Genomic DNA, 52370 nt, shown 5'->3' with positions numbered 1-52370 from the left:
GTGTGCTTCGTCGTTTCCGACGAAGCGAGCCGCCCATTATAGCGGACTTTTTCTTGCCGTCAACACCTCAGTTTCAGGTGATTGACGCTGCTTCGTCGCGGCCCAAAGGCTTTCTTCGAAGCGAGCCCGCCATCTTAGCAGGCCTTTCATCTTCGTCAACCCCTCGTGAGGAGGATGTTGCCGCCGCATCACTCAGCCGCCGTAGCGGCTTCCGTGGTGCGAGCCGACCATCATAGCCGGCTTTTCCTATCCGTCAACACCTTGTCAGGTCGGCGGTGGCCCCTTTCTGCGGAGCGCCGTGCTGGCCGCTGCTGCGTAGGGGGAGGCGAATTATGGGCGCTTCCCGATCGCTTGGGAAGGGGTTTGTGAAAAAATTTTCACCACCGCCCAAATAGCGCCAATCCCGTGCCGGCAGCGCGTGTCGGACATACCTACGCGTGACCTACATCCCGTGCCCCCGCTGGCACCAACACTGCCATCACCTCATCTGCCGGACAGGCGCGCTGCAGCGCAGCGCGCTCGACCGTCGGCTCGCACTTCAGCCGGCGACCAGGGCGACGCGCGCGAAATTACGCTTGCCCACCTGGATGACGCCTTCAAAACCGGGCACCAGCTGCAGCCCCAGATCGTCGACCACTTCTCCGTCCACCCGCACCGCACGCTCCTTGAGCTTGCGGGTGGCTTCTGAATTGCTGGGGGTCAGGCCAGCGGCGGTCAGCAAACCCGCAATCCGCAGCCCTTCGGCCGGCACGGTCACGTGCTGCAGCGGCAAGGCGCTGGTGTCGCCCTGCCCGGTCACGACGGCGTGCCAACCGACGATGGCCTGCTCGGCAGCGGCCGCATCGTGGAAACGGCTGGCCAATTCGCGCGCCAACCGGAGTTTGACCTCGCGCGGGTTCAGGCTGCCCGCAGCCACGGCGGCCTTGAGCGTCTCGGCTTCGGCCATGCCGATCTCGAAGGACAGCAGGTCGATCCAGCGCCACGTCAGGTCATCGCCGATCTTCATGGTCTTGGTGACGATGTCGATGGCCGGCTCATTGATGCCGATGTAGTTGCCCAGCGACTTGCTCATCTTGTTGACGCCATCCAGGCCTTCCAACAACGGCATCGTCAAGACGATCTGCGGTTGTTGACCATAGTGCTCCTGCAGCCCGCGCCCCATCAGCAGGTTGAAGGTCTGGTCGGTACCGCCAATCTCGACGTCCGCGCGCAGCGCCACCGAGTCGTATCCCTGGACCAGCGGATAGAGGAACTCGTGAATGGCGATGGGTTGCTGGCCATTGAAACGCTTGGAGAAGTCTTCGCGTTCGAGCATGCGCGCCACGGTGTGCTGGGCGGCGAGCTTGATCATGTCGGCGGCGCTCATCTGGCCGAACCATTCAGAGTTGAACCGCACCTCGGTGCGCTCGCGATCCAGCACCTTGAACACCTGCTCTTCGTACGTCCGGGCGTTGGCCAGCACGTCCTCACGGCTCAGCGGCTTGCGGGTGACGTTCTTGCCGGTCGGGTCGCCGATCATCCCGGTGAAGTCGCCAATCAGGAAGATGACCTGATGGCCGAGCTGCTGGAACTGCCGCAGCTTGTTGAGCAGGACGGTATGGCCCAGGTGCAAATCCGGCGCGGTGGGGTCGAAGCCCGCCTTCACGCGCAACGGGGCGCCCGCCTTTAGCCGTTCCTGCAACTGTTCGCGCTTGAGGATCTCCGCGGCGCCGCGGCCGATCAGAGCAAGGGATTCATCAATAGTGGCCAACACGGACTCCAGCGGCGTTCGCCGTCAAAAACGTGAATGATGTTAAACGCAGGTTAATGCCGCGCCAAGTGAAAATAATGAACGGGCTCAATGGTTTGACGCATTGTTGCCAGGTGACTATGGTACCGGCGTTTGCGCTCGCACTTCGAGCCACCGAGGAACCTCACTGATGCAGAACTCCGAGCAGGGCCGTGCACGCAAGCGGCGCTTCCACGAACGCCTCCACGTCCTCCACGACTCTGCTCTGCATCGTCAGCTCAAGGCGCATCTGCCTGCGGCGTTCAATGCGCGCTGGACGCGCCGGCATTGGTTGCATGCGAGCCTGTTCGCCACCATTGGGGCCCTGGTGGCGACGATCGTCCCGGGGTTTTCCAACAACATCGACGCCTCGCTTTCCAGTCGTTCCACCCTGGCACTGCCGCTGCCTCCGCTGGTCCCCAGCCGCAAGCAACTGGCGCCCAGCACCGACTGGCAGACCCTGCAGGTCAAGCCGGGCCAGACCCTGAGCACACTGTTCGGCGAGCTGGGCATCCCCACCACGGTGATGTACCAGGTGCTGGCCCACCCGGGGACCAAGGATGCGCTGACCAAGCTGCAACCCGGTGCGGAACTCGCCTTCGACCTGCCGAGTCCGGGCCAGTTGCGCGCTCTGCGCTTCGACCGCGACGCCAGCCATCGGGTGGAGCTGCGCCTGCTCGGCGACAGCGTGCGCGAGAAGGTTACCGAGCGCGCCACCACCACGCGCACGGTCGTGGCCAGCGGCGAAATCACCAGCTCGCTGTATGCCTCCGCCGGCAAATCCGGTCTATCGCCGGCGGCCGTGGCGGTCATGACCGACGAGATCTTCAAGTACGACATCGACTTCGACAAGGATTTGCAGCCGGGCGACCGCTTCAGCGTGGTGATGGATGAAACCTGGCGCGAGGGAGAGCGAATCGGCACCGGCAATATCCTCGCTGCGACGTTCACCACCGGCGGCAAGACCTACACCGGTTTCCGCTTCGAACGCGCCGGCAAGCCAGCCGAGTACTTCGACATCAACGGCCGTCCGTTGAAGAAGAGCTTCATCCGCATGCCGGTGGCCTACAGCCGCATCAGCTCCACCTTCGGCGCGCGCAAGCATCCGGTGCTGGGCACGATGCGCATGCACAAGGGCGTGGACTATGCGGCGGCCTCTGGCACACCGATCATGGCCGCCGGCGATGCCCGCGTGGTGTTCGTCGGCACCCAGCGCGGCTATGGCAATGTGGTGATCCTGGATCACGGCAAGAACTACAGCACGCTGTATGGCCACATGTCGCGCTTCGGCAAGATCAAGACCGGCCAGCGCATCAATCAGGGCACGGTGATCGGCTACGTCGGCATGACTGGCCTGGCGACTGGCCCGCACCTGCATTACGAATTCCGCGTCGGCGGGCAGCAGCGCAATCCGATGTCGGTAACGATGCCGCCGCCGGAGCCGCTGCAGGGCGCCGAGCTGGCCGCCTTCCGTGCGCAGACCGCACCGGCGATGGCGCGCATCGAAGGCATGGAGAAACTGATCTATGCCGACGCCGGCAAGCCGGCCAAAGGCAAGTCGCGCGGCTGAGTGAGTCCCTGCTGCGCTTGTGCAGCAGCAAGGCCGCAGGAACCGAACATCGCAGCCAGCCACGCCGGCGCTCCGCTACCTGGTGCCGTGCGCGGCACGCGTGAACGCTGCTTCCCACTCTGATCGTTTGCGCCAGCCTGTCCGCCGCACCGAGTGGAGACGTTCGTTGGCGATGCCCGGTGTGCACCGGCAATCTCGATACCCTCCGCCCAGCGGCAACGCGAGTCACTGGCGTGCCGACGCGGCGGTGCTCCTCTCCGCTGCGCACGCGGCGCGCGCGACCGGTTGACGGGCCGGGCCTGGCTGCACAAGCTGGCCGACCGTGCACTCTGACTTCGGCATGTCTGTCTTGGACCACGATGACTCCCCGCTCTATCTGGGCTTGATGTCGGGCACCAGCGCCGACGGCATCGATGCCGCGCTGGTGCGCTTTGCCGACGCCAGCCATCGCCGCTGCGACCTGGTCGCCGGGACCACGGTGGCGTGGGATCCGCCGTTGCGAGACAGCTTGCTGGCGCTCGGCCAGGGGGCCGAGACGGTCACCATCGATGCACTGGGGCAGTTGGACGCGCAGGTGGGGCTGGCGTTTGCCGCAGCAGCCAATCAGTTGATCGGCGACAGTGGCGTAGAGCGCGCCCGTATCCGCGCAATCGGCTCGCATGGGCAAACCATCCGCCATCGCCCGTTGGCAGATCCGGCCTTTACCTGGCAGATCGGCGACGCCAGCCGGATCGCCGAGCACACCCGGCTGACCACCGTGGCCGATTTCCGCCGTCGCGACGTCGCCGCCGGTGGACAAGGCGCGCCGCTAATGCCGGCTTTCCACCTGGCGATGCTGGGCGCCGCCGACGAGGACCGCGCGGTCCTCAACCTCGGCGGCATCGGCAATCTAACCTTGCTGCCGCGCGCCGGCGCTGGCGCGGTGCGCGGCTTCGACACCGGCCCGGCGAACGCGCTGCTTGATAGCTGGTGCCAGCGCCATCTTGGCCAGCATTACGATGCAGACGGCCGCTTCGCCGCCAGCGGTCGGGTGGACGAGGAACTGCTGGGCCGGCTGCAGGCCGATCCCTGGTTCGCCTTGCCGCCGCCCAAGAGCACCGGACGCGAGCAATTTCATTTGGACTGGGTGGTACGGGCAATGGGGCCGGCCGCACTGGCTCCGGCCGATGTCCAAGCCACCTTGCTCGAACTCACGGCAGCGACCGTCGCCAGCGCGCTGCGAAACCTGCAGCCGGACACACGCCGCGTGCTGGTCTGCGGCGGTGGCGTGCGCAATCCCGTGCTGATGGCGCGGCTGGCGGCGCGCCTGCCGCGCATGCAGGTGGAATCCAGTGCCGGCTACGGCCTGGACCCGGACTACCTGGAAGCGATGGGATTTGCCTGGCTGGCGGCCGAGGTGCTGGCCGGGCGCCCAGCCAACCTCCCGGCAGTCACCGGCGCTACTGGCGCGCGCCTGCTCGGCGCGATCTACCCCGCCTGACCCTCCGGCTCAGGGGCTGTCGCCTGGCGGCAGCGCCTTCAGCGCGGCGATCGCCTCGGCCAAGGCATCGACTTCCGGATGTTGCAGTCCGCCGGTCACCTCGTATTCGCTGGCGAACAAGCCTTGCTCGAGCAGATGCATCACGGTCTGATGCTGAGTCCAGCCACGCGCCACGGAAATGCGGCGGATGCGGTCGACCAACAGCGGATCGATGTCGCGCAACACCAGATCGGTCATGCCCGGTCTCCGGCTCTGTCCTTGACAGCGGGCATCATCGGCAAGCAGCGTGGCGGTTTCAATGCTGGCGCTCGTGGGCGTGCAAGCGCGGCCATAGCCAGGCCAGCAGCAGCAAGGTGGGAATCACCGTCAATGCGCTGAGGATGAAGAAGGTGCTGTAGGAGGTGGCCTCGACGAGGTAACCGGAGACGCCACCGACGAACTTGCCCGGCAGATTGGCCAGCGACACCAGCAAGGCATACTGGGTCGCAGTGAAATTGCGATCGGTCAACGAGGACATGAAGGCGACCAGCACGGTCCCGGCAAAGCCCTGGAACAGGTTGTCGGCACTCAACGCAGCGTAGAACGCCCACAATTTTCCAGGGTTGTGCGCCATCAGCAGGAATGCCAGGTTGGACAGGGCCACGCCCAAGGTGGCCACCAGCAGCATGCGGCGAAAGCCGAATGCCGCCAGCGCCGCGCCGCCGACAAAGGCGCCCAGGATGCCCATCCACAGCCCGAACAGCTTGGACACGGTGGCGATATCAGCCTTGGTGTAACCCGAATCGAGGTAGAACGGCCCGGCCATCACGCCGATGACCTGGTCGGGGAACTTGAACAGGCCGACGAATAGCAGCAGCACCACGCCCAACGCCAGCCCATTGCTGGAGAAGAAGCTGGCGATCGGCTGCCAGAAGGCACCGGCCACATCGATGCGGCGTACCACCGTCGCCTCGACTTGGTCCGGCTCGCGGCACAGCAAGGTGGTGAGGATCGGCAGCAGCATCAGCGCCGACATCGCCACATACGCCCAGTACCAGTTCAGGAACTCGGCCAGATACAGGGCGCCGGCCCCGCTCAGGATCAGACCGATGCGATAGCCCAGGGTGTAGGTCGCTGCCAAGGCGGCCTGCGCGCTGGCGGGAGCAATCTCGATGCGATAAGCATCCACCACAGCATCCTGCGTCGCGCCCCAGAACGAGGCGAACAGGACCCAGGCGACCAGCCCGGCCACGCCCAGGTCCGGACGCGAGAATGCGAGCGCAAACAGGCCGACGGACACGCCAACCTGCGAGACCAGCAACCAGGAACGGCGACGTCCCAGCCTCCCCAGCAGCGGGAAGGCATAGCGGTCGAGCAGCGGTGCCCACAGGAACTTGAGCAAGTAGAAGAAGCTCGCCAGGCTGATCAAACCAATGCTGCCCAGATCCAATCCAACATCGCGCAAGCGGGTGGACAGGGTTTGCGAGGCGATCAGCAGGAATGGCAGGCCGCTGCCGAATCCCAGCACCGCCATGGTCGCCGCCGATGGGGTGGCGAAGGCCTTTTGAATGCCGCGCCAACCTTTGTAGTTCGGCGCCGGTGTGGTTGCAGCGGACTTGCTCATGCCGGCAACCGCTGACGGCAAGCGGTGATCGGCGCGACCGCGTGCTCGATCGGCGTTCTGCGCTGCGGCCGGCTGGCTGGGGCAGGCGGTGCGTCATGCCGCGAGGCGGCGGCGACCGGGTGTGCAATCCCCAGGCCAGCTTCAGCCGCTGCGACCATCAGGCCTGCACGCTGCCACCGGCGAGCGGCGCACTCATGACCAGCCACGCTGACCGGCTGCGGGCGGTGTGATGCGACCCTGGTGGCCAGCGCCTGCCTCATGGCGCGTAGTCCACGCTATACGGCGCGTGGTCGGAGAAGCGCTGCTCGCGATAGATCGCGCAGGCGCGCAGTTTGTCGCGCAGCCCCGGGGTCACCAGCTGGTAGTCGATGCGCCATCCCACATTGTTGGCGCGTGCCGCGCCACGATTGCTCCACCAGGTGTAGTCCTCGCCTTGTGGATGCAACACGCGGTAGCTGTCTACCCAGCCACGCCCGCTGGCCGGGTCGGCCAGCTCGGCGCTGTCGGCGCACAGGCCGTTGAGCCAGTCGCGCTCGGGCGGCAGGCAGCCGGAATTCTTCTGGTTGGATTTCCAGTTGCGGATGTCCAGCGCCGACCGGACGATGTTCCAGTCGCCGCACAGCACATAGTCGCGGCCGCTGGCCAGCCATTCATCCAGGATCGGACGCAGCCACTCCATGACCTGGAACTTGTAGTCCTGTCGCAGCTCGCCAGAAGAGCCGGACGGGATATAGAACGACACCACACTGAGGTTGCCGTAGCGCGCCTCGATATAGCGCCCCTCCTCGTCGAACTCGGGCCAGCCCAGCGCGGTGCGGACCTCATCGGGCGCGCGCCGGCTGTAGATCGCCACGCCGCTATAGCCTTTCTTGGTGGTGGCGTCGCGGAACCAGGCCGCATACCCGGCCGGCAGAAATTCCGGGCCGGCCAGTTGATGCTCTTGCGCCTTGGTTTCCTGGACACAGAGCACGTCGGCGTCCTGCTGGGCGAACCAGTCGAAAAAGCCCTTGCTGGCGGCCGAACGCAGGCCGTTGGCGTTGAAACTGATGATGCGCATGGATGAACAGCCGGATGCGGATGGGGAAGCAACGGTGGAAGCGTACCGCATCGGCCGATGCCGCAAGATCGGACCGGCTATGCTTTCCCATCCGAATTGCCACTCGCTACTCCCGTTGCCATGACCGATCACCGCACCCGCTTCCTGCAACTGGCCCTGCAGGCCGACGCCCTGCGCTTTGGCGAGTTCACCCTCAAGTCTGGACGTCTGAGCCCCTATTTCTTCAACGCCGGGCGCTTCGATTCCGGCGCCAAGATGGCGCAACTGGCGCAGTGCTACGCCGATGCGGTGGACGCAGCAGGGCTGGACTTCGACCTGTTGTTCGGCCCGGCTTACAAGGGGATTCCGCTGGCCACCGCGGTGGCCTGTGCCTATGCCGGGCGTGGACGCGACCTGCCGCTGGCGTTCAACCGCAAGGAAGCCAAGGACCATGGCGAGGGCGGCACCCTGATCGGGGCCCCGTTGGCCGGCCGCAAGGTGCTGATCGTCGACGACGTGATCACCGCCGGAACGGCGATCCGCGAGGCCTTGGCGATCATTCGCGCCGCTGGAGCAACCCCGGCGGGAATCGTGGTGGCGTTGGACCGGCAGGAGATCGCCCACGAGCAGGACCGGCGCTCGGCGGCGCAGGCAGTAGCGGCCGAGGCCGGCATTCCGGTGGTGGCGGTGGCCAATTTGGCCGACCTGCTTGATTTTGCGGCGGGAAACACCGACCTTGTGGGCTTCAGGGAACCACTGCTGGCCTATCGTGGCCGCTATGGGACCGACATCAGGGGCTGATGGCAGGCGACAGGGGGCTGTGAGAATGCCGTTACATATCCATAGGACGCTGCTGGTCGTCGTCCTGGCTGCCGCCGTGGGCGCGCCAGCTCAGGCACAGGACAAACCGTCGGCAAAGAAGCTGTATTGCTGGGACCAGAACGGCGCGCGGGTGTGCAGCGATGCGCTGCCTGCCGATGCGGTCAACCGCGCCCGCGACGAAATCAACATGCGAAGCGGCATGCGCAGCGCCGAGGTTCAGCGCGCGCTGACCGGCGAGGAGCAAGCCGCCGCCGCGGCCGCAGAACAGCAGCGCCAGGTCGATCTGGCGGCGGCGCAGATGCGCCAACGCACCGACCAGGCAATGCTGACGTCCTACCAATCCGAGGACGACCTGCGGCGGGTATTCGCCGAGCGCATCGCCATCATCGACAACAATATCCACACCGCGCGCTACAACGTGACCAGCCTGCGCGAGGGCCTATCCAGCCTGCTGCGGGCGGCGGGCGATCGCGAGCTGGCCGGGCAACCGATCCCCGACAAGCTGGCTGGGGATATCCAGCAGCGGCATCGGGAACTGCAGGCCCAGCTGCGCCTGCAACTGGGCTTCGAGCAGCAGCGGGTGGCACTGGACGGCGAAATCGCCGAGATCCTGCAGCGCTATCGGGCCATGAAGGCCGGCTCGGCCAGCTGAGCGCGCGCACCCCGCCGGAGTCGCGGCCGCCCGCCTCGCGGCCGGCGGCATTTCCGGATCCGACGGCCAGCCCGCATAATGGCCGGTCTCACTTCTTGCCCACGAGGCACTCCCGCATGGCCCGGATCATCGCCATTGCCAACCAGAAGGGCGGCGTCGGCAAGACCACGACCGCCGTCAATCTGGCGGCCGGCCTGGCGCGCGCGCCCAAGCGTGTGTTGTTGGTAGATCTGGACTCGCAGGGCAATGCGACGATGGGGAGCGGCATCGACAAGCGCGACGTGTCCGCGTCCACCTGCGATCTGTTGCTGGGCGAGAACAGCGCCGCCGAGATCCGGCTGAGCGCGCCGGAGGGCTTCGACCTGCTGCCTGGCAACATCGACCTGACCGCCGCCGAGATCCAGCTGATGGACCAGGGCGAGCGCGAGCAGCGGCTCAAGCGGGCCCTGGCGCCGATCCGCGACGCGTACGACTTCATCCTGATCGACTGCCCGCCTGCGCTGTCATTGCTGACGCTCAACGCGCTGACCGCGGCCGATTCGGTGATCGTGCCGATGCAGTGCGAGTACTACGCCCTGGAAGGGCTGACCGCGCTGCTGGAAACGATCGAGGCCTTGCGCGCCGAACTCAATCCCGGCCTGGAGATTGAAGGCGTGCTGCGGACCATGTTCGACATCCGCAACAACCTGGCCAACGCGGTATCGGCGGAACTGACCGAGCACTTCGGCGACAAGGTGTTCCGTACCATCGTGCCGCGCAACGTGCGCCTGGCCGAGGCGCCCAGCCATGGCCAGAGCATCGTCGGTTACGACCGCACCTCGCGCGGTGGGGTGGCTTATCTGGGACTGGCAGGAGAAATCGTGCGGCGGCAGAACGAGCGCAACAAGGCCAGCAAGGCCGTGGAGACCGTCTGATGAGCAAGCCAACCCCTGCCAAGAAGCGTGGTCTGGGCCGCGGCCTGGAAGCGCTGCTGGGTCCCAAGGGTGCGGCCGCCGCAGCGGCGCCGGCAGCGGCCAGCGAGGATGCGCTGCAGTCGGGCGACACCCTGCGCACGCTGACGGTCGGCCAGCTGCAGCCAGGCAAGTACCAGCCGCGCCAGGAGATGGACGAGGTCAAGCTGGCCGAGCTGGCGGAGTCGATCAAGGCGCAGGGGGTGATTCAGCCCATCGTGGCGCGCGAACTGGCGCCGGGCCAGTTCGAGATCGTCGCTGGCGAACGGCGCTGGCGGGCCTCGCAGCTGGCCGGGCTGACCGAGGTCCCGGTGGTGGTGCGCGAGCTGGACGATCGCACCGTCATCGCCATGGCGCTGATCGAGAACATCCAGCGCGAGGATCTCAATCCGTTGGAAGAGGCGCAGGCCCTGCAGCGGTTGATCGACGAATTCGCACTGACCCACGCCGAGGCCGCCGAGGCGGTGGGGCGCTCGCGCGCTTCGGTCTCCAATCTGCTGCGCCTGCTGGAGTTGCCGGTGGCCATCCGGGTGCTGCTGGAAACACGGCGCCTGGAAATGGGCCACGCGCGCGCATTGCTGACGCTGGCCCCGGAGCTGGCCAGCAAACTGGCGCAGGAAGCTGCCGACCAGGGTTGGTCGGTGCGTGAGGTCGAGCATCGCGCCCAGCAGTTCGCCGCCGGCAAGGTGCCCGGTGCGCTGCGCAAGGCCAACAAGCCCGCCGCCACCGCGCCGCAGGCCGACATCGCCTCGCTGGAAACCGAGCTGTCCGAGTCGCTGGGCACCAAGGTGGCGATCAACCACGGCCGCGGCGGCAAGGGCAAGCTGGTGATCCACTACACCGATCTGGACACCCTGGACGGGGTGCTCGAACGCCTGCGCAGCCGCGCGCAAGGCTGACCATCGTCGTTCTGCCGGCCCCAGCCGCGCTGCCAGCGCGCGGGCGCCGGCCTCTGCAAGAGGGAGTGGCATGACCCTGCTCGTGACCGGCGCGGCCGGCTTCATCGGCGCCTATACCTGCCGCGCGCTGGCCGCACGCGGCGAGGCGGTGGTGGGCCTGGACAACTACAACGATTATTACGATCCCCAGCTCAAGCGCGACCGCGTCGCGGCGTTGTGCCCGGGGGTGGACATCCGCGCGCTCGATCTGACCGATCGTGCCGGGCTGATCGCACTGTTCGAACAGATCCGACCGACTGCGGTCGTGCACCTGGCGGCGCAGGCCGGCGTGCGGTACTCGCTGCAGAATCCGCATGCCTACGTCGACAGCAACCTGGTCGGCTTCGTCAACGTGCTGGAGGCCTGTCGCCATCACGGCGTGCAGCATCTGGTCTATGCATCCAGCAGTTCGGTCTATGGCGATTCGGCGACGCCGCCGTTCTCCGAAGACCAGCGGGTGGACCAACCGCGCTCGCTGTACGCGGCGACCAAGGCCGCCAACGAACTGATGGCCCACACCTACGCGCAGCTCTATGGCCTGCATGCCACAGGGTTGCGCTTTTTCACCGTCTACGGCCCCTGGGGCCGGCCGGACATGGCGCCGCTGCTATTCAGTCGCGCGGTACTGGCGGGCCGCCCGATCGAGGTGTTCAACCACGGCAAGATGCAGCGCGATTTCACCTTCGTCGACGACATCGTCGCCGGTGTCCTGGGCGCGCTGGATACGCCTAGCGACGCGCCGTTGCCGCACCGGGTGTTCAACCTCGGCAACCACACCCCGGTGGAGCTGGAGCATTTCATCGACGTGATCGCGCAGGCCGCCGGCCGGCCGGCGGAGAAGCGCTATCGGCCGATGCAACCGGGCGACATGGTCCGTACGATGGCCGATACCCGCCGCGCGCAAGAGGCCTTTGGCTTCGATCCCTCCACCCCGGTCGACCGTGGCCTGCCGCTGGTGGTCGACTGGTGCCGCACCTACTACGGTGAGCGCGCCTAAGCGGCGTGCTCGCAGAGCCCGCTAACACCGCCCTCCAAGCTTCATGCCCGGCTCAGACAGCCGAGGCACAATGCGCGATCTTTTGTCCCGCCCGCCTTCGGACCACCCGATCCCATGAGCCATCCCGAGCTGTCCGTCGTCGTCCCGGTCTTCAACGAACGCGACAATGTCGCCTCATTGGTCGGGGAGATCGTCGCCGCACTGCGCGGCCAGGTGGCCTTCGAGATCGTCTATGTCGACGACCACTCGCGCGATGACACCCTGATGGTGCTGCAGGGGCTGAAGGCCGACACGCCGGAACTGCGCGTGCTGCATCACGTCAGCCAGAGCGGACAGAGCACGGCGGTGCGCAATGGCGTCAAGGCCGCGCGCGCGACATGGGTCGCCACCCTCGATGGCGATGGCCAGAACGATCCAGCCGACATCCCGAAGCTGCTGCAGGCGCGTGCCAGCGCCGATCCGCAGGTCAAATTGTTCGCCGGCTGGCGGGTCAACCGGCAGGATTCGGGCTCCAAGCGCTGGGCAAGCAAGTGGGCCAACGCGATCCGCTCGCGCATGCTGCAGGACAATACGCCCGACACCGGCTGCGGTATCAAGCTGTTCGAGCGCGAGGCGTTCCTGGACCTGCCCTACTTCGACCATATGCACCGCTACCTGCCGGCGCTGATGCAGCGCGCTGGCTGGAAGACGTTGAGCGTGGCGGTCAACCACCGCCACCGGACAGCCGGCGTATCCAAGTACAACAATCTCAACCGCGCCCTGGTCGGCATCCGCGACCTGCGCGGTGTCGCCTGGTTGATCACCCGCAGCAAGCGCACCGCAGTGGAGGAGCGTTGATGGAACTGCATTGGCTGGACCAACCGCTGACCTGGCTGTACTGGACCGGCATCCACGTCACCGGGTGGAAGCTGATTGGCTATGTCGGCGCCCTGATGTTCGGTGGACGCTGGTTGGTCCAGTTCGTGGCCTCCAAGCGCGCGGGCAAGCCGGTGATCCCGCGGCTGTTCTGGTACATGAGCGTGGTCGGCAGTCTGATGACGCTGAGCTATTTCCTGTTTTCGGCCAAGCAGGATTCAGTCGGCGTGCTGCAGAACCTGTTCCCGGCCTTCACTGCCTTGTACAGCCTGTACCTGGACATCCAGCATCGCGGCTGGAAGCGCGAACGCGCCTCGCATTGATTGCAGGCCGGGTCCCGAACGGCGAAGGCCCGACGGCGGGCCGGACGCATTCCCGACGCAGCGACGCGCGCCCGGCCGATCCCGGCCAGGCACGGCACCGGGCAGGCTGGGCCCATGTCAGCCCATGCCTCCTCTCACTTCCCACCGCGCCACGGCAGCTACTGGCACCTGTGCCTGCGCACGCATCAGCAGGTGGCGCTATTTGCGGATTGGCGTTGCGCCCGTGCCGCCGCAGCCTGCCTCTCGCATGCGCCGCACTGGCCGCAGCTGCAGGTGCTGTGCTGGGTGTTGTTGCCCGACCGCTGGACTGCCCTCGTGCACGCGCAAGATCCCGCCGCACTCCGGCAGGCCTGCACTGCGGTCCGCCAGGCCGCGGCAACCGCCGTCAATCGCGCGCGCGGGCGCGGCGGAACGGTCTGGCATCCGGGCATGGCATTGGCGCCATTGCCGCCACGGGCCGATCACCGGCAGTTCGCTCGTCAGCTGGTCGCCGCACCGCTGCGCGCAGGATTGGTCACGCAGCTGGGCGCCTATCCTTACTGGGATGCGGTGTGGCTGACGCACAGGGCGGCGCATGCCCAGCCCTGGACGAGGCCTTGCACCGACGCGTCGGCTGCCTGAGTCAGGCCAACGCTCAGGCAGCGCTCCACGCATGTTGGACGGGACCGGCGAGCCGGCAGATCGCAGCGTGCCGGCCGCCGCATGTGCGGCCGGCAGCTGGCGGGCGTCAAAGCGCGATGGCCTGCGCGGGCAGCAGGGCCTGCAGTTCGCGCTCGAACAAGGCGCGAATCCGCGCCAGCGCCGCCTCGGTCTCCGCCTCGAAGCGCAGCACCAGGATCGGCGTGGTGTTGGAGGCACGCAGCAGCCCCCAACCATCGGCAAAATCGGCGCGCAGACCATCGATGGTCGACAGCCGCGCCCCTTCGAACGGCGACTCCTCGCGGACCTGAGCACGTTCGACGAAACGCGCCACCAGCGCGTGCGCATCGCCATCGATCGGCACTTTGATTTCCGGGGTGGCGACGCTGTCGGGCAGTTCCGCCAATACCTCAGACGGCGATTCCTCGCGCTGGGCAAGGATTTCCAGCAGGCGTGCGGCGGCATACATGCCGTCGTCGAAGCCATACCAGCGCTCCTTGAAGAAGAAATGCCCGCTCATTTCGCCAGCCAGCTCGGCGTCGGTTTCGCGCATCTTGGCCTTGATCAGCGAATGACCGGTCTTCCACATCAATGGACTGCCGCCATTGCGCAACACGTAGTCGGTGAGCTTGCCAGTGGATTTGACGTCGTAGATGACCAGGGCGCCAGGATTGCGCTGCAATACGTCGGCGGCGAACAGCATCAGCAAGCGATCGGGGAAAACCAGCGTTCCCTCCCGGGTGACCACGCCCAGTCGATCGGCATCGCCGTCGAATGCCAGGCCCAGGTCGGCGTCGAAGCGCTCCACCATCTGGATCAGATCGACCAGATTGCCTGGCTCGCTGGGATCGGGATGGTGATTGGGGAAATGACCGTCGATCTCGCAGTACAGCGGAATCACCTGGGCGCCGATGGCTTCCAGCAGCCGTGGCGCGATCTCGCCGGCCACGCCATTACCGGCGTCGACCACCACCTTCAACGGCCGTTCGATCACCACGTCGCCGGCGATGCGCTGGATATAGGCATCGCTGATGTCGCGCTGATCCAGGCTGCCGGGCGTGGCCGCGGTATGCAGGCGGCCAGCATTGATACGCTCGTGCAATTCGGCGATCGCCGCACCGGACAGCGTGTGGCCACCGATGACGATCTTGAAGCCGTTGTAGTCGGGCGGGTTGTGACTGCCGGTGACCGCCACGCAGCTTCCCGCGCGCAGTTCGTAGGCGCCAAAGTAGACCACCGGGGTCGGTGCCAGGCCGATGTCGGTGACGTTGCAGCCGGCACGCCGCAGGCCCTCGATCAAGCCATTGCTCAGCTCGGGACCGGACAGGCGACCATCGCGCCCCACCACCACGTCCTGCAGGCCCTGTGCCTGCATGACGCTGCCGATGGCCTGGCCAATCAACGCGGCCGCTGCGGACGTCAACTCCTGCCCAACGACGCCTCGGATATCGTAGGCACGGAACATTGCTGCATCGAGGTGTGCCGCAGCGACTGCAACCGGCGCCGACGCGACCGGCTCGCCTGCCGCCTCATGCGCAGCCGGCGCAAGCTGACCGGCACGATCGGCCTCGTGTTGCAGGCTCTGGCCGAAGGTCGGCTCGTCGACCGTCGGCTGTCCCGCCGGGCGCCGGCGTGGCAAGGCGACCCGTCCCCGGCTGGCCAGCACCACCAGCACCGCGATGACGCTCAGCAACAGCGCCACGATCGCGCAGCCCAGCGCGCCCAATCCCAACGGTCCGTCGTCGTGTTGCGGCAGTCCGGCAGCGATCCGCAGGCCACTCTCTCCCAGCGGACGCGCCAGCGTTTCGGCTGCATCGGCCAGTGAGGGATCTCCCAGCTGGTCGACGTTGTAGCTGCCCTGCCGCAGTGCCAGATACGAGGCGTCGGGAACGCTCACTGCCTCCAGCGGGGCGGTCGCGCGCGCCAGCGGCAAGCGGGCATAGAGCACGGCCGGCAGCGGGCCCAGGCGGACCGCCGCGGCCAGTCCCAGATGCGGCTTCTCCGCGTCTCGCACGACCCGGGTCTGTGCCCGCTGCGCGAGCAGCGCCGATTCGAGCAGGCTCAGGCGCGCAAAACCAAACGCCTTGGGGTTTTCGTAGGCGGCGCCAAGATCGCTGGACAGCACCTGCACATCCTCCGCGCCCTTCAGTCGCTCGCGGACGGCCGCGGCGGCCGCCAGTGCGTCGCCACTGGCCAGCGCGGCGACCACCGGCGGCTGTTTCAGGATGGCGTCCAGTTGGCCGGCCTGCGCGCTCAGCGCCTGGCCGACCTCCTGCACGGCGCGGTCGCGCGCCTGCTCCAGCCCCGTTGCAATGCGGTCCTGGTGCCATTGCCGGTAGCCGCTCCAGGCGAACCACGCTGCCAACAGCAGCAGGATGCCTCCCAATAGCGGCCCACTCGTACGCACGCTGGACATCCCCTGCCTGCGCTCGTTCGCCTTGCTCATCATTAGCGTCCCCTGTCAGCGCACGCCGGTATGGCCGAATCCACCCGCTCCCCGCGCGCTGTCGGCGAAAGTATCCACCACTTGCAGGCCTACACGCACGATCGGCAGGATCACCAGTTGCGCGATGCGGTCGCCCGGCTCGATGGTGAAGGCGTCCCGGCCGCGGTTCCAGGTGCTGATCAATAGCGGCCCCTGGTAGTCGGCGTCGATCAGGCCGGTGCCGTTGCCCAGCACGATGCCGTGCCTGTGCCCCAGTCCGGACCGCGGCAGTACCACCGCACACAGCTGCGGATCCGCCAGGTGGATGGCGATGCCGCTGGGGATCAGCGCCGTATCCCCCGGTTCGAGCGTCATCGGCGCCTCCAGCGCGGCGCGCAGGTCCATGCCGGCACTGGCTTCGGTGGCATAAGCCGGCAGCGGCCAGACATCGCCAAAACGGGGGTCGAGCAACTTCACCTGCAAGGACTGCGTCGGTTGGCTCATGCCTGCAATCTCTCCTCGATCAGGGCCAGCAATCGCTCGGCCAATTCGGTCTTGCTGCTGCTGGGGAATACCCGCTCGCCCCCCTGCCAGTATGCGGTCGCGGCGTTGTTGTCGCTTTCGAAGCCGCCACCGGCGATGCCCACCTGGTTGGCGATGATCAGGTCCAGCCGCTTGGACGCCAGCTTGCCACGCGCATAGTGCTCCACGTCGTGCGTTTCGGCAGCAAAACCGACCACCAGCTTCAAGCCGCCGGTCTGGGCGGCCACTTCGGCCAGGATGTCGGGGGTCCGCACCAGTTCCAGGGTCAGCGTCTCGCCGGTCTTCTTGATCTTCTGCGCCACCACGCGCTTGGGCGTGTAGTCGGCCACGGCCGCGGCGCCGATATAGATATCGGCCGGGAACGCGCCCAGCACCGCGTCGCGCATCTGCGCGGCCGAGCGTACATCCACCCGGCGAACGCCCGCCGGGGTCGGCAGGTGCACCGGTCCGCTGACCAGCACCACCTCGGCGCCCTGGCGCGCGGCTGCGGCCGCCAGCGCGTAGCCCATTTTGCCGCTGCTGCGGTTGCCCACGTAACGCACCGGATCCAGGTCCTCGAACGTCGGACCGGCGCTGATGACGATACGCAGACCTTCAAGCTGATCGCTGTCGGCAACGAACCCCGGCGCCGCTGGGGCCGGCACCGGCGCTGCGTCGATGCCGGCCAGCGCGGCGACAATGGCGACCGGTTCGGCCAAACGGCCAGGACCGGATTCGCCCTCGGCCAGCGGACCGTCGTCCGGCCCGATCACGGTGACCCCGCGGGCGCGCAAGGTCGCCACGTTGGCCTGGGTGGCCGGATGCAGCCACATGCGATGGTTCATCGCCGGGACCACGGTCAGCGGCGCGGTCGTGGCCAGGCACAAGGTGGTGACCAGGTCGTCGGCCAGTCCATGCGTCAGCCGCGCCAGCAGATCGGCGGTGGCGGGAGCGACCACGACCCGATCGGCCCAACGCGCCAGTTCGATATGCCCCATGGCCTGTTCGGCCGCACTGTCCCACAGCGTGGTGCGGGTCGGTTGACCCGACAACGCCTGGAAGCTCAACGGGGTGACGAACTGTTGGGCACCGGCAGTCATGGCGACCTGCACGTGGGCGCCGGCGTCGCGCAGGCGACGGACCAGTTCGAGCGATTTGTAGGCGGCAATGCCACCGCCAACGCACAGCAGCAAGCGCTGTCCGTCCAGGGGGCGGGCCTGAGTGGAGCCGGTCACGTCGGAGTCGTCCTACGGTTACAAGGACAACTAGATTAGCCGATGCCCCCGCTTGGCCTGATGGGCGTCGGCGATGAGCAGCGGCAATCTGGCCATATGCACATCAACGACTGGCCCACCAATGAACGGCCCCGCGAGAAACTGCTGGCGCGCGGAGCCGATGCCCTATCCGACGCCGAGTTGCTGGCCATCTTCGTCGGCTCCGGCCTGCGCGGCCAGGATGCGGTACGGACCGCGCGCGACCTGCTGCTGCAACACGGCCCACTGCGCGGCCTGCTGGAACGGCCGGCACCTGCCCTGGCCCGCCTGCCTGGGCTTGGCCCAGCCTCGGCCTGCAAGCTCAACGCCGCGCTGGAGCTGGCCAATCGCTATCTGATGAGCGAACTGGAGCGCGGCGACGTATTTTCCGATCCCCCCAGCGTCGGCCGCTACTTTTCCCAGCAACTCCGCGGACGCGCCTACGAGGTCTTCGCCGCGCTGTTCCTGGACAACCAGCACCGCGCGATCGCCTTCGAGGAAGTATTCACCGGCACCATCGACGGCGCCGAAGTGCATCCACGCGAAATCGTGCGGCGCGCCTTACTGCACAACGCCGCAGCCGTTGTGGTCGGCCACAACCACCCGTCCGGCAATCGCGAGCCGTCGCAGGCCGATCGCGCCGTCACCGAGCGCCTGTTGCAGGCGCTGGGATTGGTCGACATCCGCCTGCTGGATCATTTCGTGATCGGCGACGGGCGCCCAGTCTCGTTGGCCGAGCGCGGCTGGTTGCCATGACCCGCCCCGCTGCGGGCTGAACCGGCGGCCCGACTCGCCGGCTCCGGGTCGGGTAAAATCGCTGGTTTGGTTCCAAGCAGATCCCACGTGAAAGCCCAACTCCGCGCATTGATCGGCCAAGGCATCGAAGCCTTGCGCGCCAACGGCACCCTGCCTGCCGACACCCTGCCGCCGGATTTCGTGGTCGAGCGGCCCAAGACCCGCGAGCACGGCGATTTCGCCACCAACGCCGCGATGTTGCTGGCGAAGGCGGCACGCAGCAATCCGCGTGCGCTGGCGCAGGCGCTGGTCGCGGCGCTGCCGGCCAGCGACGACGTGTCCAAGGTGGAGATCGCCGGACCCGGCTTCATCAACTTCCATCTGGCCCCCACCGCCTACCAGCGCGAAGTCGCGCAGGTGATCAAGCAGGGCCAGGACTATGGTCGCGGCTTGGCCGGCAATGGCCGCTCGGTCGGCGTGGAATACGTCTCGGCCAACCCGACCGGCCCGCTGCATGTCGGTCACGGCCGCGCTGCGGCCATCGGCGACAGCCTGGCGCGCGTGCTCGATGCCAATGGCTGGAACGTCAAGCGCGAGTTCTATTACAACGATGCCGGCGTGCAGATCGAGAATCTGGCGCTGTCGGTGCAGGCACGCGCGCAGGGCCTGACCCCGGACAGCGCCGGCTGGCCGGAGGCCGGGTATCGCGGCGACTACATCGCCGATGTCGCACAGGCCTATCTGGCCGGCGATACCGTGGACCTGGAAGGCCATCTGGTCACCGGCGCCAAGGATCCAACCGACCTGGAAGCGATCCGCCGCTTCGCGGTAGCCTATCTGCGCAACGAGCAGAACCACGACCTGGCGGCATTCCGCGTCGATTTCGACATCTACTTCCTGGAAAGCTCGCTGTATCGCGACGGCAAGGTCGAAGAAGCGGTACAGAAGCTGATCGCCTCCGGCCACACCTACGAGGAAGGCGGTGCGCTGTGGCTGAAGTCCACCGACTTCGGCGACGACAAGGACCGCGTCATGCGCAAGTCCGACGGCACTTACACCTACTTCGTGCCGGACGTGGCCTATCACCTGAGCAAGTGGCAGCGCGGCTACGAGCGCGCGATCACCGAACTGGGCGCCGACCACCACGGCTCGCTGACGCGCGTGCGCGCCGGCCTGCAGGCACTGGAACTGGGCATCCCGCAGGGTTGGCCGGAATACGTGCTGCACCAGATGGTCACGGTGATGCGTGGCGGCGAGGAAGTGAAACTGTCCAAGCGCGCCGGCAGCTACGTCACCTTACGCGACCTGATCGAGGAAACCAGCGCCGATGCGGTGCGCTGGTTCCTGATCGCGCGCAAGCCCGACTCGCAGCTGACCTTCGATATCGATCTGGCGCGCGCGCAAAGCAACGACAACCCGGTGTTCTACGTGCAGTACGCGCATGCGCGCGTGTGCAGCGTGCTGCGCCAGGCGCAGGAAAAGGGCTTCAAATACGAGCAGGCGCACGGCATGGCCGAGCTCGCCCGCCTGGACGACGAACACGCGCTGACGGTGATGCTGGAGCTGTCGCGCTATCCGGAGGTGGTGGAAACCGCCGGCCACGCGCTGGAGCCGTACCTGATCGCGCAGTATCTGCGTGAATTGGCGCACGCCTTCCACACGTGGTATCACCACACCAAGCTGCTGGTCGACGATGCCGGCGAACGCGATGCCAAGCTCACGCTGGCGGTGGCCACCCAGCAGGTGCTGGCCAACGGCCTGGGCCTGCTGGGCGTCAGCGCACCCGAAAAGATGTAAGCCGGGCCACGCGCCCGCAACCGATGTGATTGGAGACGTGGTAGATGGCAGCACGACGCGGTAAGAGTCAGGCCCGACGCAACACCAGCAACGGCACGCCCGGCTGGGTGTGGCTGGTCGCCGGTGCGGCGATCGCCGCGGTGGTGTTCCTGGCCGCCCCCAACCTGTTCAAGAAGGACGGCGATGGCTTCCTGCGCGTGGGCCCGCGACCGAATCCGGACGCGCAACCACCGCCGGTGGCCGATGCCGACGTGGACACGCCGGCCGAATTGCCCAAGCCCAACGCGCAAACCAACAAACCGGCGACCAAAGCCGGCGACGCGCAGACGCAATACGACTTCTACACCTTGCTGCCCGGCAAGGAAGTGCAAATGTCCGATGCCGAACTGGCGGCCAGCGCGCGTGCCGAGGAAGCCGCGCGCGCCCGCGCGGCGCTGGAAGGCAAGCCGGCCCCACCGGCCGCCGGCGCTGCTGCGGCGGCGGTCACTGCAGCGGCGGCCACACCGGCGGCCAGCGTGCCGGTGCCGTTGAAGGAGACCGCGGCGAGTACGCCCAAGCCGCTCGCAGAAACCGTACCCGCCCGCACCGCGCCCGCACCCACCGCCACCGCGGCGACCACGACGCCGACCACCGCGGCAAGCGCACCAACTGCTGCGGCCAGCACGCCCAAGCCCAGCGCGCAACCCGCCACCGCCGCGCCCGACAACACCCGCTACATCCTGCAGGCCGGCTCATTCGGCGCGTCCGGCGATGCCGAGTCGACCAAGGCCAAACTGGCGATGATGGGCCTGGCCGCGCGAGTGGAATCGGCCGATATCGGCGGCAAGACCGTCTATCGCGTGCGAATGGGGCCGTACGGCAGCGCCGGCGAACTGGCCGAGGCCAAGCAGAAGCTGACCGGCAGCGGCGTCTCGGCCATCGCGATCAAGGCCCAGTAGTCGCGGTGAGACGCCGCGCGCTCGGACTGCTGCTGTGCGGGTTGGTCGGCGCAAGCCAGGCCACCGAGCAGATCCCCGATCGCATCCAGCTTGACGGCCAGGACGCGGTGGTGCTGGCCGAACCGCTGTCGTCGGTGCTCGACGATCCAGCGACCTGGCAGCGGTTCGTTGCCCATGCCGGGTCGGCTTTGGGCGCCTGCAGCGCCAACTGGCGGGGCTATCAGGCGTTCTGGCGAGTGGACGGCAACCGCCTGCTGCTGGACCGGGTGGTGCTCGGTGCCTGCGCCGATGCGCCACCAACGTTGCCATTGCCGGTGCTATTTCCAAACCGGCGCGCGCCGGTGGTCGCCGACTGGGTCGATGGCGAAGTGCTGGTCGCCCTGCCCGACCCACCGGCGCCCGGCACGCCCGCTTCCGCGCTGCCCTACGTCCTGCTGCAACTGCGGCACGGCCAGGTCATCCGCCGCGAACCGCTGACGCCCGCGCAGTTGGCCGCACGACGCGCGGCGCCAGACGCATCGCCCTAAGTTCCTCCCCTGATCCATCCCCCAGGAGTTCCCATGTCCAAGACCGCCCTGATCACTGGTGCCACGTCCGGATTCGGCAGTGCGGCAGTGCGCCGCTTCGTCGCCGCTGGCTGGAAGGTCGTCGCCACCGGCCGGCGCGCCGAGCGCCTGCAGGCGCTGGCTGAAACGCTGCCCGCCGGCCAGGTCCATACCGTCGCCTTCGACATGCGCGATGCGCAGGCACTGGATGCCGCCATCGACGCCCTGCCTGCCGCATTCGCCGACATCGATGTGCTGGTCAACAACGCCGGCCTGGCGCTGGGTACCGCACCGGCGCAACAGGCCGACCTGGCGCAGTGGCGGCAGATGATCGACACCAATGTCACCGGCCTGGTCACCTTGACCCACCGTTTGCTGCCGGCACTGATCGCCCGCCGCGGCAGCATCATCAACATCGCTTCGGTCGCGGCGACCTATCCGTACACCGGCGGTAACGTCTATGGCGGCACCAAGGCCTTCGTGCAGCAGTTCTCGCTGGGCCTGCGCTCGGACCTGCATGGCACCGGCGTGCGGGTGACCTCGATCGAACCGGGCATGGCCGAGACCGAATTCACCCTGGTGCGGACCGGCGGCAATCAAGCCGCCTCCGACACGTTGTACCGCGGCGCCACCCCGATGACCGCCGAGGACATCGCCGAGCAGATCTTCTATGTCGCCACCCTGCCGGCGCACTTGAACATCAATCGGCTGGAGATCATGCCGGTGACGCAGTCGTTCGCCGGCTTCCAGGTCGCACGCGAGGCGCACTGACGACCCCGGCCCTTCGGCGCGAGCCGAGGGCGCCGCCGCGGGCGCGTGTCATGTCGGTGGAGCGGTACGCGCCGCGAAGGGCATGACACGCGCTAGGGTGCCGATTCGGCGACCGCTGCCGGCACGCGGCGATCCAGCAGCAAGCCACGCAGGCGCAGGCCCGGCCGCTCCACCAGATAGTGCAGCGCCGCGCCGGCCAGGAGTGCAGCGAGTGCATACACTGCGAACGCCAACACGCCGTGTCCGTCCAACTGCCGACCGAACCAATCCTGTGTCAGATGGAAGGCGGCCTTGTGGCTGAGGTACAGGCTGTAGGAAATGGCCGCCAACCAGCCCGCACCGGGCACCCGCAGCCGTCCAAGCAGACACCGGCCAGCCGTGCCGGCCGCCACCAACATCGCCAGCCCCAGCGACAACACCGGCCAACCGATGGCATTGCCGAGCAAGCCAGTGCGCTCGCCAAATAGCCACATCGCCAGCGCCACCGTCGCCAGGCCACCCAACAACAAGGCATTGCCGCGGTCTTGCAGTGCGGACCAACGCTGCGGCGCATAGACCTGGATCAGCGCCAGTACGACCCCGGCCAACAGTCCATCCAGACGACACCAGGTTGGGTAGTAGATGTCCTCGATGAACCAGTTGCGTTGCAGCCCGGCGCCGACGCCATCGAGCGCGGTGTCGTGCAGCCAGATGCCGGTCCGCAGGCCGATGCCAGCCATCACCACCACCACGCAGACCAAGGTCACCCAGCGCCGCGAGCGGCCGCGCGCCAGCCACAGCGCCAGCAACGGGAACACCAGGTAGAAGTGCTCCTCCACGCAGAGCGACCAGGCATGCGAGAAGGCCGCCTGTTGGGTGTAGTCCACCAGCAGGTTGTAGCTGAAGCTGACGAACATCCACCACGGCGCCAGGCCGTCGGCTTCTCTGATCGACGGCCATGCCAGATAGAGCAGCAACATTACCCAGAACGCCGGCAGGATGCGAAACGCACGCCGCAGATAGAAGTCCCCCAGCGCCAGTCGCTCGCCGCGCGCCAATGGCCTGAGCACCTGAGTCCCGATCAGAAAACCGCTGAGCACGAAGAACAGATCCACGCCCATCCAGCCATAGCGCGACAGCCACGACCAGTCAGGCCCCAGACCGCCCACCACGAAGGAATGGAACAGCATCACCCAGACGATGGCGATACCGCGCAACAGATCCAGAGCCGGGTAACGCATGGGCCGACGACGTCCTTGCAGGCAGAGCGCACATTGTGCCGCAACCGCATCGCTCCAGGCGCACGCCATGCCGAGTAACGCGCTGCCTGCGCAGACAGCACAGCCACCCGCGATTTCTTGCGACAGCTCCGAGCCGCCGGGTGGCATGACACAGCGGACGACGCACCGTCCGATCCGAAAATCAGTGCGCCATCGCCACGTCCGGGGCGAGAGCGCCAGCCTCGGCCAACAGCCCCCAACGCACCAGCTGTGCCACCGCCGTGCCGACGCCATCTTCCTCGCGCAACCGCTGTCCGAGTGCCTGCGCTGCCATGCGCATCGCTGGTGCACTGGCCTGTCGTAACGCCTGTGCGAGCGCTTCCGGCTGCAAGCCAGCGTGATCCACGACCGGCGGCGCGACCCCGCGCTGCGCCAGACAATGTCCCCAGAATCGCTGGTCGTAGCCGAACGGCACCACCACCGAGGGAATACCGGCCGTCAGCGCCGCAGCACTGGTGCCAGCCCCACCGTGGTGGACCGCCACCGCAACGCGCGGAAACAACCAGTCATGGGGAACCTGATCGAGCGTGAAGAACTGCTGCGATGGCGGGTCGCCAGCGGCCGCCAGGCCGCCCCATCCAGCGGCCAGCAGTGCGCGCTGGCCAGTCAGGCGCAACGCCGCCTTGACCGTCTCGGTCAGCCGCTCAGCATCCGCGGCGATCATGCTGCCGAAGCCGACGTAGACCGGCGGCGGCCCGGCATCCAGAAATGCCTGCAACGCAGCAGGCGGTTCCCATCGGGGCTGCGGCAGCGACCAGAAACCGCAGACCTGCACGCGCGCCGGCCAATCCGGCGGGCGCGGGCACAAGTGCTCGCTATAGCCATACAGCACACGCGCCGTAGCGAAATTGGGGCCGCGCCAACCGTAGGGCCGCAGTCCCAATTGCGGCCGCACCGTCTCGTCGATGGCATGACGCAGCACCTGCCAGCCGCCCATGCGCATCGCGGTTTGGATGCCGACCTGCAGCGGGCCTGGCAAATGCCACTGCGGCCTGACCATCAACGGCACGTGGCGCGATGGGGTGATCGGCTGCAATTGCGCATGGACCACCGGGATCTGCAACGCCTCGCCCAAGGCGGCAGCCAGCAGGCTGGCGGTGCCGACGCCGATCACCAGGCCGGCGTCGGCACAGGCCGCGCGTCCCTGCCGTGCCCAATCCGGCGACCACTGCGCCAGATGCTCGCGGAACATCCGCGAAATAGCCAACGACGACTGCCGGCTGCTGATCGGAGACCGTTGCAGCATGCGCTGGTGATCGCCATTGAGCGGCGCGAAGGCCAAGCCATTGGCCGTGACCAGCGAGGCGAAGTTCTCACTGGTCAGGATGCGCACCACATGCCCGCGCTGCTGCAACCCTCGCCCCAGGGCAACGATCGGCCGTACGTCGCCCTGGGTGCCGAGGGTGGCGATCACGATCGGCCGCCCAGGCCGGCAGGCAGCGCCCGCCGTGGCGATGGCGCCGCCTTCAGGCATATTCGGCGATGCCATCGCTGGTCTGCAGCGGTACTCCAATCGCCGCCGGGCGCGCCGTCGCCTGCACCACGGCCGCCTGCAGCAGGTCGGCCAGGGTTGCCACATGCGCCAGCGCGAACATGCCATGGTGATCGCTATCCAGTGCATGCACCTGCAAGCCGCGCGTCAGTGGCTGCCAGGCCTGCGGGCGGTGGTCGATCCACGCGACGGTGTCCATCGCGGCGGTCGGACGACGCGTCGCCTCGACGAAGACGGCATCCACATCGATCCCGCTCGGACGATGGCGACGCGCGAGACGTAGATGATGCTGGGTCAGCTCGCCGATGTTGGTCAGCAGGTCCGGTTGCTGTTCCAGTAGCTGACGGACCAGCGGGAACGACAGCAAGCCATAGTGATCGCACAGCAACCCAGCCAGCCCGGCCATCGTGGTAGGCAGCGGCGTATCCGCCGGCGGCTGCAGATCGAGCGCCTGCACCGCCGCGCGGACGCTGACGGCTTCGTCGAGCTGCTCGGCCTGCGCTTGATGCGGATAACTGTCGAGCAGGGCGAGCAGCTCGACCGACTCCCCGGCCGCGCGCAGCTCGGCCGCGATGGCGTGTGCGATCAGGCCGCCCAACGACCAACCCAGCAGACGATAGGGGCCATGCGGTTGCACGCTGCGCAAGCGCACCAGGTAGTCGCGGGCGATCGCCTGCAAACTGTCCGGCCGGTAGCTGCGATCGGCCAGGCCGGGCGATTGCAAGGCCACCACCGGCCACCGCGGATCCAACTGGCCGAGCAAGGTCAGGTACGACCAGCCCAGGCCGATCACTGGATGGATGCAGAACAAGGTCGGAACGCCGACCTCGCCGGCCCGCAGCGGCAGCACGCAGGCCAACGGATCGCTGTGCAGCTGGCCGTTGCGCCGCACCACCTCGGCCAGGCCGGCGATGGTGGGCGTGTGGAACAAAGTGCCCAGCGGCAGATCGACACCGAACAGCTGCGGAAAGCGTGCGGCGATCTCGGCAGCGCGCAGCGAATCGCCGCCCAGATCGAAGAAGCTGTCGTGCACGCCGACCTCATCGATGGCCAGGATCTCCTGCAGCAGGGTCGCCAGTTGCCGCTCGATCGCATCGCGCGGCGGCACGTGCGTGCGCGCAGGCTGCGCGTCGGGTGCCGGCAGCGCCTTGCGATCCAGCTTGCCACTCGCCGTCAGCGGCAAGGCCGGCAACGGCATCCACAGCGACGGCAGCATGGCCGGCGGCAGATACACCTGCAAATGCTGGCGCAGGCTCTCAGGCTCCACCGTCTGCCCGGGTCGTGGCGCCACATAGGCCAGCAGTTGCAACACGCCGTCGCCATCGCGATGTCCGACCACCGCCGCCTGGGCGACCTGCGGATGCTGCTGTAGCGCATCCTCGACCTCGCGCGGCTCGATGCGATGGCCACGAATCTTCAGCTGGTCATCGCCACGGCCAATGAACTCCAGCACCCCGTCAGGACGAAAACGCACCTGATCGCCGGTGCGGTACATCGTGCTGCCATCGCCAGCAAACGGATCGGCCAGGAAGCGCTCATCGGTCAGCTGCGGCTTGCGGCGATAGCCCTTGGCCACGCCGGTGCCGCCGATGTACAGCTCGCCCACCGCGCCGGTCGGCAGCGGCTGTTGCTGCGCATCGAGCACATACAGCCGCGTGTTGGCCAGCGGGCGTCCGATCGGCGGCTGCATCGCATCGGTCAGCTGCAACGGCATGATGGTCGACCAGATCGTGGTCTCGGTCGGCCCGTACAACTGCGTCAGCCGACCGACGCGACCCAGCAGGCGCGTGGCCAACTCGGCGCCCAGCGCTTCACCGCCGACCAGCGCGTGCACCGTGTCCAGTTGCAGGTCCTGGTTGGCCAGCAGGATCCGCCACAGCGACGGCGTGGCCTGGATCACGCTGATCTGCGCCTGCGCTATCAAGCGCGCCAGCCCGCGGGGATCGTGCGCGATGCCGGCTTGCGCGATCACCGTGCGCGCACCGACCAACAGGGGCAGGTACAGCTCCAGGCCGGCGATATCGAAGGTCACGGTGGTGACCGCCAACACGCGATCGCGCGGCCGCAACCCCAGTTCCTGATGCATGGCGACCAGCAGATTGAGCAGACTGCGGTGACTGATTTCCACACCCTTCGGCGCACCGGTGGAACCAGAGGTGTACAGCACATAGGCCGTGCCCTCCGGCGTGGCCAGCGGCGCAATCGCCGCCGGCAGCTGCGCCGGGCGCGGATCCAGCCACACCATGCCACCCAGCAGCAGCGCGTCGCGCAGCTCCGGCTCGCAGACCAGGCCGATGGCGCCAGCATCGTCGAGCATCTGCCGGTTGCGGATCGGCGGGCCGGCCGGATCGAGCGGCAAATACGCCGCACCGCTCCACATCACTGCCAGCAGAACCAGCAGCAGGTGCTCGCTGCGCGGCAGCGCCACGGCAATCACATCGCCAGGCCGGACACCGTCGGCCACCCACTGCGCGGCAATGCGCGAGGCAAGCTCGCAGAGCTGCGCATAGTCGAGCGTGCGGTTGTCGCACTGGACGACGATCGCCGCGGGCATCACCTCCAGCTGTTGCAGCAGCTCGTGCAACAGCGTTGCCGGCTCCGGCAGCGGTCTGCTGGTGGCATTCCACGTTTGCAGCAGGCGGGTGCGCTCTTGCCGGCCCAGGACATCGAGCCAGCCGAGCGGCTGCTCGGACGTGGTCAGTACCGCATCGGCCAACACGCCCAGGCGACGGCAATGCTCGACGAGTTCGTCTTGGTCGTACAGCGCCGGGTTGGCATCCAGGTCGAAGCGCACGGCGGTGCCGTCGCCACGCTCATAGCAGAAGATGGTCAGGTCGTCGGCCGGGCCATTGGACAGGTTGTGCGGCAGCGCATACGCCTCGCCGAAACGCAGTGCGTAGTCGAACGCTTCGATATTGACCGCCAATCGCGCGATCTTCTGTTCGCCGCCGAACACGCCCAGATCGCGACGAACGTCCTCGAAGCGATACTGCTGATGACGCAGGGCGTGACGCACTACCGAGGAGACCTGAGCAAGCAACGCGTGGAACGGCTGCTCGGGTTGGATTGCCAGGCGCAGGTAAACCACGTTGGCGACCATGCCCGGTACCTGGCGATAGCGCGCATTGATGCGCCCCGTCACCGGCATGGCAATCACCAAGTCGCTCACGCCGGTGTAGCGGTGGTAGTACGCGGCGACCAGCGCGATCAAGGTCTGCGGAAGACTGGCGCCATGCGCGCGTCCCAGCGCTCGCAGGCGCGCGATCTGCTTGGCGGAAAATTGGCCACTGGCACGCACCAGACCAGCGCTGCGGTAATCGCGTGGGCGCGCCAGCGTCGCCGGCGGCGGCAGGTCGGCCAGCTGCTGCATCCAGTAGTCGCGATCGCGCTGATGACGATCGGAGGCGCGATAGTGTTCTTCCAGCGCCACCAGCTCCAGTGCGCTGCCGTAGGCCGCGGGCTCGGGCACTTGCCCGCCTGCATAGGCGCTATAGAGCGCGGCCAGGCGCTGCACCACCATCGTCACGGTGAAGCCATCGATCACCAGATGACTCATGTACTGGACCCACAGGTGATGGTCCTGGCCCAGGCGAAACAACGCGCAGAACCACAGCGGCCCGTTACGCAGGTCTTCCGGCTTGCGAATCTGCTCGGCGACCCAGTGTTCGGCCGCGTTGCGCGGCGCCGGATCGTCGCTGACGTCGAAGATCGGAAATGCCCCTGGATACACCGGCAATACCACTTGACTCGGCAGGCCACCCTGCTCGCTGATGCATAGCCGTAGCGTGTCGAACTCTTCGGTGATCTGCCGTGATGCCTGCATCAACAACGCAGGATCCAGCGGCCCGAACAGCTCCAATCCCTCGGAGAGCATCAAGGTGTTATCGGTGTGCAACTTGCTACCGACCCACAGACCGCGCTGCGCGCGCGTCAACGGAGACAGCGATGAGGTGTCCGTATGCATGGTCATTCCTGGCAGTGAGGGACGCGCACCCGGATCACGCTGTCTCCTTCCTGGATACGGCGCATCTAGACAGGCGTAGGGATCGACTGGAACGTGGGGCAAGGCTTCGCCGCCGCTCGCCGCAATACGGCGATTCGCAGTGGCAAACGGATCGAAATCGAGCGGAGCGTCGCTGCTGAGGTCACGTTACCAACGTGCCTCGGCAAGCGACGTATGGACATTAACAATCGATTGCTGCGCTGTACCGTGCGGAAATCACGATTCATTCCTGAATGTGCGCTGACGTGCCGAAACTGTGATTGAACCGAGAATTTCGCGCTTCGTGGCTTCGCAAAAAGCGACTTAGCTGCGCGCTACGTCAAACCGCGCCAACTGACCGGCGTTCTGTCGCGTATGTCTGCAGCAAGTCTCGTTATTGCCGAGACCATTGTCCCGCGAGTCCTTTCGCGCACTCGCCCGTTGTCCGGCCAGTGCTTTACTTGGTCGTCCATTGTGTGAACAACATCTGACGGTGCACGGCGGCACCGTGCCGCGCCATGATGACCGGCATCGCACGGCCTGGCCGCGCGCGCTGTCCGTCTTCCAGGACAATCAGCCCAAGGGCTCGTCGGACAGATAGGTATACCCAGTGAGCCCGGCTTCGAGCGCCGCGCGCAGTTCCTGGGCGCGCGCCTCGGGCAGTTGGGCAGCGGCGATGCGCTCGGCATAGGTCGCGCGCAACGCGTCGATCTGGTAGCCGACGTAATCGAGCATCACATCGGTGGTATCGCCGCGGCGCTGCTGGACGATGCGATAGCCGTTGCCCTCCACTGCCACTTCCACCGCATCGGTATCGCCGAACAGGTTATGGATGTCGCCGAGGATTTCCTGGTAGGCGCCGACCAGGAAGAAGCCGATGCGGTAGCTCTCGCCCGCGTTCAGCGGATGCAGTGGCAAGGAGCTGTCCAGGCTCTCGTTCTCGACATAGGTCTTGACCATGCCGTCCGAATCGCAGGTCATGTCGGCGATGATGCCGCGTCGCTGCGGCATCTCGTTCAAGCGCTCGATCGGCACGATTGGAAACACTTGATCGATCGCCCACACGTCCGGGATCGACTCGAACACGCTGAAGTTGACGAAATACTTGTCCACCAGCCGCTCGTTGAGCTCATCCAGCACCGGGCGATGGCTCTTCTCGTCGAAGCTCAGGCGCGCACGCACCCCGTGGGCGATGGCGTAGAACAAATCGTCGATGCGCGCGCGGTGGACCAGGTCGATCTGCCCCAGCGCGTAGGCGCTCAGGCCTTCGGCATGGAAGTGCTGCGCCTCCTGGAACAATTCCACCGCCGGGCGCACGTCCAGTTCGTCGTGGATCTCGCGCAGATGGCGGATCGCCGCCGGCTCGTCGTCGTGCGCATCCGGCACGCGCCCTTCCGGCGCCTGCTCCACCTCCGAGACATTGGCGATCAACACCGCGTGGTGGGCGGTCATTGCGCGGCCGCACTCGGTGACGATGCGCGGCGGCGCCAGCCCGTGTTCCTCGCAGGCACTGGCCAGCGGTTGCACGATGTTGCTGGCGTAAGCGTGCAAGCCGTAGTTGATCGAGCAATAGCTGCGCGAGCGCGTGCCTTCGTAGTCGATGCCGAGGCCGCCGCCCACATCCACATGACTGATCTTGGCACCCAGCCGTGACAGTTCGACGAAATAGCGCGTGGCCTCGCGCATGCCATTGGCGATGTCGCGCACGTTGGAGATCTGCGAGCCCATATGGAAATGCAGCAGATTCAGGCTGTCGGCGTATTCGGTGTCGCGCAGCGTCTTCCACAGGTCCAGCACCTGCCGTGGCGACAACCCGAACTTGGCCTTGTCGCCGCCGCTGTTCTGCCACTTGCCCGCCCCCAGCGAGGCCAGGCGCATGCGCACGCCCAGGCCGGGCTTGACGTCCAGCGCGCGCGCTTCTTCCAGCACCAGGTTGAGCTCGGAGGGTTTCTCGATGACGATGAAGGTCTGCAGGCCGAGCTTGCGCCCGATCAGCGCCAGGCGAATGTATTCGCGGTCCTTGTAGCCGTTGCAGACGATCAGCCCGCCCGGACGCGACAGCGCCAGCACCGCCATCAATTCGGGCTTGCTGCCGGCCTCCAGTCCGAACCCTTCCCCGGTATGCGCCGCCAAGGTCCCAGCCACGCCGCGATGCTGGTTGACCTTGATCGGGTAGACCGCGGTATAGCCCCCGGCGTACTCCCAATCGGCCTGCGCCTGGGCGAATGCGGCCTGCAGCTTACCCAGCCGCTGGCCGAGGATATCGGGAAAACGCACCAACAGCGGCAGCTTCGCGCCGGCGGCACGGGCGGCATCGACCACTTCCGGCAGCGAGACCGCGGGACCGTCGCCAGTCGGCCGGACCACGATATGGCCGGCCGCGTTCACGTCGAAGTACCCGTCGGCCCAGTGTGGAATCGAGTAGGTCTTGCGGGCTTGGTCCTGTGACCAGGTACGGCAGGCAGTCATGGCGGTTCGCTGTAGCGGGCGCGTGGTGGCGCGGTATGGATGACCGCGGCGGAAGCCCACCGCGGCGCGGACGTGCATTCTACAAGCAGCGACCGGCGGTGACCGTTACAATGCGCGCCGTCGCCCGGTGCCGGCCTGCGCAAGCGCCGCCAGCCCACCGCCCCTCCATCGCGGACCGTGCTCGGCTGTCGCGCCTCTCGGCCCGGCGTGTCGCCGCGTCCCGCGCAGGCCTCCACTTCAGGACATCCGCATGAGCAGCAACGACAACTGGTACATCGAGCACTTCCAACCCACCGGTTCGGCCATCGGCTACCGGATCAGCGGCAAGCTGGACGAAGTGCAGTCCCCGTTCCAGAAGATCGAGATCTACCAGACCACCGATTGGGGCAAGCTGATGGTGATCGATGGCGCGGTGATGCTGACCAGCCGCGACAACTTCTTCTATCACGAGATGATCAGCCATCCGGCGCTGTTCACCCACCCGGCACCCAAGCGCGTGGTCATCATCGGTGGCGGCGACTGCGGCACGCTGCGCGAAGTGCTCAAGCACCCGGGCGTGGCCAGTGCCACCCAGTGCGACATCGACGAGCAGGTCACCCGCATGGCGGAGAAGTATTTCCCCGAGCTGTGCGAGGCCAACGGCGATGCGCGCGCCGAACTGCTGTTCGACGACGGCGTCGCCTACATGGCCAACTGCCCGGCCGGCAGCGTGGACATCGTGATCGTCGACTCCACCGATCCGGTGGGTCCGGCCGAAGGCCTGTTCAACAAGGCGTTCTACGAGAGCTGCTTCCGCGCGCTGAAGGATGACGGCCTGCTGGTGCAGCAGTCCGAATCGCCGCTGGCCTTGCTGCAATTGATCCAGGACATGCGCACGGAAATGGGCAAGGCCGGCTTCCAGTCGTTCAAGACCCTGCCGTTCCCGCAGCCGTGCTATCCCACCGGCTGGTGGAGCGTGACCATGGCCAGCAAGCAGGCCGGCGCCGATTTCGCCTTCCGCCAGGCCGACGCACAGGCCAAGCCGTTCGACACGCTGTATTACACCGCCCACCAGCACACCGGCGTGCTGGTCGCTCCGCCGTTCGTGGCCAAGGCGCTGGGGGAGTAAGCCAGTACGCCATCGCGGGAACGACCAACCTCGCGATGGCGTCCTTCCGCGGCAGCACCGATCCACCCATTCGCTCTCTGCTAGGAACGGGCGCCGACACGCCGGCGACGCGAATAGAGCATGAGGTGTTACCCGTTCTATAGCGCGCGCGTTCGCAGAGCTTGGCTGCTGGGCTTGCTCCACCGTCGACACGCCGCGCGTGCTAACGGCTGCGATGCGGCGCGGTCGTCGCACGCCGCAAGGCGCGGGGTGCGACCCGGGCAGCAAGCGATGATCAGAAGCGTACTTCCGCACCCACGTTGAGGACCTCGGCACGATTGATGGTGACGTCCTCGGCGTAGTCGTAGTAGTCGCGCGCATAGAGGTAGTTGGTGTACGTCACGCTCAGGCTGGCATGCTTGCCCAGGTCCAGCCCCAGGCCGACGCCGGCATAACCGCCGTAGACTTCTTCGCTCAGGTCAGCGGCATCGGCATACCACGACCCCAGCCGCACCACCGCAAACAGCGGGCTGTCGCCGAAATTGAAGCGCGCAGTTCCGCCGACAGCGACAAACTTCACCCCTGGGATGAAGACGTCATCGTGATTGTCCTTGCGATCGAGACGTCCCAGCGAGGCTTCCACACCGATCAGCGTCACCGAACCGGCCTGCCAGCGATAACCGGCGCTGAGTCCGAGCATGTCTTGCTTGTATCCACGGAACACCTCACCGCGTCCGCTTTGCACACCGATGAACGCGCCACGCTCGATGCGCGACTCCTCGCTGCTGGCGATGCGCGTGGCCGCTGCAGGCGGTGCGGCCACCGCCGGTGTCTGTGCGGTGACCGTGACGAAACGATCCGCGCCGCCAGCATCGCCTTGAGGCGCCGTCGTCGCGGTACCGTTGGTGGCGGGGAGCGCTGCAGGAGCGACCTGGCCGCCACTTTGTTGCTGTTGCTTCTGCTGCTGACGATAGCTGTCCCAGCCGCGCGATAACGATTGCGCCGAAGCCTGCACAGTGACGCCGAGCGCAGTGCAGGCCAACAGCAGTGTTGCCGTCTTCTTCATGACATTCCCATCAGTGATCGTCCGTCGTTTCCGCATCCTTGCGCACGACAGGCGAACCTGACGGCATCTGGAAGTGGCGCAGTTGCCGTCATTGCATGGGAGCGTCCCCGCATCATCGACGCTCGCAGGAGCAGGGCTGCCGTCGATGGCAGCGCTGATCCCACGCGTGATGCAGCCCCCTGACCGCAGCGCGCATAGTGGCGACAGTCTCATCCGCTGTCTAGATAGAGTGAGACACCAATCCGGCAGGGCTTGCTTTTTAGAGCGTATAGCTGCGGGCATCGCCGCTATGCATGGTCCCGGCAGCCTGCGTTCTTGGCGCTGGAACGCGACCTGTTCCATCTGGAGAACGTTACATTTCTGAAATAAAACTAATTTCAGTACTCGTAAGTTCTAAAATTGACCGGGCCCGATCCCCTGCGATCCATAGCCGCCCGTCAGCTGCGTGACATCTCCGCGCTCTCGAGGCCCGGAGAACGACCATGCATTATCAACCGCTGGACACCTCCAGCCTGCAACGCGTCACGCCTGTCCTGCTCAAGCGCGGCACCAGACTGCTCGAACCCGACGTCTATCGCACCTATCTGGCTGGGCAGTCGGCAGTGGTCAAGGACTATGGCCGCTATCGCCGCACCCTGCTGGCGCCGCTGGCGCGGCTGATGGTGCGCCACGAAGCCGGCATGCTGCGCCGCCTGCACGGATGGCGGCATGCGCCCGCCCTGCTCGGCACGCTGGGCGGCCTGGCGGTGGGAATGGAGTTCATCCCTGGCGACACGCTCAGCGCCAGCGCCGTGGCCGGCGAAGAGATCTTCCAACAACTGCAAGCCGCCTTGCGACGTCTGCATGGTGCCGGCATCACCCACAACGACCTGCATGGCACCAACGTGGTGGTCAGCGCCGGCGTGCCGGTCCTGATCGATTTCACCTCGGCATGGCGGTTTCCGCGCTGGCTGCGGCGCACGCCGTTGGCGCGTCAGCTGCAACGCGGGGATGTCGCCAATTACCATAAGTTGCGCCAGCGCCTGACCGGCATTGCGCCCTCCGCCGACGAGGCCGCTCGCAGCGCCGAGCCCGTCTGGGTACGCCAGCTGCGTAGCGGTTGGAAGCGCCTGTACCGTCGACTGAAAGGCACTGCGGCGGTCACCACCGATTGAACGCGGCTGGCGCCGCTCCGCGTCTTTGCGGCAACCGTCGCTGCGCCGCGCGCGGCCCGACGCCTCCACGCCTGCACGCTTTCGCAGCGCATGCGCTTGCATCGATCGTTCGACGCATCGCACTCACCCTCCGGCGTGAGCGGCGACCGCGTGTTGGCCAGCACTGCCGACGCCGACGCACCTACTGAAATCAGGGGGCGTTTGCCGGCGTCGATGTCGACGGCACCGCGATCAACTGCGGCGCATCGGCGATAAAGCGATCCAGCACGCCATCGGCAACCTTGACCGGGCCACCGAAACGCGTCGCTCCGGGAATCGACGGAATCACCGCCGCTTCGGCCGCCAGGCGGGTGGCCTCAGCGAAGCGCTGGCTGGCCTCGGCACTGCCGCGATTGGCCGCGTCCAGTCCCGCAGCGGTCTGCTGCAGGGCCTGGCCCCAGCGCTGCATCGCCTCCAGCCAAGGCCGCGATTGCGCGACAAACCCCTTATCGGCCACGCCATCGCGGATGATCTGCGGCGCTGCAGCCATCGCATCGGCGCGGCGGGCCAGCGTGGCGATGGCCTGGCCGCGTGCAGCACCGTCGCCGAGCGCGATGGCGTCGCGTACCGCGTCGAGCTCGGCCTTCAATTGCGGGGCCTGTTCCTGCCATGGCTGGCTACCGAAGGTCGGCGCCAGGTGCTGGGTATCGAAGAAGTCCAGCAAGGCCGCGGTCACGCGCGCATCGTCGCCGGCCAGATCGCGCGCGGCGGCGTGCCAGGTCCGCGTGGCGTCGTAACCGACATCGTTCCAGGCGAACGCGGTCAGCCCCATCACCGCGACCCGGCTTGGCGCTTCCTGATTCATCGGGTTGGCGACGATGCCGGATAGTTCCGCCGACAAGCCGGCCTCGCGGCGCGCGTATGGCGCCAGCAACAACCGGCCGGCCGAGCTTTCGAAATCGTTGACCGGGTAGTTGTCCCACAACAGTGTCTTGCGCCCGAACGCCTTGGTCGCCGCACGCGCATCGGGAATGGAGATCGCCGGCGGCACCACGTCGGTGCCGGTCCATTGCACGACGATCTTCGGATCCAGCTGCTTGCGCAGCGCCGCCTTGTAGGGGCTGTCCTTGGCGTCGTAATACTCGGTCGGCACCATGATCAGCTCGGCTGCGGCATCATGCCGCGCAACCAGATCGGCCTGCACCCGGTTGAGCAGGTACGCCTGTGCCAGCCCGGCCGCTTCGGCACCGGACGCACCGAACGTGACCTGATCGCGCTCGCAGTTCCACTTGGTGTATTCGATGTCGTCGAGCGCGACGTAGAAGCTGCGCACGCCCAGCGCGCGGAATGCATCGAACTTGCGCAGCAGTGCCTTGAGGTCGGCCGGATCGGAGAAACACACCGTCGGTCCCGGCGAAATCGCATAGACAAAGTCGACATGGTTGCGCCGGGCGGTGCTTGCCAACGTGCCCAACGCCTTCAAGGTGGCGCGCGGATACGGGTCGCGCCAACGATCGCGTGCGTACGGGTCGTCCTTTGGGCTATAGATATAGGTGTTGGCCTTGCTGCGCGCCAGAAACGCGATGTGCTTGGCGCGGTCGCTCATCGACCAGGGCGCGCCGTAGAAGCCTTCGATGGTGCCGCGGATCGGCATGGCCGGATGGTCCTGGATGACCAAGGTCGGCAGCGTCGGCTGGGCCAGCAATTGCCGCAGCGTCTGCGCCGCATGGAACAGGCCATCGCCATCCTGGCCGGCCAGGGTGATCAGGCTGCCGCCATCCAGCGCCACGCTGGCCAGCGTATAGCCCTCCTTGTGGGTCTCCTGGCTGGCGCGGCTACGGCCCAGCGCATCGCGCACCACTGCGGTATCGGCGGTGCCGATCACCAGATAGGGCTGGGCGAGCGCGGCCGGCAGCGCCGACACGCTTCTGATCCGGGCAACCCCGGCATCGGTCAGCAATTGCCGCACCAGCGCGACCGTGGCCGGATCCGCGCCCGGCGCAACCACCAACACCACCTCCGAACCCAGCGTGACGGCGCCCGACTGCAGTTGCAGGGACACCGGCTCGGGAAACAGCGCCGGTCGCGTGACCGGTGCTGCAAGCAACGGCGCCGTTGCCGTGCAGGCCAGTGCCGCCGCCAACGCCAGTAGGCGGGTGCGAGGCCGCAGGAAACGTCCGTTCATGCCGATCTCCGGTATTGGAATGGTATTAGCGCACAGAGTAGGCAAGTCGCTGCCTGGGAACAAGCCGATTGCTCTCCGGTCGCGATTGCCCAAAAGCATCGCCTGCGTGGCGCAGCAAGAGTCTGGCTGGCAGCGGCCTAGGCGGGTCAATGCAGCCTGGCGGCCTAAGGTATTGAAGTGGTATCTCGGCGATGTCGATGACATGGAGCATCACCGACGTGGCAACCGCCAAGCGATGGTCAGCACCTGCGGTGCTGTTCAAAGACATCTTGTTGTTCTGCCAGCCGTGGCGGGCAAACGGCGTTAGGACAGCACGGCGCTCGACCCCGGCCGTCCCAGCAGGCAACCGCGGGCCGCGCCGACACCGCGGCTCATGCGCGCGCCAACTGCGGTCCCCATGCTTGGTTGCCGCGCCGGTGTCCACACCCCGCCCGGCAGCGATGCAATCGCGCATGCCGGCAACACGCGCCCTACAGCGCGTCGGCGTCCAGTTCGCCGGTACGGATACGCACCACGCTGCCCAGGTCGTAGACGAAGACCTTGCCGTCGCCGATCTTGCCGGTCCCCGCCGCGCGCACGATGGCTTCCACCACCTGTTCGGCCTGGTCGTCGGTCACGGCGACCTCGATCTTCACCTTGGGCAGGAAATCGACCACGTATTCGGCGCCGCGATACAGTTCGGTATGGCCCTTCTGCCGGCCGAAGCCCTTGACCTCGGTCACCGTGATCCCCGCCACACCGCAACCGGCCAGCGCCTCGCGCACATCGTCGAGCTTGAACGGTTTGACGATGGCCATGATCATTTTCATTGGTGCGGTATCCCGGGCATGACGGCGCGCAGCATACCGTGGACGGCGGCAACACTCACCTCGGCCGCTCCGGGCGCAGCTGCGATTGGGACTATCCTTACCGTCTGCCGATTGCTTCGCCGATGCCCAGCGTGTTGCGGCCTGCACTAGGCTTCCCCTGGACCTGCGGAGAACTGCCATGATCGACCTCAACCATCTCGATGACCTCGCCCGTCGCCTCAGCGACTTGGTCCCGCCAGGACTGCGCCAATCGCGCGAGGAGTTGCAGAGCACCTTCAAGGGCGCCTTGCAGGCCGGCCTGGGCAAGCTGAACCTGGTCACCCGCGAGGAGTTCGATGTGCAGCGCGCCGTCCTGCTGAAGACCCGCGAAAAGCTCGAGGCGCTCGAGCAGACCGTGGCCGCGCTGGAGGCGCGCGCCGCCGGCACGCCTTCTTCCGCTCCCTGACACCGAGGCTGCGCCATGAGCCTGGCACTGGTGCATAGCCGTGCCCGGATGGGAGTGCACGCGCCCGAGGTCCGGGTGGAAGTGCACCTGTCCGGCGGGCTCCCCTCAACGCAGATCGTCGGCCTTCCGGAGGCGGCGGTCCGCGAGGCACGCGAACGGGTCCGCGCAGCCTTGCTGTGCGCGCAGTTCGAGTTTCCTGCCCGTCGAATCACCATCAACCTGGCCCCGGCCGACCTGCCCAAGGATGGCGGCCGTTTCGACTTGCCGATCGCCCTGGGCATTCTCGCTGCCAGCGGTCAAATCGACAGACAGGCACTGGCCGATTACGAGTTCCTTGGCGAACTGGCGCTGACCGGGGAACTGCGCGGCATCGATGGCGTGCTCCCTGCGGCCCTGGCGGCGGCCGCTGCCGGACGTCGGCTGATCGTGCCGCAGGCCAATGGCGCCGAAGCCGCGATCGCCGGACACGTGCAGGCCTACACCGCACGAACCTTGCTCGAGGTGTGTGCCGCGCTCAATGGCAGCGCTGCCGCCACTCCGGCCACGCCCGCTGCCCCCGCCGCCCCGTCCATGGCGCTCCCCGACATGGCCGACGTGCGCGGCCAGCCGCAGGCCCGCCGCGCACTGGAGATTGCCGCTGCCGGCGGTCACCATCTACTGCTGGTGGGCAGCCCCGGTTGCGGCAAGACCTTGCTGGCCTCCCGACTGCCCGGCCTACTGCCCGAGGCCAGCGAGAGCGAGGCCCTGGAAACGGCGGCGATCACCTCCGTCAGCGGGCGTGGGCTCGACCTGGCGCGCTGGCGCCAACGTCCCTATCGCGCCCCGCACCACACCGCTAGCGCCGTCGCGCTGGTGGGAGGCGGGACCCACCCGCGGCCAGGTGAGATCTCGCTGGCCCACCACGGCGTGCTGTTCCTGGACGAACTGCCCGAGTGGCAGCGGCAGACCCTGGAAGTCCTGCGCGAGCCACTGGAATCGGGTGTGGTCACCGTCTCGCGTGCCGCCCGCAGCGTGGATTTCCCGGCCCGCTTCCAACTGGTTGCGGCGATGAACCCCTGCCCGTGCGGCTGGGCCGGAGATCCCAGCGGCCGCTGCCGCTGCAGCGGCGAGACCATCCGCCGCTATCGCGCACGCATCTCCGGACCGCTGCTGGACCGCATCGACCTGCATGTGGACGTCCCGCGCCTGCCGCCGCATCTACTACGCAACGGCGCGGCGGGCGAAGACAGCGCCACAATCCGTGAGCGGGTTGTGCAGGCGCACCAGCGCCAGCTGCTGCGCGCCGGCGCGCCCAATGCCCGCCTCGACCAGGCCGCCATCGACCGCCATTGCCAACTGCAGGCCGACGACCAGGCCTTGCTGGAACGCGCGATCGAGCAATTGCAGCTGTCGGCGCGGTCGATGCATCGCATCCTGCGCGTAGCACGGACGATCGCCGATCTGGAGGGATGCGCGGACATCGCAACCAGGCACCTGACCGAGGCCATCGGCTACCGCAACCTGGACCGCGCCGCTGGGATCACCAACGCGGCCTGATCTCCCGGTGCGCTGTCCGGACACGCCAAGCGCGCTCCTTCAAACGCTCATGGAGCCCAGTTGCACGCCAGGTGCACAGAGGGAACCGTCTGCGCTCAGATGCAATGAGACACGTCATCCTTGTGCGGATAGGGCAACCGTATCGCCGCTGAACTGACGCGAGCCTTGTGCAGAGATCACGCTTTGCCCTCCGTGCACGACAGCGATCACCAGCCCCTGGCTATGATGGCCGACGCTCACCGTGACGGCTTGCGAGACGGACTTCCAGACATGCCCAACGCTCCTTCAGACGCGCCTGTCTCCCTTCCCAGCCTGGCGCAACGCCTCGCGCAGCGATTGGACGCCAGGCGCAAGCAACTGGCCAGTGACGCTGCCCAGTTGCAGGCAGCGCTCAATGCGCTGGTGGCTCTGCGCCCGACCAGCGAACAGGCGCTGCGCGCTGCGGCGCATGCGCGGATCGAACAGACTTATCGTGATGGGCGGGCATCGTTCGATCACGCCGGCGGCCTGCTGCAACGCGTGCTGGCCTATGCGCGCTCCTGGCCTCGGCTGCAGGCGGCCAAACGCGCGTATCGCGCGGCTTGCGCACAGTTGGAAACGGCCGCAGCATTCGCCCAGCGCCAGGCCGAAGCAGAGGCGCATAACCGCCATCTGCAGGAACAACAGCACGCCTCGGCCGACCTGCGGGAACGGCACGCGCACGTGGAAACACTGCTGCGCCAATGCGACTCCCTGCTGCAACAGCTGGCGCCGGCCGCCACCGCCGCGCTGCAGGATGGCTGGAAGGCGCCCGACTTCGCCAATCACTTCCACCAATTGGCAACGGACGCGCTCGCCGACCGATTTACCCAGGCCTTGGCTGGCCTGCAGCGGCTGCAGTTCCAGGTCAGGCCCAGCGCTGCGGCCTACGATGAAATGCAGCGGCGCGCAGAGGCCTTGCGCAAGTCGCTCCATGAGCGCCAGTTCGGCCTCGCAGCGACCGCCGCGTATCCAGCGCTGGTCAACGCTTCTACGGCACTGGCAGCTCCGATGCTGCAGGCGCCGGTGGCGGCAAGGCTGGCAGCGCTGAGCCAGCCCAGCGAACGCTGGCACGCCCTGTCACTGGCGATGTGCGATCCCCGCTCGGCCCGGCTGGATGCGTTGTGGGCGCTGTACTGGCCGCTGGTCGAGTGCGGTCAGGACATCGCCGACGAAGCGCGGTCCGATCCACACGAGGATCCGCTCAATGGCGCGATGCGCGCCCAGCTGCGGCACGCCGCCGAGAAGATCCGTAAACGACTGCCGACCTTCGGCTATCCACAGCGGGCGTCCTATATCGGCTCGCTGATGCTCGCCAACAAGCAGGAAGAAACCCAGACCGGTGCCGATATCGGCTTGGTCATCGCGTTGGACATCGGCGATCTCTGCTGCCGCAAGGTCGCTCTGGTGCAGGCCAAGAAAGCCGTGGGCGGAATCGCCGATGTCGGCAGCAAGCAGGGGCAGCTGGAGAAGCTGATCGCGACACCGCGGCTGGGCTACTACCTGTTCTATCACCGCCTGGCGGGGCTGTTCGCCCCAAGCCCCTCGGTCTGTCGCGCCCACGACATCGCCGCCATGGTCAGCGACGCCGGCAAGAAGCTGTCGGTCACCAGCCTGCCGCTGGACGTGTTGCAAAAGGGCTGGGACTGGTCCGCCTTTCTGGCGTTTGGCTTATGCAACCCGGCCGCCCCGATCGGCGTCAATTACGACACCCTGGAAGACGCGCTTGCCACCCTGGACAGCGGCGGTGGCGGCAAGCTGCCACGCTATCTGCAGGTGATCGCCATTAGCGACGCTGCCAGCGTGCAGTCGTTGGAGCAAAGCCTGCAGCAGCGCGGCTACCAGGACGTCGCACAGCAACCCGTGCATGCGCGCAGCCCCAAGCCGCGACAGCCTCCTACGCCGGGACGCTGACAGCCGCCGCGGCGCCGAAGCGAGCGCGGTGTCGATGCGATCCAGCCTACGTCACCCTCGACACAGCACAGACGCCTTCACGCCCGACAGGAGGACCAGATACGCCCGGTCTTCAGTGAGGCAAACGATCGGATCGTGCCGAGGAGGTTAGGGATGTTGCTCCTAGATGGCGCCCTGACCACAGCTGCTCTGGGCGTCAACCTCTGGTACGAGCCGAGCGAACGCAGTGCGAACGCCGCTTGGCAACTTGCGTCGCTCGGATCCCAAACAGGCCGATCCACGCCTGCGCTCGGCGCCTGGACGAGCAACCCGACCTGGGGCGATGTCAGCCGCCGAGCGCGTCGAGATCCTTGGCTGCAGCCTCTGCCGCTTGCAGGGTATCGAACGCCACACCAGTCTCGCCGACGATGTATTTGGTCACCTCGCCATCGCGCGTGGACTCCTGCATCTTGAAGATCGGTGCCGTGTCGGTCCCACCTACCCGCTCTTTTTGTGTTGCCATCCTGTTTCTCCGGTGCGACGTCCAGCAGACCCGACCGCGCAGCGCGTCGGTCCAACGGTGGACATTGCAGCGACCCTAGCGTGCACGGAGACCGCGCGGCGTGAACTGGTGTCTGCGAATGCGCGCCAGCACGGCAGACGAGCGCTGCCGAAGCGGCGACGTAGTGCCCGCAACGCGGCGGCGTGGCGTACAGTCAGCATGTGCAGCCTCATCCGACCAGCGTCAATACGATGCCTCCCTGCGTGCGTGTACAGCGGCAAGGCCGGCGGCTGTCTGGACGCAGGACCGATGCGAGTGCAATCGCAGGTCCACCCACCGTGCACGCTGTCGCGGCCAACCACATCCAGAGGCGTCGACGATGATGAGGCGTCGACGCATCCTCGGTATCACCCTGGTGCTGGCGCTAGTGTGCGCCGCGGTGCCGATCGGGCTCGCCATCCATGTCGCCTGGCGATTGGCGCTGGAACGCGAGCAGACCCGTCTCAGTCAACTGGCCGAATTGTCCATCCGCCGTACCGAAGCGGCATTTGACGAGGCGCATCAGGCCTTGCGTTTCATGGGCCAGTCGCCGTTGCCGCCCTGCTCACCGCAACACTTGGCGCAAATGCGTGCACTGGTGTTGAGCAGCCACTACATCGCCGAACTGGGTTATTTCCAGCAACGGCAGCTGCGCTGCACCTCATGGGGCCCACTGACGACCCCGATACCGCAACATTCGCCAGATTTCGTCTCTCGCCGGGGCATCGCGGTCACCGCCCATCTGCGTCCGCTGGCGAGCCCACAGCACCCGGTCATGGCACTGCAACTGGGTAGCTACAACGCGCTGGTCAACCCCAGCGCGCTCACCGATATCGATCTGCCAGCGGATCATCAACTGGCCGTGGGCACATCCAACGGCTATCTGCTCAGCAGTACCGGGCCCGCCGCGGCTGGGCATCTCGTCGGCAATTCCACCACCGGCGCGTCGAACCCTCAGGTGCTCACCGGCAGCGCCACCGCGGGCGACTGGATGGCGGTCGCCACCGAGCCGAGCAGCAATCTGCGCGGACCAATGGCTGCGCTGCGCCTGCAGCTATTGCCGATCGGCGGCGCCGTGGCTGCGCTGCTGGTCGCGGCCGTGATGTGGCTGACCCGGCGTCGGCTGTCGCCGTTGTCGCAATTGCAGCGAGCGGTTCGGCGCGGCGACTTCGTGGTGCATTACCAGCCGATCATCGCGCTGGCCAGCGGCAGCTGCATCGGTGCCGAGGCACTGGTGCGCTGGCGCGGATCGGACGGCAGCCTGGTTCCGCCCGACGCCTTCATCCCGCTGGCCGAGCAGAGTGGGCTGATTCTGCCGATCACCGATTTGGTGGTGGCCACGGTCATCGCCGAGCTCGGTGCAGCGTTAGCCGCCGATCCGGGCCTGCACGTGGCCATCAATGTCTCGGCGGGCGACATCAGGAGCGGCCGCATCCAGGCGGTGTTGTCCAAGGCGTTGCAGGGCACGGCCATCCGTAGCACCCAACTGTGGGTGGAAGCGACCGAGCGCAGCCTGATGGATATCGACGCCGCACGCGCCACTATCGGCCACCTGCGCGGGGCCGGATATACCGTGTCCATCGACGATTTCGGCACCGGCTATTCCAGCCTGCAGTACCTGCAGGGCTTGCCGCTGGACGCGCTCAAGATCGACAAATCCTTCGTCGACACCATCGGCACGCATTCGGCCACCAGCTCGGTGACCGCGCACATCATCGAGATGGCCAAGACGCTCGGGCTACGCACCATCGCCGAGGGCGTGGAGCGACAAGAGCAGTTGGATTATCTACGTGCCCACGGCGTGGATCTGGCGCAGGGATGGCTGTTTTCGCGTGCGCTGCCGGCGAGCGAATTCATCGCCTATCTGCAGCGCAGCGGCGGCGAACACGCCACGGCAGATCTCCAGCCACACTGAGCGTGAGCCATGCAGCGCGTTCCCAGCGAGGCGATCAAGCGTTCTGCAATGCCGCCTCGCCATCCCGTGCCGGCGCCGGCCGGCTCGGGAACGCATGCCGCACGATCCGCCACATCACCTGGCCGAACTGACGCGGCAGCGATCCGGTGTTGTAGTGCTGCCCGTAGCGCGCGCAGATGCGTTTGACCTCCACGGCCATCTGCGCATAGCGGTTGGCCGGCACGTCCGGGTAGAAGTGATGCTCGATCTGATGGCTCAGATTGCCCGACAGCACGTTCATCAGCTTGCCACCGGTCAGATTGGACGAACCGCGCAACTGGCGCAGATACCAATGACCGCGCGACTCGTTGCGGATGGATTCCTTCGGGAAGACTTCCGCATCGGCGGTGAAGTGCCCGCAGAAGATGATCACGAAGGTCCAGATGCTGCGCAGCACGTTGGCGGCCAGGTTGCCGAGCAGCACGGTCAGAAAGAACGGCCCTGCCAGCAGCGGAAACACCACATAGTCCTTGAGCATCTGCCGGCCCATCTTGCGGCCGACCGGCAAGAATGCCTCGCGCAGCTCGGCGCCCTTCATCTTGCCGGCGAACCAACGCCCCAGGCGCAGATCCTGAATCGCCACGCCCCATTCGAACAGCAGCGCGAACACCACCGCAATGAACGGCTGCGCCAGATAGAACGGCCGCCAACGCTGCTCGGGGAAGATGCGCAACAGACCATAGCCGATGTCATCGTCCATGCCGCGCACATTGGTGTAGGTGTGGTGCTTGAAGTTATGCGTCTTGCGCCAGTTATCGCCGGTGGCGACGATGTCCCACTCGTAGGTATTGCCGTTGAGCTGCGGATCGCCCATCCAGTCGTACTGGCCGTGCATCACGTTGTGCCCGAGCTCCATGTTCTCCAGGATCTTGGACAAGGCCAGCAGCAGCACGCCGGCGATCCAGGCCGGAATCAACACGCTATGCACGAAGGCGCCCAGGAACAGCAGCGCACGGCCGGCCACGCCGGTCCAGCGCACGGCTGCAACGATGCGACGGATGTAGCGGGCATCGGATGCGCCAAGTTGGCGCACCACGCCGGCGCGGACCGCGTCGAGCTCTTCGCCGAAGGACTGCAGTTCGGCGGGGGTCAGGGCGCGGTTGTTGACTCGGCTCATGCGGGTTCCTTACAGATCCAGGATCAGGTCGGTGCTGGGGGCGCTGACGCATAGGCGCACCTGCGCAGTGGGTTCGTTGCTGTACTCGCCGGTCAGCAGATGACGGGTGGTACCGGACTGGCGCGGGCAGGCGCAGGTATTGCAGATGCCCATGCGGCAGCCATGGCGGGGACGCACACCCTGCGCCTCCAGCCCGTCCAGCAAGGACTGGCCGCGCGACAGGGTCAACGTACGACCGCTGCGTGACAGCTGCACCTGCACCTGACCCGTAGCGTCTTCGGCCTGTACCGGCACGCTGAAGGCCTCGGCCTGAAACGCCGCCACCTGTCCTTGCAGCCGCGCGCGGGCCGCCTGGACGAAGCCGCCCGGGCCGCAGGCAAGCACATGGCGCTGCGCCAGCGCATCGACCTGCTGCAGCGAATAGCGATCGATCCGCTGCGCGGGCTCGGCCCCTTCACGGGTCGTCAGCAGCTGCACCTGCAGGCGCGGAAACGCGGCGGCCAGCGCCTGGAATTCGTCCAGGAAACACGCCTCCTCGCGCCGGCGCACCCAGTACAACAACGTGATGTCCTTCGGCATGCCGGCGGCCGCAGCCGCCTGCAGCAGCGCCCGCATCGGCGTAATGCCGCTACCGGCCGCCAGCAGCAGCAACGGCGTCGGCGCGGCCGGCAGCAGCAGATCGCCGAAGGCCGGCTCCAGCGACACCACCAGCCCCGGTCGGGCCTGATGGACCAGGAACTGGCTGACCACCCCGCCTTCGATCGCCTTGACGGTGATGGACAACCGGCCATCGGCAAGCACCGTCGGGCTGTAGCTGCGCAAGAGCCGGCGGCCGTCGATCTCCACGCCGATGCTGACGTGCTGGCCGGCCTGCTGACCCTGCCAGTGCCGATTGGGGCGGAACACCAGCGTGGCTGCGTCGCAGCTGGCCTGCTGGCGGGACTCCAGACGCGCCATGGGCCGCTCCAGCGTCCATAAAGGATTCAGCCGCGTGGCCCAGAAATCGAACAGCGGCGCCGACACCAGACGGCGAGCCAGCCTGGCGGGTAACGGGGCGCGTGACGGGAGCGAGATGACGGAGGACATGGGCACACTATACGCACGCATGCACATCCGTGTATACAGTTGTGCACTGCGGAAGGGGCTATGATTCAGGCCCAAGCCCGGCCCGCGCCCATGACCTCGATCGTCCTGCCTTCCCACGACGCCCCGCCGTCACGCAAAGCGGCGATCTCGCGCGAGGATCTGCTTGCCGCGGCGCTGTCGCTGATCGGCCCCCACCGCAGCCTGTCCACCCTGAGTCTGCGCGAGGTTGCCCGCGAGGCCGGCATTGCGCCCAACAGCTTCTACCGCCAGTTCCGCGACATGGACGAACTGGCCGTGGCACTGATCGACCTGGCCGGCCGCTCGTTGCGCACCATCATCGGCCAGGCCCGCCAGCGCGCGACCTCGACCGACCGCAGTGTCATCCGGGTCTCGGTGGAAACCTTCATGGAACAGCTGCGTGCCGACGACAAGTTGCTGCACGTGCTGCTGCGGGAAGGCGCGGTGGGCTCGGATGCCTTCAAACTGGCGGTGGAACGCGAGCTCACCTATTTCGAGGACGAGCTGCGCGTGGACCTGATCCGGCTGGCGGCCGCCGACAATGCCACGCTGCATGCACCGGAGCTGGTCTCCAAGGCCATTACCCGGCTGGTCTTTGCCATGGGTGCCACCGCGATGGACCGGCCGCCGGAAAAGGATCCGGAACTGATCGAGCAGATCGCGCAGATGTTGCGGATGATCCTGACCGGCGCGCGTGCATTGGCCCACCCTGCCCGCTGAGCCGCCCGGCTGTGCCTTGGCCGGCCATTCCGCAACCCAAACCCGGCTTCTCTCGTCATCGGTCCGCGTCGTCCTGACGCCGGATGCCGCGCAGCCCTCCACCGCTGCCTGCAGCGCATCGCCCTGCCCCGTGCCGCACGCAACACTGGGGCACATCATGCTGGCTGGCCGCAATGGCGACGGCAGGCTTGCGGGTGGCGCTTAGATCGGTCCATCACGCCAGCGGCCACGTCGCCGCGTGACCACACAGACACCGGACGTCGTGGGCGCAACCGCTGCTGCCCACGCCTAGCGTCCCAGCACTCCGTAGCGCACCTCTCCTTGAGTCCAGCTGGGCACCCAGGGCACACCAACGCCCGAAAGCATGGCGAGTGGATGCCAGCGCGGCGCGCAATCCTTCGCCAGGCCGGGAAGAACATGCGGCCGCCTGGCGCAGCGCCGCTCATCTGCGCTGCCGCTACTACCTACGATCAAGGTCCGACCGTCGGCCGACGGCATATCGGCGTGCAGCGATGCATTTTCTGGTCTCTAGAGCGTGTATCCACGGCATCAATCACCCCGTAGATAATGCCGCTCCGGCAGCACGAGATAATCGTCATCGCATTATTTTTAAAAAACCCCTTGCAAACCGAAAAAATCCCCGGTAACGTTCGCGCCCTCAGCAGTTTCAACCCCAACCCATTCGAGCATCCCCATGTATTCCGTCCTGCAGGCCAAACACGAACGACTGCCACGCGCCCTCCGCGCGATGTCGCGCGCCTGCACGATTGCAGTGCGGATGCAGCTGCAGCCCAACGACTGATTGTCCTGCCCAGGAGATCGGTCACCGATCTCCGAGGCAAGCGAACGCCCTCGGATCGTCACCGGGGGCGTTTTTCGTTGTGCGTTCGCATCACTTATAGACGGATGACCGACTCCTGGCACCCGGGCATGGACTGCCCGACAACAAGGACGTTGCAGGTCGCCAGGCGCGCGAGCGCTGTGCCCAGGTGCGGGGCACGGGCGGCAGGTCCATCCACCGTATTATCGTTTTCATAAACGATAATCAGAAACCATGCAGTGACTTTCCAGCGGCCTGGATTTTCTACCAGCCGGTGCGCGCGGCCGTGCCGTTGCGTATACCGGATTGTCACCAGCAGTTTCTGTTTCTGGACGTTGGCTCCAAGGTGGAGCGGCGGCTCGTACGCAGGGGTCGGTTCGATTCCGACACGTTCACCACTGGATAGCTCAGTTGGTTAGAGCAGCAGACACCATCTGCCGGTCGCGGGTTCGACTCCCGCTCCAACCATGGCCACCCGGTCATGGCCTCCGGGACGCAAGTCCCCACTCAGGAAACACGCTTGCCGCCTGCGTGCAATGGATCGCAACGGTGCGGCAGCGACCACGGCGCCGAGCCTGCGCCCTGGACGTGTCCGCGCCGCCGTCGGCCGCTGCTCGCCTAGAGCACGGATGCCGCGGCGATCGCCGGCACCGACAGCACGCTGTGCTCCGCGCCGTGATCGTTCCGGGCGTTTCCACCTTATCGCCGCGTTGCATCGGCACCCACGTCTGCCACCCGATCCGGCAGACGATCGGCAATGCATGGATCGGATCACCAGAGCCAAACCAAGGAGCAAAGCCATGTTCTGGACCAAGAGGGTCGTGATCGGTGACGGCGAACGCGGCCTGGTGTATCGCAACCGTCGCCTTCAGGGCGTACTCGAGCCCGGCGTCTATCGCCGGTTCGATCCGTTGAAGCGCACCGACGTCGTCATTCAACCCATCCACACCACTGCGAGCATCACCGGCAGCGAGATCGACACGGTGATCGCCGTGCTGGGCGATGCGCTGACGCGCCATTGTGTGCTGGCCGACATCAGCATGCAGCAGGTGGGCCTGTTGATCCGCAATGGCAAGCTCGAGGGCGTCTTGCCGCCCGGCAGCCGCGCGCTGTACTGGCGCGGGCCGACATCGATCGAGGTGCAGCCACTGGCCCTGGGCGATGGACTGCTGGTGCCCAGCGACGTCCAGCGGCGCCTGCGCCAACTCGGCAGCCTGTCGCAGGTGGCGGTGTGTATGGACGTCCCGGCCGAGTCGCTCGGGCTGGTCTTCATCGATGGTCGCCTCAGCGGCACGTTCGCAGCTGGCTGCTATGCGTTCTGGAACTTTCACCGGAACGTCGCCATCGATGTGATCGACCTGCGCGTCCAGTCGGTGGAGGTGTCCGGACAGGAGCTGTTGACCCGCGACAAGGTCTCGCTGCGGGTAAACCTGGCCGCCAGCATGCGCGTGGTCGACGCCGTGGCGTTGCGGACGCGCGTTGCCAAGGCCAGCGACTATCTCTACCGCGAGCTGCAGTACGGCCTGCGACGGGCGGTGGCGGCCAAGACGCTGGACGAGTTGCTGGGCGACAAGGCCTCGCTGGATGCGGACATCTTCGCGCACGTCCGCGGCGGCTTGTCCGGCTTCGGCATCGACGTGCTCGGCGTCGGGGTCAAGGATGTGATCCTGCCCGGCGAGATGCGCGAGATCCTCAACGGCGTCGTGCAGGCGGAGAAGCAGGCGCAAGCCAACGTGATCCGCCGGCGCGAGGAAGCCAATGCCACGCGCTCGCTGCTCAACACCGCCAAGCTGGTGGAAAGCAGCCCGGTGCTGATGCGGCTGAAGGAGCTGGAAGCGCTGGAAAAGGTCACCGAGAAGGTCGACCGCCTCACCGTCTTCGGCGGCCTGGACGGCGTGCTGAAGCAACTGGTGACGATGAAGGGATAAGGCGTGCGGGCGCAAGGAGACGCCCGCACGCTGCCACAATGGAGAAGAGACATGCGTCATTCGGATAACTATCAATTGCTGCACGCCGAAGGCAGCACCACGCCGATCAAGGGCTGGGTGCGTGGCGTGCCGCTGGAAGCGCAGGCGCACGCCCAGCTGCGCAACATCGCTGCCATCCCGTTCGTCGGGCCGTGGGTCGCGGTGATGCCCGACGTGCACCTGGGCAAGGGCGCCACGGTGGGCTCGGTGATTCCGACCCGCGGTGCGATCATTCCTGCCGCCGTCGGCGTGGACATCGGTTGCGGCATGGCTGCGGTGCGCACCACCTTGCGCGCCAACGATCTGCCCGACAGCCTGGCGCAGCTGCGCTCGAGCATCGAGCGTAGCGTCCCAGTCGGCAACGGCCGCGGCGGGGAGCACCACCGCCTGCCCGACAGCATCCAGACCCGCATTGCCCAATCGGGACTGGTGCAGCGACTGGACGCCATCAAGCAGAAGCATCGGCGCATCCGCACCGACAAGCTGGACTGCCAGATCGGCACGTTGGGCGGCGGCAATCACTTCATCGAGATCTGCCTGGATGAAAGCGATGCAGTCTGGGTCATGCTGCACAGCGGTTCGCGTGGCACCGGCAACCTGATCGGTACGTATTTCATCGAACAGGCACGCGAGCAACTGGCACATCGGGTATTGGGCTTCCATCTGCCCGACAAGGACCTGGCATTCTTCATGCAGGGCGAGCCGCTGTTCGATGACTACGTCGACGCGGTCTCCTGGGCGCAGGACTACGCCCGCGAGAATCGCGAAGCGATGATGGCGCAGGTGCTGGCCGAGATGCGTCACCGCCTGCCGCGCTTCCAGCTGGAAAAGCTGGCGGTCAACTGCCACCACAACTACGTGCAAAAGGAGACGCACGGCGGCGAGGAATTGCTGATCACCCGCAAGGGAGCGGTGAGCGCACGCGCAGGAGAGCTGGGCATCATTCCCGGCAGCATGGGCACGTGCAGCTACATCGTGCGGGGCCGCGGCAATGCCGAAAGCTTCCACAGCTGCAGCCACGGCGCCGGCCGGGTGATGAGTAGAACCGCTGCCCGCCAGCAGATCACCCTGGCCCAGCACCGTGAGGCGACTGCGCACGTGGAATGCCGCAAGGATGCCGCCGTGATCGACGAATCGCCGGCGGCGTACAAGTCGATCGATGCGGTCATGGCAGCGCAGCAGGATCTGGTCGAAGTGGTCCACACGCTGCGTCAGGTCGTCTGCATCAAGGGATAAGCGAGGGCCGCGTGAGCGGCCCTTTCTTTGCGTGCAAGCGCGTAGCGCACCAGCGCAAACAAGCCCATCCGTTAGGCCTGCACGATTCAGCCATGTCGCAATCACGATCACATCCACGCACGCCCGTTTCACTCTGGCAACGCCATCGTTGCGCCACGTTTCGCGCCCCGCTCAGGGCGCGGTTTTTGGCCAATTGGGAGGTGATATGAGCAGCTACGACAAGCAGGAACGCAAAGCCGAAGCACACGACCTCAACCGCGATCCGATCTCCGGCGCGCCAGGTGCACATCCGATCGGCGTGGGCGTCGGCGGCGTCGCCGGCGGCGCGGCGGCCGGTGCACTCGCCGGCACGGTATTCGGGCCTCTTGGCACCTTGATCGGCGCTGCCGCCGGCGTCGTGGCCGGTGCCGCAGCCGGCAAGGGCGTCGCCGAGCGCCTGGATCCGACGGTCGAGACCGAATACTGGCGGCAGGAGCATCGCAATCGTCCTTACTACAAGGAGGGAAGCGACTACGATCGCGATTACGCCGCCGTCTATGGGTTCGGTCTGCAGGCCCGCGAAACGCGGCCGACCAGCACTTGGGAAGAAACCGAAGCAACGCTGGCGGGAGAATGGCCGCGCAACCGCGGGGAATCTCACCTGGAGTGGGAAGAAGCGCGCTTGGCCGCGCGCGATGCCTGGGAGCGCGCCGACCGCACCCACGACGTCTATCGCGACAGCGATACGCATTACCAGAGCCGCTTCGACAGCGTCGACTACCGGGACGACGCTTACGCCTACGACGATTACCGTCCGGCCTATCGCTATGGCATGCAGGCGCGTCACCAGCACACGGGCCGGCAGTGGGACGATCGAATGGAACGCGACTTGAGCGATGGCTGGGAACGCGCCAAAGCCAATTCCCGTCTGAGCTGGGA

Annotated in this window: 41 protein-coding genes, 2 tRNA genes and 2 pseudogenes (1 of these 45 only partly in view); 27 read left to right on the top strand and 18 right to left on the bottom strand. The window is 66.8% G+C overall.

Annotated features, from left to right (window positions below; all coding sequences use genetic code 11):
• Positions 1–538 precede the first annotated feature (538 nt).
• Positions 539–1750 carry a tyrosine--tRNA ligase gene (gene tyrS / locus CKY51_RS08080; protein WP_152249078.1) on the bottom strand — a complete coding sequence of 404 codons (1212 nt, stop codon included), beginning with the start codon at positions 1748–1750 and terminating at the stop codon, positions 539–541.
• Positions 1751–1919: 169 nt separating this feature from the next.
• Between tyrS and CKY51_RS08075 the strand changes: the two genes are divergently transcribed.
• Both CKY51_RS08075 and CKY51_RS08070 read left to right on the top strand, forming a co-directional pair.
• Positions 1920–3338: a M23 family metallopeptidase gene (locus CKY51_RS08075; protein WP_022971179.1), complete on the top strand. Its 1419-nt coding sequence runs from the start codon at positions 1920–1922 to the stop codon at positions 3336–3338.
• 340 nt (positions 3339–3678) lie between these two features.
• Positions 3679–4818, top strand: a complete 1140-nt coding sequence (locus CKY51_RS08070; protein ID WP_031338740.1) for an anhydro-N-acetylmuramic acid kinase — start codon at positions 3679–3681, stop codon at positions 4816–4818.
• A gap of 9 nt (positions 4819–4827) precedes the next feature.
• Here the strand turns inward: CKY51_RS08070 and CKY51_RS08065 are convergent, their stop codons facing one another.
• From CKY51_RS08065 to CKY51_RS08055, 3 genes are all read right to left on the bottom strand, one after another.
• Positions 4828–5055, bottom strand: a complete 228-nt coding sequence (locus tag CKY51_RS08065; RefSeq protein WP_022971177.1) for a hypothetical protein — start codon at positions 5053–5055, stop codon at positions 4828–4830.
• Between the two features lie 58 nt (positions 5056–5113).
• Positions 5114–6421: an AmpG family muropeptide MFS transporter gene (locus CKY51_RS08060; RefSeq protein ID WP_022971176.1), complete on the bottom strand. Its 1308-nt coding sequence runs from the start codon at positions 6419–6421 to the stop codon at positions 5114–5116.
• A gap of 256 nt (positions 6422–6677) precedes the next feature.
• Positions 6678–7478, bottom strand: coding sequence for an exodeoxyribonuclease III (locus CKY51_RS08055; RefSeq protein WP_022971174.1), 801 nt, complete (start codon positions 7476–7478; stop codon positions 6678–6680).
• Between the two features lie 120 nt (positions 7479–7598).
• On the opposite strand from CKY51_RS08055, the gene pyrE reads away from it, so the two are divergent.
• From pyrE to CKY51_RS08015, 8 genes are all read left to right on the top strand, one after another.
• Entirely contained in the window at positions 7599–8258 is a 660-nt protein-coding gene (gene pyrE / locus CKY51_RS08050; protein WP_022971173.1) for an orotate phosphoribosyltransferase, read from the top strand.
• 25 nt (positions 8259–8283) lie between these two features.
• A complete protein-coding gene (locus CKY51_RS08045) occupies positions 8284–8931 on the top strand; it encodes a hypothetical protein (RefSeq protein WP_022971172.1) in 648 nt (215 codons plus the stop codon).
• Between the two features lie 116 nt (positions 8932–9047).
• Complete coding sequence (locus CKY51_RS08040; protein ID WP_022971171.1) at positions 9048–9845, top strand: ParA family protein; 798 nt, start codon at positions 9048–9050, stop codon at positions 9843–9845.
• A complete protein-coding gene (locus CKY51_RS08035) occupies positions 9845–10780 on the top strand; it encodes a ParB/RepB/Spo0J family partition protein (RefSeq protein WP_022971170.1) in 936 nt (311 codons plus the stop codon). Before CKY51_RS08040 ends, CKY51_RS08035 begins: the two co-directional genes overlap by 1 nt.
• Positions 10781–10850: 70 nt before the next feature.
• Entirely contained in the window at positions 10851–11816 is a 966-nt protein-coding gene (locus CKY51_RS08030; protein ID WP_022971169.1) for an NAD-dependent epimerase/dehydratase family protein, read from the top strand.
• A 114-nt stretch (positions 11817–11930) separates the two neighbouring features.
• On the top strand, positions 11931–12653 hold the full coding sequence (locus CKY51_RS08025) for a glycosyltransferase family 2 protein (RefSeq protein ID WP_022971168.1): 723 nt from the start codon (positions 11931–11933) through the stop codon (positions 12651–12653).
• Positions 12653–12994: a lipid-A-disaccharide synthase N-terminal domain-containing protein gene (locus CKY51_RS08020; protein WP_022971167.1), complete on the top strand. Its 342-nt coding sequence runs from the start codon at positions 12653–12655 to the stop codon at positions 12992–12994. The genes CKY51_RS08025 and CKY51_RS08020 overlap by 1 nt, the downstream gene beginning before the upstream one ends.
• A 114-nt stretch (positions 12995–13108) precedes the next feature.
• Positions 13109–13615, top strand: coding sequence for a hypothetical protein (locus tag CKY51_RS08015; protein WP_022971166.1), 507 nt, complete (start codon positions 13109–13111; stop codon positions 13613–13615).
• A 106-nt stretch (positions 13616–13721) separates the two neighbouring features.
• Here the strand turns inward: CKY51_RS08015 and CKY51_RS22940 are convergent.
• From CKY51_RS22940 to coaBC, 4 genes and pseudogenes are all read right to left on the bottom strand, one after another.
• A pseudogene (locus tag CKY51_RS22940) lies at positions 13722–15101 on the bottom strand (phosphomannomutase/phosphoglucomutase); the annotation flags it as partial.
• Between the two features lie 92 nt (positions 15102–15193).
• A pseudogene (locus CKY51_RS22935) lies at positions 15194–16079 on the bottom strand (phosphomannomutase/phosphoglucomutase); the annotation flags it as partial.
• A 15-nt stretch (positions 16080–16094) separates the two neighbouring features.
• Complete coding sequence (gene dut / locus CKY51_RS08005) at positions 16095–16562, bottom strand: dUTP diphosphatase (protein WP_022971164.1); 468 nt, start codon at positions 16560–16562, stop codon at positions 16095–16097.
• On the bottom strand, positions 16559–17815 hold the full coding sequence (gene coaBC, locus CKY51_RS08000) for a bifunctional phosphopantothenoylcysteine decarboxylase/phosphopantothenate--cysteine ligase CoaBC (RefSeq protein ID WP_022971163.1): 1257 nt from the start codon (positions 17813–17815) through the stop codon (positions 16559–16561). The genes dut and coaBC overlap by 4 nt, the downstream gene beginning before the upstream one ends.
• A gap of 96 nt (positions 17816–17911) precedes the next feature.
• On the opposite strand from coaBC, the gene radC reads away from it, so the two are divergent.
• The 5 genes from radC to CKY51_RS07975 all read left to right on the top strand — a co-directional run bounded on the left by radC (position 17912) and on the right by CKY51_RS07975 (position 22619).
• Complete coding sequence (gene radC / locus CKY51_RS07995) at positions 17912–18589, top strand: RadC family protein (RefSeq protein WP_038219576.1); 678 nt, start codon at positions 17912–17914, stop codon at positions 18587–18589.
• A gap of 87 nt (positions 18590–18676) precedes the next feature.
• Positions 18677–20365: an arginine--tRNA ligase gene (gene argS / locus CKY51_RS07990; RefSeq protein ID WP_022971161.1), complete on the top strand. Its 1689-nt coding sequence runs from the start codon at positions 18677–18679 to the stop codon at positions 20363–20365.
• A 44-nt stretch (positions 20366–20409) separates the two neighbouring features.
• A complete protein-coding gene (locus CKY51_RS07985) occupies positions 20410–21303 on the top strand; it encodes an SPOR domain-containing protein (protein ID WP_152249076.1) in 894 nt (297 codons plus the stop codon).
• A 5-nt stretch (positions 21304–21308) separates the two neighbouring features.
• On the top strand, positions 21309–21830 hold the full coding sequence (locus tag CKY51_RS07980) for a hypothetical protein (RefSeq protein WP_022971860.1): 522 nt from the start codon (positions 21309–21311) through the stop codon (positions 21828–21830).
• Positions 21831–21863: 33 nt separating this feature from the next.
• On the top strand, positions 21864–22619 hold the full coding sequence (locus tag CKY51_RS07975) for an SDR family NAD(P)-dependent oxidoreductase (protein ID WP_022971859.1): 756 nt from the start codon (positions 21864–21866) through the stop codon (positions 22617–22619).
• 92 nt (positions 22620–22711) lie between these two features.
• Here CKY51_RS07975 and CKY51_RS07970 read toward each other — a convergent pair whose 3' ends face one another.
• From CKY51_RS07970 to speA, 4 genes are all read right to left on the bottom strand, one after another.
• Positions 22712–23839, bottom strand: a complete 1128-nt coding sequence (locus CKY51_RS07970; RefSeq protein ID WP_022971858.1) for an acyltransferase family protein — start codon at positions 23837–23839, stop codon at positions 22712–22714.
• 181 nt (positions 23840–24020) lie between these two features.
• The gene (locus tag CKY51_RS07965) at positions 24021–25334 is read right to left on the bottom strand and encodes a glycosyltransferase (RefSeq protein WP_031339381.1); all 1314 of its coding nucleotides are present in this window, start codon (positions 25332–25334) and stop codon (positions 24021–24023) included.
• Positions 25335–25344: 10 nt separating this feature from the next.
• On the bottom strand, positions 25345–29334 hold the full coding sequence (locus tag CKY51_RS07960) for a non-ribosomal peptide synthetase (RefSeq protein WP_038220316.1): 3990 nt from the start codon (positions 29332–29334) through the stop codon (positions 25345–25347).
• 591 nt (positions 29335–29925) lie between these two features.
• On the bottom strand, positions 29926–31821 hold the full coding sequence (gene speA, locus CKY51_RS07955; RefSeq protein WP_031339378.1) for an arginine decarboxylase: 1896 nt from the start codon (positions 31819–31821) through the stop codon (positions 29926–29928).
• 250 nt (positions 31822–32071) lie between these two features.
• On the opposite strand from speA, the gene speE reads away from it, so the two are divergent.
• Positions 32072–32929: a polyamine aminopropyltransferase gene (gene speE / locus CKY51_RS07950; protein ID WP_022971854.1), complete on the top strand. Its 858-nt coding sequence runs from the start codon at positions 32072–32074 to the stop codon at positions 32927–32929.
• Positions 32930–33203: 274 nt separating this feature from the next.
• Here the strand turns inward: speE and CKY51_RS07945 are convergent, their stop codons facing one another.
• Positions 33204–33974 (bottom strand): hypothetical protein, encoded by a 771-nt coding sequence (locus tag CKY51_RS07945; protein WP_022971853.1) that lies wholly within the window; start codon positions 33972–33974, stop codon positions 33204–33206.
• 482 nt (positions 33975–34456) lie between these two features.
• Between CKY51_RS07945 and CKY51_RS07940 the strand changes: the two genes are divergently transcribed.
• The gene (locus CKY51_RS07940) at positions 34457–35128 is read left to right on the top strand and encodes an RIO1 family regulatory kinase/ATPase domain-containing protein (RefSeq protein ID WP_022971852.1); all 672 of its coding nucleotides are present in this window, start codon (positions 34457–34459) and stop codon (positions 35126–35128) included.
• 190 nt (positions 35129–35318) lie between these two features.
• Here the strand turns inward: CKY51_RS07940 and CKY51_RS07935 are convergent, their stop codons facing one another.
• A complete protein-coding gene (locus CKY51_RS07935; protein ID WP_022971851.1) occupies positions 35319–37292 on the bottom strand; it encodes a glycoside hydrolase family 84 protein in 1974 nt (657 codons plus the stop codon).
• 470 nt (positions 37293–37762) lie between these two features.
• Positions 37763–38101: a P-II family nitrogen regulator gene (locus CKY51_RS07930; protein WP_022971850.1), complete on the bottom strand. Its 339-nt coding sequence runs from the start codon at positions 38099–38101 to the stop codon at positions 37763–37765.
• 178 nt (positions 38102–38279) lie between these two features.
• Here CKY51_RS07930 and ubiK point away from each other — a divergent pair, with 178 nt between their 5' ends.
• From ubiK to CKY51_RS07915, 3 genes are all read left to right on the top strand, one after another.
• Positions 38280–38546, top strand: a complete 267-nt coding sequence (gene ubiK / locus CKY51_RS07925; protein ID WP_022971849.1) for a ubiquinone biosynthesis accessory factor UbiK — start codon at positions 38280–38282, stop codon at positions 38544–38546.
• 15 nt (positions 38547–38561) lie between these two features.
• A complete protein-coding gene (locus CKY51_RS07920) occupies positions 38562–40082 on the top strand; it encodes a YifB family Mg chelatase-like AAA ATPase (protein WP_022971848.1) in 1521 nt (506 codons plus the stop codon).
• Positions 40083–40352: 270 nt separating this feature from the next.
• Entirely contained in the window at positions 40353–42014 is a 1662-nt protein-coding gene (locus tag CKY51_RS07915; protein ID WP_152249075.1) for an AAA family ATPase, read from the top strand.
• A gap of 325 nt (positions 42015–42339) precedes the next feature.
• On the opposite strand, the gene CKY51_RS22405 is transcribed toward CKY51_RS07915, so the two are convergent.
• A complete protein-coding gene (locus tag CKY51_RS22405; RefSeq protein WP_022971846.1) occupies positions 42340–42516 on the bottom strand; it encodes a hypothetical protein in 177 nt (58 codons plus the stop codon).
• Positions 42517–42877: 361 nt separating this feature from the next.
• Here CKY51_RS22405 and CKY51_RS07910 point away from each other — a divergent pair, with 361 nt between their 5' ends.
• Entirely contained in the window at positions 42878–44449 is a 1572-nt protein-coding gene (locus CKY51_RS07910; RefSeq protein ID WP_022971845.1) for an EAL domain-containing protein, read from the top strand.
• Between the two features lie 34 nt (positions 44450–44483).
• Here the strand turns inward: CKY51_RS07910 and CKY51_RS07905 are convergent, their stop codons facing one another.
• Positions 44484–45605: a fatty acid desaturase family protein gene (locus CKY51_RS07905; protein ID WP_022971844.1), complete on the bottom strand. Its 1122-nt coding sequence runs from the start codon at positions 45603–45605 to the stop codon at positions 44484–44486.
• Positions 45606–45614: 9 nt separating this feature from the next.
• Positions 45615–46691 (bottom strand): ferredoxin reductase, encoded by a 1077-nt coding sequence (locus CKY51_RS07900; RefSeq protein WP_031339375.1) that lies wholly within the window; start codon positions 46689–46691, stop codon positions 45615–45617.
• 90 nt (positions 46692–46781) lie between these two features.
• On the opposite strand from CKY51_RS07900, the gene fabR reads away from it, so the two are divergent.
• The 6 genes from fabR to CKY51_RS07870 all read left to right on the top strand — a co-directional run.
• The gene (fabR, locus tag CKY51_RS07895; protein WP_022971842.1) at positions 46782–47429 is read left to right on the top strand and encodes an HTH-type transcriptional repressor FabR; all 648 of its coding nucleotides are present in this window, start codon (positions 46782–46784) and stop codon (positions 47427–47429) included.
• Between the two features lie 1150 nt (positions 47430–48579).
• Positions 48580–48647, top strand: a tRNA-OTHER gene (locus tag CKY51_RS07890).
• A 1-nt stretch (position 48648) separates the two neighbouring features.
• Positions 48649–48717 (top strand) — tRNA-Gly (locus tag CKY51_RS07885).
• Between the two features lie 332 nt (positions 48718–49049).
• Positions 49050–50177, top strand: a complete 1128-nt coding sequence (locus CKY51_RS07880) for an SPFH domain-containing protein (RefSeq protein WP_022971840.1) — start codon at positions 49050–49052, stop codon at positions 50175–50177.
• Between the two features lie 51 nt (positions 50178–50228).
• Positions 50229–51452, top strand: a complete 1224-nt coding sequence (locus CKY51_RS07875; protein ID WP_152249073.1) for an RtcB family protein — start codon at positions 50229–50231, stop codon at positions 51450–51452.
• Positions 51453–51657: 205 nt separating this feature from the next.
• Positions 51658–52370: the 5' portion of a hypothetical protein gene (locus tag CKY51_RS07870; RefSeq protein ID WP_022971837.1), read on the top strand. The gene runs 82 nt beyond the window's last position; only the first 713 of its 795 coding nucleotides appear in the window; it begins with the start codon at positions 51658–51660; the stop codon falls past the right edge of the window.

Origin of the sequence: Xanthomonas maliensis (genome assembly GCF_009192945.1) — a bacterium.
GTDB lineage: Bacteria > Pseudomonadota > Gammaproteobacteria > Xanthomonadales > Xanthomonadaceae > Xanthomonas > Xanthomonas maliensis.
This window is presented reverse-complemented; position numbering and strand designations above follow the sequence as displayed.

Coding starts and splice junctions, on each gene's coding strand:
- CKY51_RS08075 (WP_022971179.1), top strand. CDS start 1,920: ATGCAGAACTCCGAGCAGGGCCGTGCACGCAAGCGGCGCTTCCACGAA.
- CKY51_RS08070 (WP_031338740.1), top strand. CDS start 3,679: ATGTCTGTCTTGGACCACGATGACTCCCCGCTCTATCTGGGCTTGATG.
- CKY51_RS08065 (WP_022971177.1), bottom strand. CDS start 5,055: ATGACCGATCTGGTGTTGCGCGACATCGATCCGCTGTTGGTCGACCGC.
- CKY51_RS08060 (WP_022971176.1), bottom strand. CDS start 6,421: ATGAGCAAGTCCGCTGCAACCACACCGGCGCCGAACTACAAAGGTTGG.
- CKY51_RS08055 (WP_022971174.1), bottom strand. CDS start 7,478: ATGCGCATCATCAGTTTCAACGCCAACGGCCTGCGTTCGGCCGCCAGC.
- pyrE (WP_022971173.1), top strand. CDS start 7,599: ATGACCGATCACCGCACCCGCTTCCTGCAACTGGCCCTGCAGGCCGAC.
- CKY51_RS08045 (WP_022971172.1), top strand. CDS start 8,284: ATGCCGTTACATATCCATAGGACGCTGCTGGTCGTCGTCCTGGCTGCC.
- CKY51_RS08040 (WP_022971171.1), top strand. CDS start 9,048: ATGGCCCGGATCATCGCCATTGCCAACCAGAAGGGCGGCGTCGGCAAG.
- CKY51_RS08035 (WP_022971170.1), top strand. CDS start 9,845: ATGAGCAAGCCAACCCCTGCCAAGAAGCGTGGTCTGGGCCGCGGCCTG.
- CKY51_RS08030 (WP_022971169.1), top strand. CDS start 10,851: ATGACCCTGCTCGTGACCGGCGCGGCCGGCTTCATCGGCGCCTATACC.
- CKY51_RS08025 (WP_022971168.1), top strand. CDS start 11,931: ATGAGCCATCCCGAGCTGTCCGTCGTCGTCCCGGTCTTCAACGAACGC.
- CKY51_RS08020 (WP_022971167.1), top strand. CDS start 12,653: ATGGAACTGCATTGGCTGGACCAACCGCTGACCTGGCTGTACTGGACC.
- CKY51_RS08015 (WP_022971166.1), top strand. CDS start 13,109: ATGTCAGCCCATGCCTCCTCTCACTTCCCACCGCGCCACGGCAGCTAC.
- dut (WP_022971164.1), bottom strand. CDS start 16,562: ATGAGCCAACCGACGCAGTCCTTGCAGGTGAAGTTGCTCGACCCCCGT.
- radC (WP_038219576.1), top strand. CDS start 17,912: ATGCACATCAACGACTGGCCCACCAATGAACGGCCCCGCGAGAAACTG.
- CKY51_RS07985 (WP_152249076.1), top strand. CDS start 20,410: ATGGCAGCACGACGCGGTAAGAGTCAGGCCCGACGCAACACCAGCAAC.
- CKY51_RS07975 (WP_022971859.1), top strand. CDS start 21,864: ATGTCCAAGACCGCCCTGATCACTGGTGCCACGTCCGGATTCGGCAGT.
- CKY51_RS07970 (WP_022971858.1), bottom strand. CDS start 23,839: ATGCGTTACCCGGCTCTGGATCTGTTGCGCGGTATCGCCATCGTCTGG.
- CKY51_RS07960 (WP_038220316.1), bottom strand. CDS start 29,334: ATGCATACGGACACCTCATCGCTGTCTCCGTTGACGCGCGCGCAGCGC.
- speA (WP_031339378.1), bottom strand. CDS start 31,821: ATGACTGCCTGCCGTACCTGGTCACAGGACCAAGCCCGCAAGACCTAC.
- speE (WP_022971854.1), top strand. CDS start 32,072: ATGAGCAGCAACGACAACTGGTACATCGAGCACTTCCAACCCACCGGT.
- CKY51_RS07945 (WP_022971853.1), bottom strand. CDS start 33,974: ATGAAGAAGACGGCAACACTGCTGTTGGCCTGCACTGCGCTCGGCGTC.
- CKY51_RS07940 (WP_022971852.1), top strand. CDS start 34,457: ATGCATTATCAACCGCTGGACACCTCCAGCCTGCAACGCGTCACGCCT.
- CKY51_RS07935 (WP_022971851.1), bottom strand. CDS start 37,292: ATGAACGGACGTTTCCTGCGGCCTCGCACCCGCCTACTGGCGTTGGCG.
- CKY51_RS07930 (WP_022971850.1), bottom strand. CDS start 38,101: ATGAAAATGATCATGGCCATCGTCAAACCGTTCAAGCTCGACGATGTG.
- ubiK (WP_022971849.1), top strand. CDS start 38,280: ATGATCGACCTCAACCATCTCGATGACCTCGCCCGTCGCCTCAGCGAC.
- CKY51_RS07920 (WP_022971848.1), top strand. CDS start 38,562: ATGAGCCTGGCACTGGTGCATAGCCGTGCCCGGATGGGAGTGCACGCG.
- CKY51_RS07915 (WP_152249075.1), top strand. CDS start 40,353: ATGCCCAACGCTCCTTCAGACGCGCCTGTCTCCCTTCCCAGCCTGGCG.
- CKY51_RS22405 (WP_022971846.1), bottom strand. CDS start 42,516: ATGGCAACACAAAAAGAGCGGGTAGGTGGGACCGACACGGCACCGATC.
- CKY51_RS07910 (WP_022971845.1), top strand. CDS start 42,878: ATGAGGCGTCGACGCATCCTCGGTATCACCCTGGTGCTGGCGCTAGTG.
- CKY51_RS07905 (WP_022971844.1), bottom strand. CDS start 45,605: ATGAGCCGAGTCAACAACCGCGCCCTGACCCCCGCCGAACTGCAGTCC.
- CKY51_RS07900 (WP_031339375.1), bottom strand. CDS start 46,691: ATGTCCTCCGTCATCTCGCTCCCGTCACGCGCCCCGTTACCCGCCAGG.
- fabR (WP_022971842.1), top strand. CDS start 46,782: ATGACCTCGATCGTCCTGCCTTCCCACGACGCCCCGCCGTCACGCAAA.
- CKY51_RS07880 (WP_022971840.1), top strand. CDS start 49,050: ATGTTCTGGACCAAGAGGGTCGTGATCGGTGACGGCGAACGCGGCCTG.
- CKY51_RS07875 (WP_152249073.1), top strand. CDS start 50,229: ATGCGTCATTCGGATAACTATCAATTGCTGCACGCCGAAGGCAGCACC.